At 47.3% G+C, this 57,671-nt stretch carries 35 protein-coding genes and 1 pseudogene (2 of these 36 running past the window's edge); 9 read left to right on the top strand and 27 right to left on the bottom strand.

Going from position 1 to position 57,671, the window contains the following annotated elements:
• Nucleotides 1-208: the 5' end (the start) of a thioredoxin-like domain-containing protein gene (locus DWY55_RS09555; RefSeq protein ID WP_005824390.1), read on the bottom strand. It extends 944 nt beyond the left edge of the window; 208 of the gene's 1,152 nt are visible here — the first part of the coding sequence; it begins with the start codon at nucleotides 206-208; the stop codon falls past the left edge of the window.
• Between the two features lie 207 nt (nucleotides 209-415).
• Here DWY55_RS09555 and pnp point away from each other — a divergent pair, with 207 nt between their 5' ends.
• From pnp to DWY55_RS09580, 5 genes are all read left to right on the top strand, one after another.
• Nucleotides 416-2,560, top strand: coding sequence for a polyribonucleotide nucleotidyltransferase (gene pnp / locus DWY55_RS09560; protein ID WP_005824386.1), 2,145 nt, complete (start codon nucleotides 416-418; stop codon nucleotides 2,558-2,560).
• A gap of 172 nt (nucleotides 2,561-2,732) precedes the next feature.
• Complete coding sequence (locus DWY55_RS09565; RefSeq protein WP_005833682.1) at nucleotides 2,733-3,305, top strand: RNA polymerase sigma-70 factor; 573 nt, start codon at nucleotides 2,733-2,735, stop codon at nucleotides 3,303-3,305.
• 96 nt (nucleotides 3,306-3,401) lie between these two features.
• Nucleotides 3,402-4,337, top strand: a complete 936-nt coding sequence (locus DWY55_RS09570; RefSeq protein ID WP_005824380.1) for a FecR family protein — start codon at nucleotides 3,402-3,404, stop codon at nucleotides 4,335-4,337.
• Nucleotides 4,338-4,502: 165 nt separating this feature from the next.
• A complete protein-coding gene (locus DWY55_RS09575) occupies nucleotides 4,503-7,850 on the top strand; it encodes a SusC/RagA family TonB-linked outer membrane protein (protein WP_117878255.1) in 3,348 nt (1,115 codons plus the stop codon).
• Nucleotides 7,851-7,862: 12 nt separating this feature from the next.
• Nucleotides 7,863-9,464, top strand: coding sequence for a SusD/RagB family nutrient-binding outer membrane lipoprotein (locus DWY55_RS09580; protein ID WP_005824376.1), 1,602 nt, complete (start codon nucleotides 7,863-7,865; stop codon nucleotides 9,462-9,464).
• On the opposite strand, the gene DWY55_RS09585 is transcribed toward DWY55_RS09580, so the two are convergent.
• Nucleotides 9,461-11,665, bottom strand: a complete 2,205-nt coding sequence (locus DWY55_RS09585) for a sodium-translocating pyrophosphatase (RefSeq protein ID WP_009037367.1) — start codon at nucleotides 11,663-11,665, stop codon at nucleotides 9,461-9,463. The two genes, DWY55_RS09580 and DWY55_RS09585, sit on opposite strands and share 4 nt — an antisense overlap.
• Before the next feature lie 66 nt (nucleotides 11,666-11,731).
• On the opposite strand from DWY55_RS09585, the gene DWY55_RS09590 reads away from it, so the two are divergent.
• Entirely contained in the window at nucleotides 11,732-13,813 is a 2,082-nt protein-coding gene (locus DWY55_RS09590) for an LruC domain-containing protein (RefSeq protein WP_117878257.1), read from the top strand.
• 93 nt (nucleotides 13,814-13,906) lie between these two features.
• Here the strand turns inward: DWY55_RS09590 and DWY55_RS09595 are convergent, their stop codons facing one another.
• The 21 genes and pseudogenes from DWY55_RS09595 to DWY55_RS09700 form a co-directional block, all read right to left on the bottom strand.
• Nucleotides 13,907-14,227 (bottom strand): heavy metal-binding domain-containing protein, encoded by a 321-nt coding sequence (locus DWY55_RS09595; protein WP_117878259.1) that lies wholly within the window; start codon nucleotides 14,225-14,227, stop codon nucleotides 13,907-13,909.
• A 70-nt stretch (nucleotides 14,228-14,297) separates the two neighbouring features.
• Nucleotides 14,298-15,518, bottom strand: a complete 1,221-nt coding sequence (locus DWY55_RS09600) for a cysteine desulfurase (protein ID WP_050756854.1) — start codon at nucleotides 15,516-15,518, stop codon at nucleotides 14,298-14,300.
• A gap of 67 nt (nucleotides 15,519-15,585) precedes the next feature.
• The gene (gene sufD / locus DWY55_RS09605; RefSeq protein ID WP_009037370.1) at nucleotides 15,586-16,929 is read right to left on the bottom strand and encodes a Fe-S cluster assembly protein SufD; all 1,344 of its coding nucleotides are present in this window, start codon (nucleotides 16,927-16,929) and stop codon (nucleotides 15,586-15,588) included.
• A gap of 17 nt (nucleotides 16,930-16,946) precedes the next feature.
• Nucleotides 16,947-17,702, bottom strand: a complete 756-nt coding sequence (gene sufC / locus DWY55_RS09610) for a Fe-S cluster assembly ATPase SufC (RefSeq protein ID WP_005824362.1) — start codon at nucleotides 17,700-17,702, stop codon at nucleotides 16,947-16,949.
• 44 nt (nucleotides 17,703-17,746) lie between these two features.
• A complete protein-coding gene (gene sufB, locus DWY55_RS09615) occupies nucleotides 17,747-19,201 on the bottom strand; it encodes a Fe-S cluster assembly protein SufB (protein ID WP_005824359.1) in 1,455 nt (484 codons plus the stop codon).
• A 48-nt stretch (nucleotides 19,202-19,249) separates the two neighbouring features.
• Entirely contained in the window at nucleotides 19,250-19,762 is a 513-nt protein-coding gene (locus DWY55_RS09620) for a CvpA family protein (protein WP_055288449.1), read from the bottom strand.
• Between the two features lie 153 nt (nucleotides 19,763-19,915).
• A complete protein-coding gene (gene infB, locus DWY55_RS09625) occupies nucleotides 19,916-22,963 on the bottom strand; it encodes a translation initiation factor IF-2 (protein WP_117878261.1) in 3,048 nt (1,015 codons plus the stop codon).
• 123 nt (nucleotides 22,964-23,086) lie between these two features.
• The gene (nusA, locus tag DWY55_RS09630) at nucleotides 23,087-24,352 is read right to left on the bottom strand and encodes a transcription termination factor NusA (RefSeq protein WP_005824354.1); all 1,266 of its coding nucleotides are present in this window, start codon (nucleotides 24,350-24,352) and stop codon (nucleotides 23,087-23,089) included.
• A gap of 4 nt (nucleotides 24,353-24,356) precedes the next feature.
• Entirely contained in the window at nucleotides 24,357-24,824 is a 468-nt protein-coding gene (rimP, locus tag DWY55_RS09635; RefSeq protein WP_005824352.1) for a ribosome assembly cofactor RimP, read from the bottom strand.
• 470 nt (nucleotides 24,825-25,294) lie between these two features.
• A complete protein-coding gene (locus DWY55_RS09640; protein ID WP_008661991.1) occupies nucleotides 25,295-27,784 on the bottom strand; it encodes a glycoside hydrolase family 3 N-terminal domain-containing protein in 2,490 nt (829 codons plus the stop codon).
• A 136-nt stretch (nucleotides 27,785-27,920) separates the two neighbouring features.
• Nucleotides 27,921-30,245: a glycoside hydrolase family 3 C-terminal domain-containing protein gene (locus DWY55_RS09645; protein ID WP_008661992.1), complete on the bottom strand. Its 2,325-nt coding sequence runs from the start codon at nucleotides 30,243-30,245 to the stop codon at nucleotides 27,921-27,923.
• Between the two features lie 4 nt (nucleotides 30,246-30,249).
• Entirely contained in the window at nucleotides 30,250-31,446 is a 1,197-nt protein-coding gene (locus tag DWY55_RS09650) for an esterase (protein ID WP_008661993.1), read from the bottom strand.
• A 45-nt stretch (nucleotides 31,447-31,491) separates the two neighbouring features.
• Nucleotides 31,492-32,697 carry an esterase gene (locus DWY55_RS09655; RefSeq protein WP_117878265.1) on the bottom strand — a complete coding sequence of 402 codons (1,206 nt, stop codon included), beginning with the start codon at nucleotides 32,695-32,697 and terminating at the stop codon, nucleotides 31,492-31,494.
• 31 nt (nucleotides 32,698-32,728) lie between these two features.
• Nucleotides 32,729-33,613 carry an alpha/beta hydrolase gene (locus DWY55_RS09660; protein WP_008661995.1) on the bottom strand — a complete coding sequence of 295 codons (885 nt, stop codon included), beginning with the start codon at nucleotides 33,611-33,613 and terminating at the stop codon, nucleotides 32,729-32,731.
• Nucleotides 33,614-33,700: 87 nt separating this feature from the next.
• Nucleotides 33,701-36,067 carry a glycoside hydrolase family 3 C-terminal domain-containing protein gene (locus DWY55_RS09665; protein WP_117878267.1) on the bottom strand — a complete coding sequence of 789 codons (2,367 nt, stop codon included), beginning with the start codon at nucleotides 36,065-36,067 and terminating at the stop codon, nucleotides 33,701-33,703.
• 153 nt (nucleotides 36,068-36,220) lie between these two features.
• Nucleotides 36,221-37,003, bottom strand: a complete 783-nt coding sequence (locus DWY55_RS09670) for a RagB/SusD family nutrient uptake outer membrane protein (protein WP_230373587.1) — start codon at nucleotides 37,001-37,003, stop codon at nucleotides 36,221-36,223.
• 89 nt (nucleotides 37,004-37,092) lie between these two features.
• Nucleotides 37,093-37,431: pseudogene (locus DWY55_RS22325) on the bottom strand (fibronectin type III-like domain-contianing protein); the annotation flags it as partial.
• A 402-nt stretch (nucleotides 37,432-37,833) separates the two neighbouring features.
• Nucleotides 37,834-40,293: an MBL fold metallo-hydrolase gene (locus DWY55_RS22335; protein WP_230373588.1), complete on the bottom strand. Its 2,460-nt coding sequence runs from the start codon at nucleotides 40,291-40,293 to the stop codon at nucleotides 37,834-37,836.
• A gap of 122 nt (nucleotides 40,294-40,415) precedes the next feature.
• Entirely contained in the window at nucleotides 40,416-42,071 is a 1,656-nt protein-coding gene (locus tag DWY55_RS09690) for a RagB/SusD family nutrient uptake outer membrane protein (protein ID WP_117878269.1), read from the bottom strand.
• 29 nt (nucleotides 42,072-42,100) lie between these two features.
• Nucleotides 42,101-45,205, bottom strand: coding sequence for a SusC/RagA family TonB-linked outer membrane protein (locus DWY55_RS09695; RefSeq protein WP_117878271.1), 3,105 nt, complete (start codon nucleotides 45,203-45,205; stop codon nucleotides 42,101-42,103).
• A 52-nt stretch (nucleotides 45,206-45,257) separates the two neighbouring features.
• Nucleotides 45,258-46,913 (bottom strand): carboxylesterase/lipase family protein, encoded by a 1,656-nt coding sequence (locus DWY55_RS09700; RefSeq protein WP_117878273.1) that lies wholly within the window; start codon nucleotides 46,911-46,913, stop codon nucleotides 45,258-45,260.
• Nucleotides 46,914-47,172: 259 nt separating this feature from the next.
• On the opposite strand from DWY55_RS09700, the gene DWY55_RS09705 reads away from it, so the two are divergent.
• Both DWY55_RS09705 and DWY55_RS09710 read left to right on the top strand, forming a co-directional pair.
• Nucleotides 47,173-51,222 (top strand): hybrid sensor histidine kinase/response regulator transcription factor, encoded by a 4,050-nt coding sequence (locus tag DWY55_RS09705; protein ID WP_117878275.1) that lies wholly within the window; start codon nucleotides 47,173-47,175, stop codon nucleotides 51,220-51,222.
• Nucleotides 51,223-51,284: 62 nt separating this feature from the next.
• Nucleotides 51,285-51,683 carry a hypothetical protein gene (locus tag DWY55_RS09710; RefSeq protein WP_005825862.1) on the top strand — a complete coding sequence of 133 codons (399 nt, stop codon included), beginning with the start codon at nucleotides 51,285-51,287 and terminating at the stop codon, nucleotides 51,681-51,683.
• 314 nt (nucleotides 51,684-51,997) lie between these two features.
• Here the strand turns inward: DWY55_RS09710 and DWY55_RS09715 are convergent, their stop codons facing one another.
• Nucleotides 51,998-52,708 (bottom strand): SprT family zinc-dependent metalloprotease, encoded by a 711-nt coding sequence (locus tag DWY55_RS09715; RefSeq protein ID WP_005825865.1) that lies wholly within the window; start codon nucleotides 52,706-52,708, stop codon nucleotides 51,998-52,000.
• Nucleotides 52,709-52,995: 287 nt separating this feature from the next.
• Between DWY55_RS09715 and DWY55_RS09720 the strand changes: the two genes are divergently transcribed.
• Nucleotides 52,996-53,856 carry a head GIN domain-containing protein gene (locus tag DWY55_RS09720; RefSeq protein WP_009037381.1) on the top strand — a complete coding sequence of 287 codons (861 nt, stop codon included), beginning with the start codon at nucleotides 52,996-52,998 and terminating at the stop codon, nucleotides 53,854-53,856.
• A 148-nt stretch (nucleotides 53,857-54,004) separates the two neighbouring features.
• On the opposite strand, the gene DWY55_RS09725 is transcribed toward DWY55_RS09720, so the two are convergent.
• From DWY55_RS09725 to DWY55_RS09735, 3 genes are all read right to left on the bottom strand, one after another.
• Nucleotides 54,005-56,341, bottom strand: a complete 2,337-nt coding sequence (locus DWY55_RS09725) for a carboxypeptidase-like regulatory domain-containing protein (protein WP_009037382.1) — start codon at nucleotides 56,339-56,341, stop codon at nucleotides 54,005-54,007.
• Nucleotides 56,342-56,353: 12 nt separating this feature from the next.
• A complete protein-coding gene (locus DWY55_RS09730) occupies nucleotides 56,354-56,758 on the bottom strand; it encodes a hypothetical protein (protein ID WP_005825870.1) in 405 nt (134 codons plus the stop codon).
• 154 nt (nucleotides 56,759-56,912) lie between these two features.
• Nucleotides 56,913-57,671, bottom strand: partial view of a LuxR C-terminal-related transcriptional regulator gene (locus DWY55_RS09735; RefSeq protein WP_009037383.1) — the 3' end only. It continues 912 nt past the right edge of the window; only the last 759 of its 1,671 coding nucleotides appear in the window; its start codon lies beyond the right edge, outside the window — the gene reads right to left on this strand; its stop codon occupies nucleotides 56,913-56,915.

Here is a 57,671-nt window from a genome sequence, read left to right on the forward strand (position 1 = left end):
ACACCGGACGTACCTGCTTGAAGTGGAAAGAGCCATCCCCTTCCAGTTTTACAGAATCCAAAGGAACAATACCTTCCAATGCCGAGGCTTCCAAATAAAGCATCTTGCCGTCGGCACCAGACACTTCACCCTCTACTTTGAATTTCGGTTCGGAATTACATGCACCCAATGCTATTGCAGCAAGTGCCATAAAAAAGATTTTCTTCATATCGTATCTTCAGTTTTGTTTTGCAAACGTGCCTGCAAATATACTTCTTTTCAAGTTCAGTCAAAGCATTTTCCCTCGTTCTTCCATATAGAAAACTGCAAAAAACAACTAAATACAAACTTTTTATCTCATTCCCACCATTTTACATGAATAAATTATGTATCTTTGCACGAATTTTGAAAGAAAATTAGATATAAAACATTTTTTATGATTAACCCAATTGTTAAGACGATCGAGCTTCCTGATGGCAGAACCATCACGCTCGAAACGGGAAAGCTGGCAAAACAGGCAGACGGTTCTGTAATGCTTCGTATGGGCAACACCATGCTTTTAGCTACTGTTTGTGCCGCCAAGGACGCAGTTCCCGGAACAGATTTCATGCCATTACAGGTAGAGTACAAAGAAAAATTCTCCGCATTCGGACGTTTCCCCGGCGGTTTCACAAAGCGCGAAGGACGCGCTTCTGACTACGAAATCCTCACTTGCCGCCTCGTTGACCGTGCTCTCCGCCCCTTATTCCCTGATAATTTCCATGCAGAGGTATACGTAAACATCATTCTTTTCTCAGCAGACGGCGTAGATATGCCCGACGCTCTGGCCGGACTCGCAGCTTCTGCCGCACTTGCAGTTTCAGATATCCCCTTCAACGGACCTATTTCCGAAGTACGCGTAGCACGCATCAACGGACAATTCGTCATCAACCCTACCTTCGAACAACTAGAACAAGCCGATATGGACTTGATGGTGGGCGCCACTTACGAAAACATCATGATGGTGGAAGGCGAAATGGACGAGGTTTCCGAGCAGGACTTGCTGGAAGCGATGAAGGCCGCACACGAAGCCATTAAGATTCAGTGCAAGGCACAGATGGAACTGGCAGAAGAAGTAGGCTCTACCGTGAAACGCGAATATTGCCACGAAGTGAACGACGAAGAACTCCGTAAGGCCGTTCACGACGCTTGCTACGACAAGGCTTATGCCATTGCCGCTTCCGGAAACAAGAACAAGCACGAACGCATGGATGCTTTCGATGCCATCCGCGAAGAATTCAAGGCACAGTTCTCCGAAGAAGAACTGGAAGAAAAGGCAGCCCTCATCGACCGTTACTATCACGATGTGGAAAAAGAGGCGATGCGCCGTTCCATTCTGGACGAAGGCAAGCGCCTTGACGGACGTAAGACGACCGAAATCCGTCCTATCTGGTGTGAGACCAGCTACCTGCCCGGCCCTCACGGTTCCGCTATCTTTACACGTGGCGAAACACAGTCTTTGTCTACTGTGACTTTAGGCACCAAGTTGGACGAGAAGATTATCGACGACGTATTGGAACACGGAAAAGAACGTTTCCTTCTGCACTACAACTTCCCTCCGTTCTCTACGGGCGAAGCCAAGGCACAGCGCGGTGTAGGCCGTCGTGAAATCGGCCACGGCCATCTGGCATGGCGTGCATTGAAGGGTCAGATTCCTGCAAACTATCCGTATGTAGTACGCGTGGTATCCGATATCCTCGAATCAAACGGTTCTTCTTCCATGGCTACCGTATGTGCCGGAACTCTGGCATTGATGGATGCAGGTGTGAAAATCAAGAAACCGGTATCAGGTATCGCCATGGGATTGATTAAGAATGCAGGCGAAGACAAATATGCCGTATTGTCCGATATCCTCGGTGATGAGGACCACTTGGGCGACATGGACTTCAAGGTGACCGGAACAAAAGACGGTATCACCGCCACTCAGATGGACATCAAAGTGGACGGTCTGTCATACGAAATCCTCGAAAAGGCATTGCTGCAGGCTAAAGAAGGCCGTGAATATATCTTGGGCAAAATCACCGAGTGCATTGCCGAGCCTCGCGAAGACCTGAAACCTCACGCTCCGCGTATCGAGACAATGACCATTCCCAAGGAATTCATCGGTGCTGTCATCGGCCCTGGTGGAAAGATTATCCAAGGTATGCAGGAAGAAACCGGTGCTACCATTACTATTGAAGAAGTGGACAACATCGGTAGAATCGAAATCGCCGGTACCAACAAGAAGAGCATTGATGATGCTATGCGTATCATCAAAGGGATTGTAGCTGTCCCCGAAGTAGGCGAAGTCTACAAAGGCAAGGTACGCTCCATTATGCCTTACGGTGCATTCGTTGAATTCCTGCCGGGTAAGGACGGCTTGCTCCATATCTCCGAAATCGACTGGAAACGTCTGGAAACAGTAGAAGAAGCCGGTATCAAGGAAGGTGATGAAATTGACGTAAAACTTCTCGACATCGACCCGAAGACCGGAAAATTTAAGCTGTCACGCAAAGTATTGCTTCCGAGACCGGAAAGACAAGAAAGACCGGAAAAGAAATAAGAAATTTCTTATTCTTTAAGTATATAAAGCCTGGTGGAACCCCATCAGGCTTTCTTTTTGTCAATACTGCCAGAAATGGCTCTGAAAAAACAAGGCATAATGCTTGCATATTCCAAAAAGATTATGTTTTTTTGCTATGTAAAGCCTTATATTCCATAAAGAACCTCAATTAATGTCCGGTTTAAGGAGCCTACATACTATGAATCTTTTCTCACGCTTTTTCCAGGAAAACCAAGAAAAGTTTTTGGCTTTTGCTTATTCTTATCTCAGGGATAAAGCAGAAGCGGAAGACGTTGTGATGGAATCCATGATTGCCTTATGGGAAAACCGAGACCGCTGGGAAGAAAACAGTAACCTGCATGCCCTGCTGCTGACCATCATAAAGAACAAAGCCCTGCACGTACTCGAGCACAAGCAGGTGCGTCTGCGAGCGGAAGAAACCATCAGCAGCCACAACCTGCGCGAACTGGACTTACGCATCTCCACCTTGAAAGCCTGCGAACCGGACCAGATATTCAACACGGAAATACAGCATATCGTAAATAAGACCTTACAGGAAATGCCCGAGCAAAGCCGGAAGATATTCATGTTGAGCCGATACCAGAACCTGGCAAACAAGCAGATTGCCGATAGTCTGGACATATCACTTAAAACCGTAGAGGCACACATCACCAAAGTGCTGCGGATTCTCCGGCTGAGACTGAAAGATTATCTTGTTACCATACTCATAATATTAATATCCTAAAAAATGCTTCTACGGAATAGGGTTACCGCCCACTTTCCGGTTATATATACAAAAGGTAAAAAGAGCACGTTTTAGAAAAGAAATAAATTATTGACAATGAACCAAGAGCTATTATATAAATATTTCAAAGGTATTACTTCCGTTGAAGAAGAAAAGATGATACTCGACTGGATAGACGCCTCGGATGAAAACCGGGACATCTTCCTGAAAGAGCGCATGATATACGACATTTCCTTGTTCTCGGACAAGCAGGGAAACAATGAAAAGAAAACGGTGCACATCATGCCGATGCTCCGCTGGGCGGCCCGTATAGCCGCCGTCACCATTGTCGCCATTGCCGGTTATTTCATCACCTCCGACTTTTTATATAACAAGGAGGTGCAGTTGCAAACAGTCACTGTGCCTGCCGGACAACGGGCCCAAATTATCCTTGCCGATGGAACACGCGTATGGCTGAACTCCAAGTCCACCATGAAATATGCCGCCAACTTCGGACGCAACGAACGAAATGTGGAATTGGACGGAGAGGCCTACTTTGAAGTAGCCAAAAACAAGAATATCCCATTCTATGTACATACAGAAACGAACAAGGTAAAAGTTGTAGGAACGAGTTTCAACGTCTGTGCCTACAGTGGGAGCCATGAGTTCGGAACCACATTGGTGGAAGGTATCGTCGATATCTATCCGGCCAACAGCAGCCAGATAATCACCAGGTTGCAGAAAGACGAGGTATTTCTCAATGAAAACGGAAAATGTAGAAAGGCCGTCCTTCCTTCCTATGAATATCTACGCTGGAAAGAGGGACTATACTGTTTTGACGACGCTCCATTCAGCGGTATCCTCGGTAGACTGGAGAAATACTATAATGTAAAGATAACCGTTGCCAGTCCTCAACTGCTGAACTACGGCAGCTTTACCGGCAAGTTCAGAGAGCAGGACGGCATCGAACATATACTGCGGACCATCTCGAAAGACCATCCTTTCAAGTTCCGCATCAACGAAGAAAAGGATTCAATTGTTATATATGAGTAAGAAAAAAAGATCGGAAAGTACCCCCATACTTTCCGATCCGAAACAGTCAAAAATCGACCTTAATCAATTTATTAACTTAACACAGTGACAAAGATATGAGAAAAATTTTGTTGATGAGGCTTTTTTATCTAAAAAAATTAGATTTTAAGCAATTATTGCAAACCTATGAAAATCACATTATTCCTTCTCCTGCTTGTTATATTTCAGGTGTACAGCGGGAACTGCTACTCTCAGAATGCCAGGGTCAGCATTCAAAATGCCCGGCTGAGGGTAGGGCAAGTTCTCGAGCAAATTGAATCGCAAACAGAATACTTATTTGTATATAACAAACAGAACGTCGATGTACGCCGTACCGTCGACATCAATGCAAGCAACCAAACTGTTTCCGAAGTACTTGACCAAATGTTCAAAGGGACAGACATCAAGTATGTGATGGAAGGCAAAAACATCGTTTTAACCAAAAACAGCAGGAGTGCTGAGGATAAGACAGACACTCTGCAGGAAATGGCTACTGTAAGAGGAAAGGTGACGGACTCCAAAGGCGAACCGATTATCGGTGCCAACATTCTTGAAAAAGGGACCGCCAATGGTGTTATCACCAATACCGAAGGAGAATTTAGTATGAATATCCCTCCTTATGCCACTATTGTCGTATCCTACATCAGTTATGAGCCGCAAACCATTGCCCTGAACGGTAGAAATAATCTCCACATCCGGATGGAAGAAAAGAACCTCGCCCTGGAGCAAGTAGTGGTAACCGCCATGGGTATCCAGAAGAAAATGTCCTCATTGACCTATTCTACCCAACAGATAAGCAGCAATGAGCTGACCCGTGCCAAAGAGCCGAACATGATTAATACACTGGCAGGAAAGACGGCCGGAGTACAAATCAATAAAACCGCCAATTTAGGAGGTTCTGCCAAAGTCGTCATTCGCGGTACACGCTCTGCATTTGCCAGCGGCAACAACCAGCCCTTGTACGTAATTGACGGTGTTCCTATGCTGAACAGCTCAACAGAATCCACCTCCACCGTAATCGGCGGTAACTACGATGGATTGAACCGTGATGCCGGTGACGGGATTTCCAACTTGAATCCGGACGACATAGAAAGCATCAACATCCTGAAAGGTTCTTCTGCCGCCGCGCTTTATGGTTCGCAGGCAGCTAATGGCGTCATTCTGATCACCACTAAAAAGGGAAAGGCCGGACTGCAGCGCGTTACATTCTCCTCCAACCTGACCGTAAGTCACGCCATCAGTACCCCCGAATTCCAAAATACATACGGCCGGAACGAAGATGGCGGTACGGCAAGCTGGGGTACAAAAGGCAATGTAACGGACTATGACAACATAGGCGAGTTCTTCAGCAATGGCATCACCACTTTCAATTCGCTGGCTATCACTACCGGAAATGAAAAGGTACAAACTTATTTCTCATACGCCAACACCACGGCTAAAGGAATTGTGGACAATAACAAACTACAGAAGAATAACCTGAACCTACACGAAACGGCCAGCCTCTTCAACAACAAGCTGAAACTGGACGGCATTGCAACACTAATGACCCAAACCGTCAAGAACTCCCCTGCTACCGGCGGCTATTATCTGAATCCGCTGGTCAGCTTGTACAGTTTCCCACGTGGCGTAGACATGAGCACTTACAGAGAAAACTTTGAAACGTGGAATGCCGACCGCAATATGATGACACAAAACTGGATTGAAAAGAATGGAGATGGTACCGTCAGTGAATGGGGACAGAATCCCTACTGGCTGAAAAACCGCGTGCTCAGTGGCTACAAGCGTTATCGCGCTGTGGCATCGGCCAGAGCCAATCTGCACATTACGGACTACTTCAGCCTGCAGGTACGGGGTAATGTGGATTATATCAGTGATAAATTCGACAATAAGATGTATGCCACTACAGCTCCCAACATCGCCGGCAAATACGAGGACAAGGAAAACGGACGTTACATCTGGTCGGACAGCCAGGAAATCCAAGTCTACGGTGACGCAATGGTCTTGTTCAACAAGGAATTTGATGACTTTTCCCTCAATACGGCACTGGGAGCCAGCATCAACATGAGTAAAGTCAATTCACTGACGATAGACTCAAGGCTTGCTTCCCTCTACAAACCGAATGTATTTACCGTCCCCAATGTAGTGATGGACTCCAAAGCAGCCGTAAATCAGAGCATCGACAGCAAACGCACGCTCCAATCAGTATTTGCCACCATGCAGTGGGGCTGGAAAGGACTACTATACTTGGACATTACCGCACGTAACGACTGGTCATCCACATTAGCCCACACAGACAGCAAGAATACCGGATTCTTCTATCCCTCCATAGGAGCTACCTGGATTCTTAACAAAACCTGCTCCCTGCCCAAATGGATAAGTTTTGCAAAAGTGCGCGCTTCATGGGCGGAAGTCGGTAATGACCTCCCGATAGGAATCACCAATCCGGTAGACATCATCATGGTAGGCGGCAGTATCAATGTAAATACCGTAGAACAGCGCGGTGACCTAAAACCGGAAATCAGCAGCTCCATCGAATTCGGTACAGAATGGCGCTTCTTCCATCACCGCTTCGGGATAGACTTCACTTGGTATCAGACCAATACCAAGAACCAGTTGTTGAGAATGGACAATCCTACGGGCTCCACCTATAAATACCGGTATGTCAATGCCGGAAAAATACGTAACCAGGGTTTTGAGCTGACGGTAGACGCCACTCCGCTACTATACAGAAACTTTTCGTGGAAGAGTCTCATCAACATGTCCGCCAACAAGAACAAAGTAGTGACCCTGCATCCTGACTATCCAGAATTTTCCTACTACGAAGAAGGTTTCAACGCAGGCTATCAGATGCGCGTCAAAGAAGGAGGCAGCCTGGGGGATATTTATGGAAATGCTTTCCGCCGTAACGAGGATGGCAGCATCATGGTTGATGAAACCAGCAAAAGGCCTTTAGGAAATACCGGAAACAAGGATTTGCTTGGGAATGCCAATCCAGACTTCACCATGGGATGGAGCAACACACTTACCTACAAGAACCTGGAGCTCTATTTCCTGATAGATTTCCGCTTTGGCGGCGAAGTCATGTCACTGACACAGTCTGAGTTGGATGCCAACGGCGTGACCAAAGTCACCGAAGATGCCCGCACCCGGGGATATGTAGAATACCAGGGACAGAAGTTCAACGACCCGAGAGCATTTTACAGCGCAGTAGGCGGCAGAAATGCCATCTCCGAATATTATATGTACGACGCAACCTGCATCAGACTCCGTGAAGTATCACTGAGCTATTCTTTCCCGAAAACGATACTGGAAAACAGTAGATTCATAAAGGGAATCGACGTATCATTGGCAGCGCGCAACTTGTGTTTCTTAAAGAAGGAAGCACCGTTCGACCCCGATGCAGTAATGTCCGTAGGCAACAACAATCAAGGAGTAGACGTGTTTGGCATGCCTACTACCCGGAATATCGGCTTTAACCTAAGATTAACCTTTTAAAATGAATACCTTATGAAAAACAAGTGCATCATATTCCTTTTCTGCCATAGCATATTGCTGCTTGCAGCTTGCACCGGCGGTTTTGAGAACGACAACGAAATCAAGGGAGGTTTCTCGGACGACAAAAAGGAAATAGATTTCCAGAACCTAACTGCTCCATTCGAACCCATACAGTCGGGTATCTACTTCAATATAGGTTCTGTTGGCTTAAATTGGGTATGGCAGATGACACAATCCCTGAACCATGACATGTTCTCCGGCTACTTCATGGACCCTATTCCTAAATTCATGAAATCCAACGCCTGCTACAACCTGAACTCAGGCTGGACCAATGCCGCATGGCAATGTACTTACGGATATGTCTACACGGAGGTGCAGAAGGCAGAAAAGAACTTTTATGGCAATGACAACTTGAAAGGCTACCTCGGCATTACCGAAATTTTGAAAGTGGAACTGATGCACCGCATTGCCGATACATACGGTCCGCTGGTCTACCATCAACTGGGTGAGACACCCCGGGTTTACGGACAGCAAGAAGCCTATACACGCTTCTTTGCAGACCTGGACGAAGGGCAGCAATTGATAAGGGAATACCTGGACGAGGGCGGTGACAACAACAAATTCAAAGAGTATGATATGCTGACCAACGGCAAGACCTTGAAGGAGTGGTTAAAGTTTGCCAACTCACTACGTTTGCGCCTTGCCATGCGCATCTCCAATGTAGATGCAACACTTGCCAAAGACCAAGCAACCAAAGCACTGAATGACAATCAAGGTGTACTGGAAGGTGCAAGGGAAACCATCGCTGTAATGGGCAAGAACTATATCAATCCTTTGTGTGCCGTTGCCGGTTGGGGTGAAGTCTACATGAATGCCTCGATGGAATCCATTGTCAACGGTTATGAGGACCCGCGTGGCAAGAAATGGTATAACACCGCCCTTCTCGAAGGTTATCAAAAACAGTTGTTAGGCATTCCCATCGGGTTACCCATGAAAGACGGTGACGCCAACATTTACAGTTTTTGCTCTTCCCTCAACACAAGTACCATCGGCGAAAAGACCGGAGCCGTATTGATGAGTGCGGCAGAAGTCTGGCTGCTCAGGGCCGAAGCAGCCCTCCGTGGCTATACCAAAGAGAATCCCCGCACATGCTATGAATACGGGGTAAGTACTTCATTTACACAGTGGGACTGTGCTGGTGCCTCCGAATATCTGGAAAGCGACAAAACCCCTGCCGATTATAAAGATGTAGTCTCGGGCGGCAAGGTAGGCAAGGACATGAAAGCCTTGATTACCATATCCCCCAAATGGGAAGAAGATGCAGACATAGAGACGAAACTCGAAAAGATTATTACCCAGAAGTGGCTGGCATGCTGGCCCGAAAGTTATGAGGCATGGGCTGAGCAACGCCGTACCGGATACCCCAAACTTTTCAAGGTCCAAAACAACACCGGAAAAGTGATTGATACGGATATCATGATCCGCCGCCTTCCGTTCTCGACGGACGCTGCCACTGCCGACCCGGCACAATACGCCACCCTCACGGAAAAACTGGGTGGCGCAGATAACGGCGCCACCCGCCTTTGGTGGGATACGGGGAAAAACTCTTTCTAGAACAGACTCCACGCAACCGTAAGCCCTGCCATCACAATGGCTACCATGCTCATCAGCTTGATTAGGATATTCAAGCTCGGACCGGATGTGTCCTTGAACGGGTCTCCTACGGTGTCACCCACGACTGTAGCCTTGTGGACTTCACTGCCTTTGCCGCCAAAGTTGCCTTCTTCCACATACTTTTTGGCATTATCCCATGCACCACCGGCATTTGCCATGAAGATGGCAAGCACGAAACCACTGCTCAATCCGCCAATCAGCAGGCCGAGCACACCGGGAACACCGAAAATAAGTCCCGTCGCAATCGGAGCAATGATAGCTATCAGTGACGGAATCACCATCTCGCGTTGCGCCCCTTTCGTCGAGATTGCCACACAACGCTCATAATCAGGCTCCGTTTCTCCCGTAAGGATTCCCTTGATTTCGCGGAACTGGCGGCGCACTTCGTCTACCATATGGGCCGCTGCACGCCCTACCGCATTCATCGTCAATCCACAGAAAAGAAATGCCATCATCGAGCCCAGAAACATACCGGAAAGAACTTTCGGATTCATCAGCGTCACATCGTAGTGATGCATAAAGTCGAAGAAAGTGGCATCTTGAAGAGCCACGGCATCGCCATGAGGAAGCGACAGTTCGGTAGTCCCGAGGCGGGTCAGCCCGATACGGATTTCCTCGACATAAGAGGCCAGCAAAGCCAATCCCGTCAAAGCGGCGGAACCGATGGCAAAGCCTTTGCCCGTAGCGGCTGTAGTATTGCCCAAGGAGTCAAGCGCATCGGTACGCTTACGCACCTCTTCACCCAGACCGGACATTTCCGCATTGCCACCCGCGTTGTCAGCTATCGGTCCGTAAGCATCTGTAGCAAGCGTGATGCCCAATGTAGAAAGCATACCTACTGCGGCAATGCCAATACCATAGAGCCCCAGACCCACATTAGAGAAGTCGAAGCCCGAAGCAAAGAGATAAGAAGCAATGATACCTATCACCACGGCAATCACCGGAATAGCCGTAGAAAGCATTCCCAAGCCTATACCGGAAATTATGACTGTCGCCGGACCGGTCTTTCCGCTTTCACTCAGCTTTTGGGTAGGACGGTAGGATTGGGAAGTATAGTACTCCGTAGACCGCCCGATGATGATACCTACTATCAAACCCACTATCACGGAGCAGGAAATCCACAGCCAGTTGTCCAACTTCAGCAGCCACAGGATAAAGAAAGTGGCGACAACTATCAAAATAGAGCTGAGATTAGTACCGAAAGCCAGTGAGTTCAGCAAGTCCTTCATCTTCGCATTCTCTTTGGTACGCACGGAGAAGATACCGATAATGGAAAGCAATATTCCGACGGCTGCAATCAGCATCGGGGCGATTACGGCCTTGAACTGCATCAGCGTATCACCCGAGTGGATAAAAGCCGCAGCACCGAGGGCAGCCGTAGCAAGGATAGAACCGCAATAACTTTCGTACAAATCAGCCCCCATACCTGCCACGTCGCCTACATTGTCGCCTACATTATCCGCAATCGTGGCAGGATTACGCGGGTCGTCTTCGGGAATACCGGCTTCCACCTTTCCCACAAGGTCGGCACCTACATCGGCAGCTTTTGTATAGATACCGCCACCTACGCGTGCAAACAATGCCTGCGTGGAAGCGCCCATACCGAAAGTCAGCATGGTAGTGGTAATGATGCAGAGTTTATGGGTGGGAGTCATTACATCTTCCGGAATTACAGCATTCAGCAACAGATACCAGAAAGATATATCAAGCAAGCCAAGGCCAACCACTACCAGTCCCATCACCGCACCGCTACGGAAAGCCACGCGTAGTCCGGCATTCAGCGATGTGCGTGCCGCATTGGCAGTGCGAGCCGATGCGTAGGTGGCCGTCTTCATACCCAAAAAGCCGGAAAGTCCGGAAAAGAATCCTCCGGTAAGGAAAGCAATCGGCACCCAGGAGTTCTGCACTCCGAAACCGTATGCCATAATGGAGAAAAGGATAACCAGCCCCAGAAATACCCAGCCCACAATCTTGTATTGTTGGCGAAGGTAAGACATAGCACCTTTGCGCACAGCAGCGGCAATCTTAATCATCTGAGGCGTACCCTCACTCTCTTTCATCATCTGACGATGGAAATACCAGGCAAAACAAAGTGCCATAATAGAAGCGGCTGGAACCAGCCAGAATAGGATTTGGTCCATAGCATTTATTCGTATTAAAAGGTTGAACGAAAGCCTAAAAATATTGATTTGAAACGAAATAAGCAAATGAAAAAGAAAAGAAATCCAAGCAAGCATGTATTTATACTGGCGAATAAAACAACAAGCAGTACCCTTTTTTACCTATTTTTTGTATTTAATGAGAAGAATAGAGCACATATAGATATATATTACAACTTTTATAATACCTTTGCAACAAGTAAACAAGCTAAAAACAAAGGCATTATGAAACCAATCTATTCTAACCTGACATGCAAGATGCTGGCTTGGACATTATGCAGCATTATGCTGGCATTCCTATCCATAGGATGCGAACATGACGTCTACAATCCCGATAATGGAAAAGACGATGAGAAGACTCCCAACTCTTTTGATTTTTCTACGACATCTTCCATCCAAGTAAACGTAAAGTATGATGTCCCCGAAGGCTATAAAGTACTTTTTGAAATCTATCTTGAAGACCCGTTCACGATTGACAAAGATGGCCAGATTATAAAACGCACAGACCTGGAACCGGTCATCAGACGCATGACAGACGGTAACGGTGCATATAGCGGCAAGGAAATCATCAATTCGGACCATGGGGACGAAGCATATATCTATACTTCTTATATAGGGGTCCCCACCCTCTTCAAAACAGTTATTGCAGGAGATGCCATTACTGCCGACATCAAATGGGATTCCACCGATGATAATCCGCAAACACGGGCGGAGGGATGGCAGGCACCCAAAGGATACCATGTATTAGGAACATGGAGCTCCAAAGGATATCCTCATTATTTAGACACAGACAACAAAATCACAATTCCCGGTGATGTATTGACAATCATCAATACGACCTTGAAGGAAGGAGGCACATGCCCTAAGCAATACCGACAAGCCATAGATTTTGAAATCAATGATCCGGAAGGGCGCAATGCGGAAGTATCCATCCGGATAATTGGAGGAACCAGCGGTGCAGCGAGCGCCTTTGGCTATTATTGCTATAGGGCAGACGCATCTTTAAGTGAAATTAAAAAAGCCCCCAAATGCATTGTTTTTCCAAACACTCTGATGGATAATTATTATAATAAAAAGGCTTCCGGACTACAAGGCGGTGAAAGTGTAAAGCTTCATTACATAGACCCCGACGGAGTGGACCAAGGCACCGTATTTCCCAATGGAGTAAAAATCGGATGGTTCCTATTGAATGACAGCTTCTATGGCGGAAACAATAAGCCTTTCTACTCTACTACAAAGCTGAATGGGGACGGCCGTACACATACAGCTGCATTCCGCATCGATGATTTTGTCGTATTGTCCTTTGAAGATTGGACAGACCAAGACTATAATGATATACAATTCAACGTATGGTCCAACCCCATCGAAGCCATCATCAATCCGGATATTCCTGATATCAAACCTGACGGTGGCAACGAGGATAAGAAATACAGTCTGGAATACAAAGGAATCATCGCTTTCGAAGATAATTGGCCCAGAAAGGGTGACTATGACTTGAATGATGTTATTGTAAAATACCAGTCCGTATTGAACTTCAATGATGCCAATCAGGTCCTTTCTACAGAAGACACCTATGAGTTGCTTTGGTCCGGTGCCACTTTCAAAAATGGTTTCGCTTACCAACTGAATACAGAACGCAGCAATATGTCAACTGAAATATTGGAAGCCCCCACAACTTTCAACGGACAAGGACTGGATACAGACCTTTCCAAAGCTACCGTCAATGTATTTCTAAGTGCGCTCGATGTAACAGAGAGAAATACAAAAACCGCTACATATAAGATAAAGAACACCTTCAAGACTCCACTATCACACGAAACGCTTGGAATTCCCCCTTATAATCCATTCATCATGGTACATGACGAATTGAAAGAATCACGCATCGAAGTGCATTTGGTCAACTATCCTCCTACTGAAAAGGCAGACATGGCTCTATTCCATACCGAAGAGGATTTGTCCTCTGTACCGACAAGCTATTATGTAGCCAATGGCAACTATCCTTTTGCCATTCATCTAAGTGGAGCCACAAACTTCAATACTCCTGAAACCCACCCGATAGACAAGAGCTTTGAACATTTTATGGATTGGGTCAATTCCAATGGAACAGATTATAAGGATTGGTACAAATAACCGATAAAAGATACTCCTTATAAAGAAAATGGCAACCATTCACAGGGTTGCCATTTCTTATATCTTCCTATGTTGTAATATAGTAGAGCGAACTTATTCCACCGTTACAGCCGTACCGCATGCCGTAACCATCAACATGCTGCCACTGCCTCCTACCGTTTCATAGTCCAAGTCTACACCAATCACGGCATTGGCACCCATAGCACGGGCATGTTCTTGCATCTCGCACAAGGCTATATCTTTAGCTTCGCGCAGCACTTCTTCATAAGAGCCACTTCGCCCACCCACCACGTCGCGGATGCTGGCAAAGAAATCGCGGAATACATTGGCACCGATAATCGTTTCACCGGAAACGATGCCATAATAGCGGGTGATACGTCCACCCTCAATAGTCGGGGTTGTTGTTACTAACATAATTCATTTTTTTAGTTGTTGACATATTAGACGCAAGGAATGAAAGAAAGGTTGCAAAGCTTTGCTTTGGTCAGAACATCCGGCTGACACGAACTATACCTGCCACCAGCACATCTATCTCCTCCCGGGTATTGTAAAGCCCGAAAGATGCACGCACTGTTCCTTCGATGCCAAGACGCTGCATCAATGGTTGGGCACAGTGATGTCCCGTGCGTACGGCAATGCCAAGACGGTCGAGCAATGTACCCATATCAAAATGATGGATATCACCTACCAGAAACGATATGACACTACCCTTGTCTTCTGCCTCGCCGAAGATACGCATACCGGGAATCTCTTTCAGCCGTTGCATGGCATACTGGGTCAATTCGTGTTCATAGGCGGCAATCTTGTCCATCCCAACCAGCGAAACGTAGTCCAAAGCTTTGGCAAGTCCGGTAGTACCGATATAATCCGGCGTACCGGCTTCAAACTTGAAGGGCAATTCATTGAAGGTAGTCTTTTCAAAAGATACATGCTGAATCATCTCTCCACCGCCCTGATAGGGAGGTATTCTATCCAGCCACTCCTCTTTACCATAAAGCACCCCTACCCCCGTAGGACCATACACCTTGTGCGCAGAGAAAACGAAGAAATCGGCATCCAGATCCTGCACATCTACCGGCATGTGGGGAATGGACTGGGCACCGTCCACAAGCACCGGAACACCCTGCTCATGGGCAAAAGCAATCATCTCCTTGACGGGATTGACCGTACCCAGCACATTGGAAACATGCGCCACACTGACAATCCTGGTACGTTCGGAGAACAACTGCCTATATTCGTCCAATAAGAGTTCGCCCTTGTCATTCATCGGAATCACCTTGATGGTAATTCCACGCTTGGCGGCAAGCAGCTGCCAGGGAACAATGTTGCTATGGTGTTCCATCACAGAAAGAATCACCTCATCCCCCTCCTGCATAAATTCCTCACCAAAGCTGGAGACAAGCAGGTTGATACTCTCCGTCGTACCACGGGTGAAGACAATCTCATTCGTGCTGCGAGCATTGATGAAACGTCTCACCGTCTCACGCGAGGCCTCGTGCAGCTCTGTAGCCTGCTGCGACAGGAAGTGCACTCCGCGATGCACATTGGCATTCACCGAATAATATTCGTCCGTAATGGCATTTACTACCTGGCGAGGTTTCTGCGTAGTCGCGCCGTTGTCCAGATAGACCAACGGCTTGCCATATACCTCACGGGAAAGGATAGGGAAATCAGCTCGAAGCCTCTCCCCCAGCCCCTCTCCCATAGGGAGGGGAGCCAAGATACTACTCTTATTTATATCGTTGTTCATAATGAATCGAAATTATAAGCTATCACTTGCAGATGGCGCACCCCTGGCATTTGTTCAGTTCCCCCCGGAAACGCTTCTCTACCAGCAGATGCAGACGGTCTTTCAAAGCATCCAAACGGATGGTGTCGATAACTTCGTTGACAAAAGCGAACATCAGCAACAGGCGCGCCTCGCGCACCGGGATACCACGCTGCCGCATATAGAAGAGAGCGCTTTCATCGAGCTGCCCCACCGTAGCGCCGTGACTGCACTTCACGTCATCTGCATAAATCTCCAGCTGAGGCTGGGTGTACATATGTGCATCTCGGGTGGCACAAAGATTGCGGTTGGTCTGTTGCGAACTGGTGTGCTGTGCGTCAGGGCGCACTAAAACCAGACCGGCAAAGGCACCTACAGCCTGCTCGTCAAGGACATACTTATAAAGCTCATTGCTGGTACAGTTGGGCACGGCATGGTCGATTGTCGTATGATTGTCCACATGCTGATTCTTGTCTGCAATGGCCATACCGCACAGATTCAGCTCCGCATGTTCACCGACAAGCGTCACACGGGTTGTATTCCGTGTAGTTCCGTTGTGCAAGGTCATACCATTCAGCAATACATTACTATTGGCTTCCTGCTTTACATACATATTGCTGATACGTACCGTACTGGTGTGTGTCTCTTCGAGTTCATAAAAATCGAAAATGGCATTCTCACCGGCAAAGATTTCTATCACCTGCGTTGCCAGGAAGTTCACGCCGTCCATCGCATGATCACACACCAACAAGCGGGCTTGTGCACCCTCCTCCAGAATAATCAGCACACGGCGGTTCACCATAAAATTGACGTCACCACGCAGGATATTCACCAGCTGAATAGGTTTCTCTACCACCACGTTCTTAGGAACATAAAACAGAACGCCGTCTTGTGCAAAAGCGGTGTTGAACGCCGTCACCCCATCCTCTGCCGTATCAGCCAACTTGCCATAATATTTCTTCACCAAATCGGGATGTTTCCCGGCCACCTCCTTCAGGCTGCCGAAGATAACCCCTTCAGGCAGATGGGACTTGGGCAAAGCCCTGCCATAAAAAGCATCGTTCACCACAAAATAAAGAGCAGTGCTCATATTGGGAACATCGCACTTGAACACTTCATAAGGGTTCACCGGAATTTCCAACCGGTTCAAGTTCAAGCCATAATCCGGCTCAAAGAACTTGCTGATATCCGTATATTTGTATTTCTCCTCCTTACGGGTGGGAAAGCCCAAGCGCTCAAAGTCAGCAAAAGCAACGGCACGCGGCGCATTCAGCACCTCGGCACTATGCCGGCATATCATCGCCTCCGTTTGGGAGAAAAGGTCTATGTATTGTTGCTCTACACTCATGTTTTCAGATTATGAGTTTATAATTCACCTGCTTCTTTCCTTATCCAATCGAAGCCACGTGTTTCAATCTCCTTCGCCAATTCCGGTCCACCGGTCTTTACGATACGTCCACCCAGCAGTACATGTACCGTATCGGGTTTGATATAGTCCAACAACCGCTGGTAGTGGGTAATGACCATAGCACTGGTTTCCGCAGTCTTGAGTTTGTTGAAACCGTCGGCCACAATACGCAAAGCATCCACATCCAATCCGGAATCCGTCTCGTCCAAAATAGCAAAAGTCGGTTCCAACATCGCCATCTGGAATATCTCGTTACGCTTCTTTTCACCGCCGCTGAAACCTTCGTTCACGCTACGGTTGGCCAGCTTGTTGTCCAACTCCACAATGGCACGCTTCTCGCGCATCAGCTTCAGGAACTCACTGGCCGACAAAGCAGGCAGATGGCGGTACTTGCGTTGCTCATTCACAGCCGCACGCATGAAGTTCACCATCGACACGCCCGGAATCTCTACCGGAGCCTGGAAAGAAAGAAAGATTCCTTCATGTGCACGGTCCTCAGGACTCATGGCAAGCAAGTCCTTGCCATTAAAGGTAATTGAGCCGCGCGTCACTTCGTAAGCAGGATGGCCAACCAACACATTACTCAACGTACTTTTACCAGCACCGTTCTGTCCCATCAGTGCATGTACTTCTCCATCACGTATGGTCAAGTTGATGCCTTTCAATATTTCTTTGCCATTGATGCTGGCATGCAGGTCTTTTATCTCTAACATCTTTATATTTACTATTTGACTATTTACAATTTACTATTTATAAATCACCCCACGCTTCCTTCCAGCGAAATGGCAAGCAATTTCTGCGCTTCTACGGCAAACTCCATCGGAAGTTTATTCAAAACTTCTTTGGCATAACCGTTCACAATCAGCCCCACGGCATCTTCCGTAGAAATACCGCGCTGATTGCAGTAGAATATCTGGTCCTCACTGATTTTGCTGGTAGTGGCCTCATGCTCCACGATGGCCGTTTCATTGTGAATATCCATGTAGGGGAAAGTATGCGCGCCGCATTTGTCACCAAGTAGCAAGGAGTCGCACTGGCTGTAATTACGAGCATTGTCCGCTTTCTGTGCCACGCGCACCAAGCCGCGGTAAGAGTTTTCGCTCTTTCCGGCAGAAATGCCTTTGCTCACAATGGTGCTCCGGGTATTCTTGCCCAGATGAATCATCTTTGTTCCCGTGTCTGCCTGCTGATGGTTATTGGTTACTGCCACACTATAGAACTCCGCTGTCGAATTGTCGCCGGAAAGGATGCAAGACGGATACTTCCAGGTAATGGCCGAACCTGTTTCCACTTGTGTCCAAGACAGTTTACTGTCCACCCCTTTACAATGGCCACGCTTCGTCACAAAGTTATAGACACCACCCCGGCCCTCGGCATCACCGGGATACCAGTTCTGCACGGTGCTGTATTTCACTTCTGCACGGTCGTGCACCACAATTTCCACAATGGCCGCGTGCAACTGGTTCTCGTCACGCATCGGAGCCGTACACCCTTCCAGATAAGAAACGTACGAATCATCATCCGCCACAATCAAGGTTCTTTCGAACTGCCCCGTATTGCGGGCATTGATGCGGAAATAGGTGGACAACTCCATCGGACAGCGTACCCCCTTCGGGATATAGACAAAAGAACCGTCGGAGAACACCGCCGAGTTCAGTGCCGCAAAGAAGTTGTCACGATAAGGCACCACCGAACCGAGATATTTCTGTACCAAGTCGGGATGCTCGCGTACAGCCTCGCTGAATGAGCAGAAGATGATTCCTTTCTCCATCAGCGTCTCCTTGAAGGTAGTCTTTACAGACACCGAGTCCATAACGGCATCCACAGCCATACCGCTTAACGCCATCTGCTCTTCCAGCGGAATGCCCAGCTTATTGAAAGTCTTTATCAACTCAGGGTCCACCTCATCCATACTTTTCGGTCCTTCCTTCTTCTTCGTAGGGTCGGCATAGTAGGATATGGCCTGATAATCTATTTCGGGAATGCGGAGATGTGCCCATGTAGGCATCTCCAATGTCAGCCAGTGGCGATATGCCTTCAGGCGGAACTCCAGCAACCATTCCGGTTCTCCCTTCTTCTCAGAGATAAGCCGCACTACATCTTCATTCAGCCCGCGCTCAATGATGTCTGTATGCACGTCGGTCGTGAAACCGTACTTATACTTCTCCTGAGTGAGTTCCTTTACATATTTATTGGGTTCTTCTTGTTGCATCACTTCTATAATTACAAATTATGAATTACAAAATCACGGTTCACGGTATCAGTCAAAGTCTCCGTTTACAATCTGCTCCGTAACCGCCTTTGCCGCGGGAAAGAATATCCCGGCAAACTCTTCCATAGGATAATATAACACTGATTCTTTCTTTTTTGTTTTGCTAATCAGCGTATTGTCTCCGTCTATAAATTCGATGACACCAATCAGCAGGCTCGTCAGCAGGAGGTACTTCAAAGCCCCTAGACCAGCCCCCAACCAATGATTGAGCCAGCCCAGCGAGACGGCCTCCATTGCCCGGGTCAGCAGAGAAGCCACCAGGGAGAAGAGCAAAGGAACAGCCAGCCAGATGAGGACAAATGCCAGTACTTGCGCCACTGTCATAGAGTCTGTCAACGTGGGGCACAGCTTCACTGCCAACGAGGCATACAAAGCCCTTGCCGCCAGCAGACCGACAATCAGCCCCAGCAGAGAGGCCAATTGCTTCACGAAACCTTTCATGAAGCCGATGATTGCGCCCAAGCCGAAAGCAGCCAATATGATGATATCTATAATTGCCATAAAATTAATGTACCAATGTGACAATATGCTAATGTGCCAATATGCTAATGGGTCAATGAGCAAATAACTAATATGCAAAATGTGCCAATTGCCCTGCGGCATTTTCTGTACGCGCAGCCAATTGGCACATTAGCATATTTGCACATTATTCAATTATAATGTTTGCTTCACTTCTATTTCTTCGTAAGATTCGATAATATCGCCCACCTTGATGTCGTTGCAGTTTGTCAGGCTGATACCGCACTCGAAATTGGTACCTACCTCCTTCACGTCGTCCTTGAAGCGCTTCAGGGCATTGATGGCACCCGTAAAGATTACGATACCGTCGCGTATCAAACGGGCCTTGTCGCTGCGTTTCACCTTTCCGGTCTTGACCATGGCACCTGCCACCAGTCCCACCTTCGTGATGTTGAACACTTCGCGCACCTCGATGGTTGCCGTTATCTGCTCCTTCAATGTCGGTGCCAGCATACCTTCCATGGCAGCCTTCACCTCTTCGATGGCATCGTAGATGACGGAGTACTTGCGGATATCCACACCCTCCTGCTCTGCCATCTTGGCGGCAGCACCCGAAGGACGTACCTGGAAACCGACGATAATCGCATCCGAAGCGGCAGCCAGCGAGACATCCGATTCGGAAATCTGACCGACACCCTTGTGGATTACGTTTACCTGCACCTGCTCCGTAGACAGCTTGATTAAAGAGTCGCTCAACGCTTCCACAGAACCGTCCACGTCACCCTTCACAATCACGTTCAGCTCATGGAAGTCACCCAGCGCCAGACGGCGGCCCACTTCGTCGAGCGTCAGCATCTTCTGCGTACGCAAACCTTGTTCACGCTGCAACTGTTCGCGTTTGTTGGCAATCTCGCGTGCTTCCTGCTCCGTTTCGATTACGTGGAACGTGTCGCCAGCAGCAGGTGCACCGTTCAAGCCCAATATCAGGGCAGGTGTAGAAGGACCAGCCTCCTGCATGCGTTGGTTACGCTCATTGAACATAGCCTTCACCTTACCGTAGCTGGTACCCGCCAGCACGATGTCGCCCATTTTCAAGGTACCGTTGGAAACGAGTACCGTAGCCACATAGCCACGACCCTTATCCAATGAGGACTCGATAATGGAACCGGTAGCACGGCGGTTCGGGTTTGCTTTCAGCTCCAGCATTTCTGCTTCGAGCAGCACTTTCTCCATCAACTCGGGTACACCGATACCCTTTTTGGCAGAGATATCTTGCGACTGATACTTACCGCCCCACTCTTCCACCAAGAAGTTCATGGCAGCCAGCTCTTCCTTAATCTTGTCGGGGTTGGCAGTCGGTTTATCAATCTTATTGATTGCAAATACAATAGGAACACCCGCAGCCATGGCATGGTTGATGGCTTCCTTTGTCTGCGGCATCACGTTGTCGTCAGCAGCCACAATGATGATGGCAATATCCGTAGCTTTGGCACCACGGGCACGCATGGCGGTAAACGCCTCGTGGCCCGGAGTATCGAGGAATGTAATCTTACGTCCGTCGTCCAGCGACACGTGGTAGGCACCGATGTGCTGTGTGATACCACCCGCTTCACCGGCAATCACATTCGCCTTACGGATATAGTCGAGCAATGAAGTCTTACCGTGGTCTACGTGACCCATCACCGTTACAATCGGAGCGCGAGGTTCCAAATCTTCCTCATCATCCTCTTCCTCTACGATGGCCTGCGCCACTTCTGCGCTTACATATTCTGTCTTGAAGCCGAATTCCTCAGCCACCAAGTTGATGGTCTCGGCATCCAGACGCTGGTTGATGGATACCATCATACCAATGCTCATACAAGTGGCGATGACCTGAGTAACAGAAACATCCATCATGCTTGCCAACTCGTTGGCCGTCACGAATTCCGTAATCTTCAGTACCTTGCTTTCTGCCATTTCCATGTCTTCCAATTCCTGCATACGGCTGGAAGCCATGTCACGTTTTTCCTTACGATACTTGGCACCTTTGTTCTTTCCTTTGGAAGTGAGGCGTGCCAAAGTTTCCTTTACCTGCTTTGCTACATCTTCCTCGCTAACCTCCTGCTTGATGACCGGCTTCTTGAAGCGGTCCTTATTGCGGTTGCGGTTATTATTGGCATTGTTTCCACCAGGCTGGTTTCCACCTTGCGGGCGGGCACCCTGACCTTGCTGGGCACCTGCGTGTCCACGGTCGTTGCCACCACGCTGGAAGTTGGAAGCATTGTTGATGTCCACTTTCTCCTTATTGATACGGACACGTTTCTTCTTGCCGTTGGCATCGCCGGCAGCGGTATCCTTCAACTTGCTGTCATCACGGCGGATTTCCTTGATGATAGCTTCCTTCATCTGCTTCTTCTGATCCTGACGAATCTTTTCCTTCTCTTCACGCTCCTTGCGTTTCTCCTCTTTCGATTTCTTCTTTGGGCGTGTGGATTGGTTCAGGGCCGCCAAGTCTATCTGTCCGATAACATTAATCTTCGAAACAAACTCAGGCTGATGTATCTTGAAGATTTCTTCTCCTTCTTCTTTCCCCTCTTTTTCAACCGGTGCTTCTTCAGCTGCCGGTGCGGGAGCAGGCGCTTCTATCATTTCTTCCTTTTTAGATTCTTGTTGAGCCTCTACAACCGGAGCAGGCTCTTCCTTGACAACGGGTTGTGGCTGCGGTTCCGAAACGGGCTGCGGCTCGGGCTCAGATGCCGGCTGTACCTCCGGTTGCGACTGTGGTTCCGGTTGGGGAGCAGGAGCAGGTTCCGGTTTCGGCGTTTCTACAACTGCCGGTTCCTCCACCTTCTTCTCCTCTACCGCTTTTTCCGCTTCTTTCTCTTTTTCCTGAGCAGGAGCAGGTCTACGGTTCAGTTTGTCCAAATCAATCTTGCCTACCGGCTTGAACTTCGGACGTGCGTCTTCCGGAACAACCGTCTTAATCTCCTCGGGCTTCGCTTTCTCCTGCGTTTCCCTATAGCCGTCAATAGACACGGACACCTTGTTGCGGTCCTTGCTCTGACGTTCCTGGCTGAAACGCTCCGACTTTATCTTAAGGTCCTTATCTGTACTAAACTCCTTTTTGAGCAGTTCGAACTGTTCATCCGTAATTTTTGTGTTCGGATTTGCCTCAACGGTAAATCCCTTCTTTTGCAGGAACTCGACAGCCGTCGTAATCCCTACATTTAAATCTCTTGTTACTTTGTTTAACCTTATCGTCATACTAATTTAATGAATTAATGTGCCAATATGCTAATGTGCTAATTGGCTGAGAAAAAAGGAGTGTGCACTTCATCCGATATGCTATCTGCATTGGCACATTAGCATATTACCCACATTACCACATTACTGCTCCTCCTCTTCAAACTCCTGTTTCAAAATGCGCAATACCTCGTCCACCGTCTCTTCTTCGAGGTCCGTCTTCTCAATCAACATCTCACGGGGAGCGTTCAACACAGCCTTAGCCGTATCGATACCGATAGCCTTGATGGCATCGATAACCCAACCGTCTATTTCATCACGGAATTCGTCCAAGTAGATGTCTTCATCCTCTATGGCCTCATCCAACTCACGGAACACGTCGATGGTGTACTCAGTCAACATACTGGCAAGCTTGATATTCAAACCGCCTTTACCGATAGCCAGCGACACCTCTTCGGGTTTCAAGAACACTTCAGCCTTGCGTTCTTCCTCGTTCAAGCGGATGGAAGAAATTTTGGCAGGGCTCAAGGCACGCTGTATAAACAACTGGATATTGGACGTATAGTTGATAACGTCGATATTCTCGTTGCGAAGCTCGCGGACAATACCATGAATACGGCTACCCTTCACACCCACGCAGGCACCTACCGGGTCGATACGGTCATCGTAGCTCTCAACGGCAATCTTGGCACGCTCGCCGGGGATGCGGGCAATCTTCTTGATGGTAATCAGTCCGTCATTGATTTCGGGTACTTCCATTTCGAACAGACGTTGCAGGAAGACGGGCGACGTACGGCTCAGGATAATCTTCGGATTATTATTCTTGTTGTCCACACGTGCAACTACGGCGCGGGCGGTCTCGCCCTTGCGGTAGAAGTCACTCGGTATCTGTTCGGTCTTGGGCAGCAACAATTCGTTGCCTTCATCATCGAGCAGCAGCATCTCTTTCTTCCAAATCTGGTAGACTTCCGCATTGATGATGGTACCCACTTTATCAATGTATTTGTTGTAAATACTATCTTTCTCCAGTTCCAATATCTTGGAGGCCAGCGTCTGGCGCAAGTTCAAGATGGCACGGCGACCGAAGTTCGCGAAGATAACTTCATCCGTCACTTCCTCGCCCACTTCATAAGAAGCATCAATCTTTTGTGCTTCGGACAATGCGATCTGCAGGTTCGGGTTTTCCAAATCCTCGTCTGCCACTACCTCACGGTTACGCCATATTTCGAAGTCACCCTTGTCCGGGTTTACAATTACGTCGTAATTCTCATCGGTACCGAACATTTTCGCAATCACACTACGGAACGACTCCTCGAGTACGCTTACCATCGTGGTTCTGTCGATATTCTTCAGTTCCTTAAATTCCGAAAATGTATCTATCAAGCTGACAGTTTCTACTTTTTTGGCCATAGTCTTATTTAAAACTGATTAAGTATTTAGTGTATTTTATCTCTTCATACGTAAAGGTCAAGTCCTCGTCCACCAGCTTGGGACGCTTGGCACCTTCCTCTTTCACTTTCTTCTGAATGGTCACGACGAAATGCTGTTCGTCGGCTTCCTTCAACACGCCGCTGAGCTTGCGGCCGTCCTTTGCCAGCACTTCCACTTCCTTGCCGATGTGGTTAATGTACTGCTGCAGTACCTTGAAGGGCTGTCCGATGCCGGCCGAACCGACTTCCAACTCATAATCCTCATCCTCACGGTTCAACTTGGACTCGATGTAGCGGCTCAGCTCTACACAGTCCTCAATCCAAACACCTTCTTTGTGGTCTATTTCCACCAAAATCTTGTCATCCGGGCTGATTGTCACCTCCACAAGGAAGTAGTCCTTTCCTGCCAGCCACTCGTCAACAATCTGACAAACAGTTTTCTTTTCTATCATAGATTAACCATTAGGAACAAAAAAGAGGAGCTTAATCGCCCCTCCACCTTTCATCCGTTTTCGCTTGCAAAGATATAAATAATCTGTTCGACTACAAAATATTAGAGAAAAAAAGATTGATTTAACGGTTCAAACGAGAATTATATTACAGACACGCCCTTTCAACACTTCAAGAAAAAGTGTAAAACATATAATCTTATGAGACAGAAGCTTATACTTTATGAAATGAATTATCACGTTCCATACTGCATGAGATGCACATGTCAAGCACAACGAGATGCACATCTCGAACAACATGAGATATACATCTCATGCGTACAATCTCTATTGTTTCAGGAAAAGAAGTAAGGAGGTACAAGCGGAAAAAAGATACTGTTGAAAGACAACGCGGAAAAATAAAAGGCCGATAGCTTGTTTCATGCTATCGGCCCTTTTACTATGGTTCTAAAGGTCTAAAAGACCTTGTCGTATCACTTATTCGGAGTCTCCCACTTCTTGGTATCCGTACAAACCACGTTCACAGTCTGGTCACCCGTCTGGATGCGGAAGTCACCTTTCTCCAGAATCCACTTGCCATCATAGCCTACGAAAGCAAGGTCGGAGCCTTTCAGTTTCAGAGTCACGGTCTTTGTCTCGCCCGGTTTCAGTTCCACTTTCTCGAAAGCGCGAAGACGGCGGGTATCGGGAGTAAGGGAGGCAACGAGGTCACTGCTGAAGAGCAACACGCTCTCCTTGCCGACACGGTCACCGGTATTCTTCACATCAACGGTGAAAGTAAGCACATCATCAGCGGTAAAGTCCGACTTATCCACCTTGAGGTTGCTGTACGCAAAGGTGGTATAGCTCAAACCGTAGCCGAACGCCCACTGTACGGACACCTGCGCGTCGTAGTTATAAGCGCCTTCCATCTGCTTGCCGATGTGTTCGCACGGTTTGTAGTCGTACGTAATCAGCGAGTTGATTTCCTTCGGATAAGTGAAAGGCATCTTTCCGCTGAAGTTGGCGTCGCCGGCAATGAGGTTTGCCAACGCATCGCCGCCGTAGTTGCCCGGAAGCATGGTGTTGACCACAGCCTTTGCCAAAGGCTCGATGTCGGCTATCAGGCGTGGACGGCCCTCGTTCAGCACCAGAATGACGGGCTTGCCGGTCTTGGCAAGAGCCTTCACCAGGTCGAGCTGGTTCTGTGAGAGGAAGAGGTTCGTCAGGTTACCCGGAGTCTCGCAGTAAGAGTTCTCACCGATGCAGGCAACGATGTAGTCGGCACCGGCAGCGGCAGCTACGGCTTTCTCTATCTCAGGAGCATTCTCTTCCCACCAGTTGCCACCTTGCTTATAAGTGACACCGGCTTCGTAGATGATGTTGTCCGCACCGAATTTATTGGTGAAAGCCTCGAGGATGGTATTATATTGGCCTGCATGCTCGTCTGCCTTGTCACCCTGCCAAGAGTAGGACCAGCCGCCGTTGAGGCAACGCATGGAGTTGGCATTCGGACCGGTAACCAGCAGTTTCTTGCCTTTTGCCAGCGGCAGTATGCCGTCTGTGTTCTTCAGGAGTACCAAAGACTCTTCGGCAGCCTGGAGTGCGGCGGCGGCATGTTCCGCACTGCCGAACAGCGGGAAGTCTTTCAAATCATAATAGGGTTTCTCAAACAGATTGAGGCGGTACTTCAGGCGCAATACGCGGCGCACCGCATCGTCAATGCGGCTCATGGGGACTTCGCCTTCTTCCACCAGCTCCTTCAGGAGTGTGCAGAACTTCCAGTCGTACGGGTCCATCGACATGTCGATGCCGGCATTGATGGCGAGCTTGATGGCTTCCTTCTTATCCTTGGCTATGTGGTCGCGGCTATAAAGGTTGTTGATGTCCGCCCAGTCAGTCACAATCATACCGTCCCAGTTGAGGTCTTCTTTCAGCCACTTGGTCAGCAGCTCATAGTTGGCATGGAAAGGCAGACCGTTGTTCATGGCGGAGTTCACCATCACGGAGAGGGCACCTGCTTTCACCATTTCCAGATAAGGAGCGAAATGCTTCTCACGCATATCCTGCTCGGTGATGGAAGACGGCGTACGGTCCTTACCGGAAACGGGAACACCATAACCCATATAGTGCTTCATACAAGCGGCAACGTTGTTCTCGCCAATCAGGTTGGGGTTCTCGCCCTGGAAACCGATAACTGCTTCACGTCCCATTTCGGCATTGACGTAGGCGTCTTCACCATAATTTTCCCACATACGAGGCCAGCGCGGGTCACGTCCGAGGTCGGTCACCGGGGCATACGTCCAGGGAATGCTTCCCGCCTTTGTTTCATAAGCGGAGATGCGTGCACCTTCACGTGTCAGTTCACGGTTGAAGGTAGCTCCCATATTGACGCCTTGCGGGAAGAAAGTACCACCCAGCGTATAGGTAGTTCCGTGTATCTGGTCTACACCGTACACACAAGGAATACCCATCACCTCCATGGATTTCTCCTGAATGCGTTTGATGATTTCCTGCCACTTCTCCACGCTTTGTGCCACACCGTTAGGCACGTTCAAGATGGAGCCTACTTTGTATTTTCCGATGACAGAGTCGAGCATCGCCTCGTCCAACTGGAAGCCCTTGGCATTCTCAATACCCTGGATACGCATATAGAGCTGCATCATCACTTCTTGCGAAGGCATCTCCTTACCCAGCTTGAACTCTTTCTCTAACTTATACCTCTTGACGATTTTCTTCAAATCATCTACAGTTATATCTTTCGGATTGAGACCGGCAAAAGGATTGGCGCGTTTCTGCAGGAGGTCTATGGTGAGTTCGCACATCTGACCGACTTTCTCGTCAAGCGTCATCTTCTTCAGCAAAGTCTCAATCTGCTGTTCTATTTTCTCGTCTCTTGGAATGGCAGGCGCAACAGTGGTCTGCGCCGTAGAAGTAAGTACTAACCCTGATAGGGCTAAAGATAAGATTAACTTTTTACTCATGGTTGTGATATTGGTTTATAATAGTTGCACTATCTGTTTATACGAGGCACAAAGATAAGAACATCCTGCCATACCAAAGGGTACAACAGGATGTTTTTTAGGGTATGATTTGTTATTTTTTCAGACAATCCTACTCTCATCTCTTCAAGAGGCTCATCGGTTCCTGAAGTTTCAGGATGTTGTTCGTCTTCTGCGTTGCGGCAGCTACTTCAGCCTCCAGCGTAGCCTTGATGTCGCGTGAGGAAGCCCCGACGAGGAACTTGTAGTTTCCGGGAGTTACCACCCATGCCGATGCAGCCTCATCGTAGGAAGCCAGGTCATCAGCATTCACTTTCAGCGTCACCACAACCGCTTCGCCCGGTTTCAGCTCCTTGGTCTTGGCAAAAGCCTTCAGTTCCTTTTCGGGCTTGTTGGCAGCAACATCGGGAGCGGATACATAAAGCTGAACCACTTCCTTGCCTGCTACCTTACCGGTGTTCTTCACTTCTACAGACACGGTATAGACACCGTTGTCTGCCTTGACAGCAGCCTTGTCGTAAGCAAAAGTGGTATAGGAAAGACCGTAACCGAAAGGATAGGAAACCTGCTTGCCAAAGGTGTCGAAGTAACGGTAACCCACGTAAATGTCCTCTTCGTAATTGGTATAGTCCACGTTCTTCACGTCGTTCTTCTTCCCGCCTTTGTTCATGAGGTCGGTGCTCACACGCATGTCTATCGGGAAGTTGTCGGAAGAAGCGGCATCTTCAAACTTCACCGGGAAAGTCATTGTCAGCTTGCCCGAAGGAGAAGCCTTGCCACTCAGCACGTCAGCCACACTGTTTCCTCCCTCCTGGCCTGCCTGCCATGCACAAAGAATGGCATCGGGAGCAGATTTCCAAGAAGCAGTTTCAATCACACCACCGATATTGAGCACTACCACTACCTTCTTTCCGGCAGCGTGGAAAGCATCGGACACAGCTTTCAACATGTTCTGTTCCTCTTTGGTGAGGTTGAAGTCGGCTACCATACGGTCAAGGAACTCACCGGAGGTACGTCCCAGCGTCACCAGTGCCACATCGGCCTTGGCAGCCTGCTCGCGGATGACTTGTGCGGAAACAGCCATCTCAGCCGGACGGGTATCGGGCATGAACCACTCTTTCTTATCTTTGGACAGACGTTCTTTCTCGGTTTTCAGGTAAGCTTCATAGCTATTCTTCAGCGCTTCATCCACCACATAGCCGGCATTCTTCAAGCCGTCCAATAGCGAAACGGTATAAGCGCGGTTCACGTTGCCCGAACCTGTACCGCCTGCAATGAAATCGTAGGAAGTGCAACCGAAGAGTGCCACGTTCTTCACGTCGGCAGCCAGCGGCAGAGCACCGTTATCGTTCTTCAGCAATACCATACCTTCCGTTGCCGACTGGCGAGTAACGGCAGCATGCGCCTTCAAATCAGGCTTGTTGGAGTATTTATATCCCTTGAAGTGGGGAGTCTGGAGAATCATCTCCAGAATACGCTTCACATTCTGATTGAGGATGGCTTCATCTAACGCTCCGTCCTGCACACCCTTCACGATGGCTTCGTACTGCTTGGGCAGACCGGGCTGCAACATGTCGTTGCCTGCCACCATCTGTGCCACGGCATCCTTGCCGCCAAACCAGTCGGTCATCACCATGCCTTTGAAGCCCCATTCGTCGCGCAACATGGTTGTCTGCAACTCCTTGTTTTCCGAAGTGTAGACACCGTTCAGGTAGTTGTATGAGGACATCACAGTCCAAGGAGCGGATTCCTTCACGGCAATCTCGAACCCTTTCAAGTAGATTTCGCGCAAGGCGCGTGGAGATACATGCGCATCCGTAGCCATACGGTTGGTTTCCTGGTTGTTCACAGCAAAGTGCTTGATACTGGTACCCACACCGTTGCTCTGCACACCACGTACGTAGGCGGCGGCAATCTTACCCGACACCAACGGGTCTTCAGAATAATACTCGAAGTTACGTCCGCAAAGCGGGTTACGGTGAATGTTCAGCGCCGGAGCCAACAGCACGTCCGCACCGTATTCCAGCACTTCGTTACCGATGGACTGACCTACACTTTCCACCAGTTCCTGGTCCCAGGTAGAGGCGAGCAAAGTTCCGATAGGGAAATGAGTACAATAGTACGTAGCCGAATCCCCCTCACGCTTGGGGTCGATACGCAGTCCGGCGGGACCATCAGCCAGCACCACAGCGGGAATGCCGAGGCGTTCAATCGGGTATGTGGTTCCTGCCGCACCCGGCACTAGCTTTCTCGTTGCACCGATTACGGCACTGTCACCCGAGAAACCTGCCATACCGGTACCCACTACCAGATGCGCCTTTTCTTCCAAGGTCATGGCGCCAATCACCTCATCCAGAGAGGACTTTCCAAGCTGCGGCACACCCGGTCCGCAAGCTGACAAAACAGCCATTGCTGCTGCCATGGATATGATATTCTTCTTCATAATCTTATTTAAATATCTTCGGTGCGAATTCTGTCAGGTAAATACGCCAGTTCTTCCAGATATGACCTTCTCCGGTTTCATAATATTCATATTTGTAACCCTTCTCGTCCAACATCTTGCGGTAGTCGCTGTTGGCTTGGAACAAGAAGTCTTTATTACCGATAGCAATGTAATAGAGTGCCGGTTTCTTGGCAAACTGGGTTTTCAGTTTGGCTTCAAGGTTGTCATAAATCGGAGACTTCACATCTTTGTTGGGCATGATGGCTGCCGAGAACAGACCTACATAGTCGAACATATCCGGATATTGCTTGGAGATGTGCATGGAGTGGTAACCGCCCATAGACAATCCGGCAATGGCACGACCCTGCTTGTTGGCCTGCGTACGGTAAGTCTTATCAATGAACTTCACCACGTCGGGGAAAGCAGTCTCGAAAGAGCCTTCCATCGTCTTGGGCAGATTCATGCTGGGAGCGGCAAAACCCAGTGACGATTCACCCGGAGCAGCCTCCAACGCAGCGTTACCGTTGGTCATTACTACAATCATCGGCTTGGCCTTGCCTTGGGCGATGAGGTTATCCAGAATCTGTGCCGTACGTCCCAGTTCGCTCCATGCGTTCTCGTCGCCACCCATGCCGTGTAGCAGGTAGAAGACGGGGTAGCGCTTGCCGCTTGTCTCATATCCGGCAGGCGTATAGACAGTCAGGCGGCGGTCCATACCCAGCGTAGGGCTGTTGTACCATACCTTAGATACCGTTCCATGAGGAACCTTATTCACTTTGTAGAGATCGATGCGCTCGTCACCACCGATGATGAATACATTCGTCACGCTTGCCACGTCTCGAATCATATAGACGTTGGCAGGGTCGTTAATCTTCAGTCCGTCTACCAGGAAAGTGTAGCTGTAGAGTTCTGGTTTCAGCGGTTCGGGAGTAGTGAATTCCCACACACCGTCCTTGTTCTCTTTCAAATCTGCCACACCCGGACCATCAAACTCACCAAAAGGAGTCTTGATTTTCTGCGTAGGCAGGAAGTCGCCAGTTACTTGCACCTTTACGGCTTTCGGCGCCTTCAAGCGGAAAGTTACTGTATTGTTGTCGTGTATCTCAGGTGAGACCACGGGAGCGCCTCCCCAGAGAGCTTGTTGCGCGAAAGTCATCGCACACATCAGCAACAGAGCTGACAAAATAGAAATTCTTTTCATGATACGTATGTTATTTTGTTATTAAATTAGTTATACCAAATCCTCTTATTTGAACAACTTCGGCGCGAACTCCGTCAGATAGATTCGCCAGTTCCTCCAGATATGTCCCTCGCCCGTTTCAAGATACTCGTACTTATAACCATTGTCGTCAAGCAACTTGCGAAAATCGGCCACACCTTTATAAACAAAGTCCGTCTTGCCGCATGCGATGAAGTAAAGAGCCGGTTTCTTGGCAAACTGAGTCTTCAGCTTACCTTCGAAGTCGGTATAGACCGGACAAGTCGATTTATCGTTTCCGGTACTTGCACCGGAGAAAAGACCTACATAGTCGAACATGTCCGGGTAATACTTGGAAATATTGCAAGAGTGGAAACTACCCATAGAAAGCCCGGCAATGGCACGGTTCTTCTTATTGGCAAGAGTGCGGAAATTCTTCTCCACGAACTTCACGATTTCGGGGAACGAGAGTTCAAAAGCACCTTCCGCCACCTTCGCTCTTTCGTCGGGACGCATGGAGGGGGCAACAAAACCCTTGGGAGATTCACCTGCAGCAGCATCTTGCCAAGCATTGCCGTTAGTCATCACCACAATCATAGGTTTAGCCTTGCCTTGTGCAATGAGATTATCCAATATCTGCGAAGTACGGCCAAGAGCAATCCAAGCTTCCTCATCACCACCTGCACCATGAAGCAGATAAAATACCGGATAACGCTTGCCGCTGGTTTCATAACCAGCCGGAGTGTAAATCGTCAGACGGCGGTCCATTCCCAGCGAAGGACTATTGTACCACATGCGACTTACCGTTCCATGGGGTACCTTATTCACTTTATACAAATCGGCACGGTCACCACCGATGATAAATACATTGGTCACGGTAGCCACATCCCGAATCATGTAAACATTGCTCGGGTCCATCATTCTCAATCCGTCCACAATAAAGGAGTATCCATAAAGTTCCGGCTTCAATGGTTCGGGAGTAGTAAATTCCCAAACGCCATCCTTCCCCTCTGTCAAATCGGCAATGCCCGGTGCATCATAATCGCCACGAGGAGTCTTAATAGTTTGTGGAGGCAGAAAATCACCGGTAATCTGCACCCTTACAGCCTTAGGAGCTTTCAAGCGAAAAATAACCGTGTTGTCGTCATGAATATCAGGAGAGACAACTGCCGCACCTCCCCAAAGAGCTTGCTGTGCAAAAAGGGTGACACAGCAGACCAGCAGCATCGCTGCCAAACTTAATAATCTTTTCATAATTTCTTATATTAAATGAATTAGCTTCTTGTTATTTAGCAAAGCAGCGACTTACAAAAGGCAGGCACATATAAAGTGCCGAATGCCAATATTCGCTGGTATGTCCGCCATCCCGCACACGGAACTGGCAAGGGATACCGGCATTACGCATCGCCTGGAAAAACTCTATATTACGGTCCAGCAGAAAGTCATCGTCTCCGCAATCCACAAACCACTGTACAGTACGAAGCTGTGCCTTACGCGCAACATCTGCCTCAGCCACATACCTGATGCAACTATGCTCCTGCACAGAACGCGTCAGTACAGCCATCTTGTTTGTGGGGTCGGGGTCTCTTCCCACCTCCTCACCACTAACGGGGATGTTCATCAAAGCACTCATAGCATAAGCAGCACAATACATATCCGGATAGCGCTGTGCATAGCTTGCCGTTCCACCTCCGCCCATAGAAAGTCCGGCAATGGCACGATGCCGCTTATCACCTTTCACCCGGTAAGTCTTCTCTATATAAGGAAGGAACTCCTTATAGAAGAAATCTTCGTAAGCCCAGCCCGGCATGTTGAAGTAGCCGTTCCAGCAAGTAGCCGGATTGCCTCCGGCATTAGGGCTGACGATAATCATCTCGCAAGCCTCGCCCGATGCCACCAACTGGTCCATCACGTCCTTCACACGTTGGTCTGTAAACCAACTGGTATTCACCCCCGACATGCCGTGCAGCAAATAGAGGATAGGATATTTCCTATCCGTTTCATTGCTATAGCTTTGCGGCAGATAGATGGTGTAGGCACGGTGTGCTTTCAATACCTGGCTGTAGATGCTGTCGGTCACTACCTTGCTTTGCGGTCCCCATGCAGGATTTTGTGCATTTGCCATCCACAGCAAGCAGACGGCTAAAAGAGAGAGTATCAATCTTTTCATGGTATCGATTTAAAAATGTACTACAAAATAAGCGTTTTCCACTCTAAAACTAATTGATATATATCAGTTTTTTCACGCATATCCCCCTCATCTCTTCACCATCGGATACACAGCCACAGGCACTTGCGCCCGCATGGCATCATGCACTTTCTGCTTGCGTGCCTTTGTCACCCTCTGTACCGCTGTGCAACGCACATCGGCCGAAGATGCGGCAACCATCCACTGATATTCACCCTTAGCCAACTCCCAAGAGCTGTTTTTCTCATTAAAGGAAGCCATGTCCATCACGTTCCAAGTCAGAATCAGTGTCTGGCTCTCGCCCGGCTGGAGCAAGGCAGTTTTGCCGAAGGCCTTCAACTCCTTGGCAGGCTTGTCAAGTCCCCCATTCGGAGCTTTCACATAGAGTTGTACAGCTTCACGCCCTGCCACCTTGCCGATGTTCTTCACGCTCACTTTCAACTCACAGCGGTCGGCATCCATTTTGGCGTTCTCTACCGCATAGTCAAAAGCAGTATAGCTCAAACCATGACCGAACGGATAGGAAACCTCTTTACCGAAAGTGTCGAAATAGCGATAACCCACATAGATTCCCTCTTCATAGTTGGTGAAATCCACATTTTTCTCCGGTTCCTTCGGTTTCTCCTCTTTCTTTTCGGACTTGAAGTTCATGCCGGTACCCATAGCAAACGACGGCATCTTGAACTCGTAATCAAAAGGGAAGTTAGCATCCGACGGCGCATCGCCATATTTCACGGCAAACGTCATGGGTAACTTGCCCGAAGGATTCACCTTTCCGGTCAGGATGTCCGTGATACAATTACCCACCTCTTGTCCCGGCTGGAAGGCACAAACCACTGCATCTGCCAGTCCCTTCCAAGAAGCAGTCTCCACCGGGCTGCAGATGTTGAGAACCACCACCAGTTTCTTGCCTGCAGCACGATAAGCGGCAGACACTTGCTTAATCAGAGCCAATTCGTTCTCCTTCAGGAGGAAATCTTCCACACGGCGGTCACAGCCCTCGCCACTGACACGCCCCAGCGTAAGCACGGCAATGTCGTTGGCCTTCACTTGTGCAGCCAGTTCCTCGGCAGTGGGCAGGAACTCCTCGGCACGGGGCAGCGGAGTAAAGGCGAAAGGCGGTTTTCCGTGAGGAAAGAGCCGTTTCTGCTCGTCGGCCATATGCTTCTTGTAGCGGTTCAGCAATTCTTTGTCCACGGTGTAGCCCGCATTGCGCAAACCTTCTACCATAGAAACCGTGTAATAACCGATGCCCGTACTGCCAAAGCCCATGCCGGCAGGAACCATGTCATAGGAAGTAGTTCCATAAAGGGCCACTTTTTTGATGCCGGCAGCCATGGGTAGCGCCTGCTTGTTATCCAGCAGCACGATACCTTCCGCACCTATCTCACGGTCTACTTGCGCATGAGCCTCCAAGTCGGTTTTATTGGGATACTCGTAGCCGGCAAAGGTATGGCTCTTGACCACAAACTCCAGCACACGCTTCACGCTGCGGTCGAGGAGTGCCAAATCCAGTGTACCACTCTCTACGGCTTTCAAAATAGCTTTATACTGGCGGTCCTGCCCCGGTTGAAGCATATCGTTTCCTGCTACGATGGAGGTCACGGCATCTTTTCCGGCATTCCAGTCGGACATCACCAGTCCCTTGAATCCCCATTCGTCGCGGAGGATGTCCTCTGTCAGTTCGCGGTCCTCGCAGGTATATTTGCCGTTCACCTTATTGTAGGCGGTCATCACGCTCCAGGGCTGAGACTCTTTGACAGCAATCTCAAAGCACTTCAAATACAGCTCGCGCAAGGGGCGCTGTGTCAGGCGAGAGTCGTTGTTATTGCGGTTGGTCTCCTGGTTGTTTACGGCAAAGTGTTTCAGGCAGGTACCTGTCCCCCGGCTCTGGATTCCGTTGATATAAGCAGCAGCCATTTTGCCGGTCAGCACCGGATCTTCCGAATAATATTCATGGTTACGTCCGCAGAGCACATTTCGCATCAGGTTGACACCCGGTGCCAGCAACACATCCAAACCATAATCCTTCACCTCCGTACCCAAAGTACGTCCCACCTTGTGGGCTGCATCCGGATTGAAAGTTGCTGCCACCGTGGTGCTGGAAGGAAATTCCGTAGCATGATAAGTACGGCTGTCGAATTCCCGCTTGGCAGCCATCGCCAACCGGTGCGGTCCGTCGGCAAGATAGGCGGAAGGGATACCCAGTCGGGGAATGTCGTAAGTACGTCCCGCTGTTCCGGGAAACTTGGTATCACTTCCCATCGACATTCCACAACCGATAACGAGGTGTACCTTCTCTTCGAGGGTCATGGCACTGACTACTTCGTCGATATTATCGGCACGCAGTCTGACTGACTGATTCGAACCGGTCGTCTGTGCAGTCAAGGCAGATGCCAGACAGAGTGAAAATAAAGTAATTGACAATCTTCTCATATATATTATATTTAAAAAGCCACAAAAGAAGCCCCCGTACAATTAGATGATTTCCACGGGGGACTTCTTCTACAAACAATTAATCAGTTAGAAAAATCTAATTTTGTCTATCTGCATCAGATGACGAAGTTAGATTTTGATTCTTTATGCGCTTTACCAACCTGCATTTTGTTCCATATTCGGATTCAAGCGGATTTCCTTTGCCGGAATAGGCAACAAATAATGTCTTTCCTTGAAACCATAACGCGTTTTATCCTTGTTATACTGAATGTATTCTACCGCTACATTATCCGGCTCATCTTTTCCTGCCTTATTTGACAAGATAGGTGTTCTTTCACCCTGATCCTTAAGCAAAGCCTCCGCATCTTTCCAACGGATAATATCCTGATAACGGGTATATTCAGAACAGAGTTCCAGTCTCTTTTCCAATTTAATGGCATCCAGGGTAGCTGTCTTGGCATCCAATCTTGCACGCTGACGCACCTCATTCAAGCAAGCATCAGCTTCAGATTGATTGCCATCCTTCAGGTTTGCTTCAGCCGCCAGTAACAAGACTTCAGCATAACGCATCCAACGATAGTTATTATATGAACACCAGAACCCAGCAGGAGATTCTACATTCGAGAAGCGACGCTTCCACATGAAATAACCTTCATTAATCAAACTCTGCCCTTTGGCAACCTTGACACCTAATTGAGAAATTTGGTCATAGGTTTTCATTGTCTGATTCAACCGATAACCATCTACACCCTCTTCCTGAACAAATGCATCATACAACTTTTTCTGAGGAACCATAAATCCCCATCCGGTACCATTAAACTGATTGTTAGAGCCAGACATATCCAACTTATCAGTGCGCCAATGATTCATCACCTCAAAGAAACTGAACTCATCCATGGAATTACTTGCATCAAAAATACGGTTACTTTCGAGCATACTTTCACAATTATACTCAGCCTTGTAGGTCAAGATATCCTCATAATTTCCATCATAAAGTTTATACTTACCGCTAGCTCTAACCTCATTCAAGACAACAGCAACTTCATTGCATCGTTTGCCTTATCCTTTCGTGCTTTGGCAACCTTTTGGGTGACGATACAACGTATGTCTGCAAAGGAGGCAGCTACCATCCACTTGTATTCACCTTTTGCCAATTCCCAAGCATTGATTTTATCGTTGAAGGAAGCCATGCCCATCACGTTCCAAGTCAGAATCAGTGCCTGGCTCTCGCCCGACTGGAGCAAGGCAGTTTTGCCGAAGGCCTTCAACTCCTTGGCAGGCTTGCCCATACCACTCTTGGGAGCCTTAACATATAACTATACAGCTTCACGTTCCATTAACTTACCAGTATTCTTCACATTCAAAAAGTAATCACCGTCAATATTGGTAATACAAGCGTTAGTAGTGCCTTTCTCCAGAATACTTACACCAATCATCTGTTCATTTAGGTTGTCCGTCACTATACCTGCCACTTTCAAGGCTTAGGTTTGCGCCTAACTGAAAGAGAGACAATACAGAAGCAGTACGGCAAATAACATATACCGCCTCAAGTTCATATTCTTTATTTTTTCATTTACAAATTAATTTAATTATTAGTTTAGCTTCGTACCATCGTTCATCGCCGTCACCCATACATTCACGTACAAGCAATCTAAGTTAGGTGGGAGGGAAGACCGTTGTTTCAATAAAAAAGATACCTATTTCGCATCATTTTTATAAAACATCTCTAATGCTTCACTATATATTATATCAAGACATCAACTTTATTATTTTCTTCCATGATAAATAAGCTCCTTCGTTTGTGGATCACGTGAGAATTGCATAAAATAATCCCACATCATTTTTGCTGCAGGTTTAAAATTCCAATGTCCATAATCATTGACCGCAACCATCTGAATAAGAGGTACCCCATTTTTACTCAACACACCAGTTTCCATCGAAATACCTTTATTCGTCCAAATTGTTTCACGATTCTCAAGAGTAATACCAAAAATAGTGTCCTTACTAAAATCTGGACGTTCTGTAACCGACATACCATTCATAATCTGATATATTTGCCATGCAGCAAAAAAAGCATTCTTCTGCCAATTATCTTTATTTATAAATGGTACTACAGTATCACTGGTTCCTGTTGCAGAAAAATAGGGCATTTCTACTGCACCACTCTTTTGGATCGCTTCACCCAACAAAGATTGCCGATCACAATCAAACCGGTAACTTCCAGGCAATATACCTGCCGAAAAGCCACCTACCGCAGCAAACAGATATGATTTTCGTATTCCTAATCCTGTAGAAGTGGCAGATCCAGCAGACAAACCTTCTGTGTAGACACGTGAAGCATCAAGCTGAGGATAAGTCTTCAACAAATAATATACAACCTGTTCAATACCATCCATACCCATCCGGGCATAATCTTTACTACCCTGCCATTCAAGTTCCACAACTACAAAATTTTCTTTTGCGCAGAGTTCAATGAAACCAGAGGTCTCAGCTTGTGTACGCGGATCATTCTCATTGCCATGCAGCAAGAGCAATAAAGGTACAGTTCCTCTAGGCGCTTTCAATGTTGCTTCAGGATGAAATTCATACCACAAAAAAGTTCCAGTACCCAGCAAATTCGTTTCCATAACCCGCCGAGTTATCCCCCACTCTTCAGGCATGATATATGGTTCAAGCTCATAAGTTCCATACTTTTCAGGAGTACCTCCCATATACCATGTATGTTTATAATTATTAAAACGATAGTTTTTAGACAACACTTGAACCCAAGCTTCCAAAAAAGTCTCTTTCAACGATGCACTTGTATCGCTCGATGAAACTACTTGCAACAGTTCTTCATCTGTATTGACATAGAATGTTAGGTTGCCCTTTACTGCAGTCTTAACAGCCTTATTAAGTTTTACATAAGAGTTGGTCACCTGTTTACTTCTAGCACCAGCAACGAATGTCGGTACAGGACAATCATCTAGTTCATACTTGCCAGGATTACCGCCAATAGTAACTATACCAGCCACAGCCTCAGCGTTCCGTGCTATGGCCTTGTTCACAAAAGTTGCTCCTTGTCCAATACCTATAACTTTTAGATTATTAACAACACGCATACCTTTAAAAAAAGTTTGGAAAGCCGACAAATCTTTTTCCATATCATAAGTATTACCCAAAGGATTCATAACACATACCGATGCAGAAAATTTATGTAGAATACTATCCATCCCCATCTCCTTAATCAAGGATTCAGCTTGAGTTACGTCACAACGTTTATCCGGATATATAAGGAAAAAAGGAGAAAAGCCCGCAAAACGGCCATCAACCTGCGTACAAGTATCACGATACATATATGCTTCTTGCTCTACTTTGGGGAGACGATCCAATATAATTGCATGATGCGAGTCAATACTTTTCCTTTTAATGACAATGTTTCTGACATCATAAACAATCTTGCAAAAACCGTCAGATATGCTACGAGTTGTAGAGGGTTGCGGAATTGCAAAATTATTGTATGGTCTGGCTCCATTTTGTTCTCCATCAGCCAACCGGCGGGACATTTTTTTCATAGTCTGAATATAGCTTAGAGACAGATAATTCTTTAAATATGGATAATGTCCACACCATATTCTACTGATACTTCCATCCGTCATCAGTTTCTCCATACGACAACAAGATTGATAAAAAGTTTCTATTGGAGACATTGGTACACATTGCAACCATACCTCTCCTGAGCCGAAAGCATCACCCGAATAACAATCTCCTTGTTCACGGTCAAGAAGAACAATAGAACCCGGTGTATGTCCTGCCATCAGCATAACTTCCAGTTTACGTCCTCCCAAATCAAATACTTGTCCTTCCTCCATATAACGTACCTTACCAGTATAGTTCACTGTTCGTTCCTTGATAAGTATACTATCGTTACGATGCATCCAAACCTCGTCGAAATAGCCGATACACCCAGCATGATCCGGATGTGCGTGAGTGATAATGACATCATAAGGTTTATTAGTGATACTCTCTACAATCTTATCCAAATCAGCGCAACGAGTACCCGCATCAATCAATGCAGCTTTATCATTACCCTCCAACAAATACATAGTAGTAAAATCCCATGTTTCAAACACCCATGTTTTATCTTTCAGCTTAGATACAGTCACCTCATCATTCTTGAAAACAACTTGTGACCATGTTCCCACAAAAGAAAATAGAACAACTATAAATAATAAACCTTTCTTCATAATCATATATTTAAGAATCTCTTGACACAGATAATACATTATAAACTACATAATCAACTTTCATATAAACTAGAGACAGCCTCCCCCCAGCAAAAAGAGAGAGGCTATATCATCAATCCACATCAATATCCCGGGTTTTGAACAATATTAGGATTTACCTCAATCTCATTTTCCGGATATGGCAGTAATTCATCACGATTAGGTGTCCAACCTGCCAATTCTCTTTCATTCTCTGTATAAGATACAGAAGTATCATACTGAGCATTATATATACCTTTAGCAGTAGTCAAATCATTTCCTTCTTTAGGAACTATAAGGAAGTTTGGCAATTTCTTACCTTTATCAGCCAACACAATAGGTGCATCTCCCCAACGTATCAAGTCTTGGAAACGCACTGCTTCCATAGCAAGTTCTAACCGACGTTCCAGCTTTAAGTCATCCATCGTAACATTTGACTTAGAAGGCAATTGAGCTCTTGTACGTACTTTATTCAGATAAATATCGGCATCAGGATCGTTTGTTTGAATACAGCATTCTGCCATCATCAGCAAGACATCAGCATAGCGAATAACCGGTGTACAGCTCTGATTACCGCACCAATATGACACATTTTCGTCATCTAAGCTTGCCAACCATTTCAAACGGAAATAGCCCTCATTGCCATATCTATTTGCTGTAGAATTTATACCAATGTTCATTCCTACAACTTGTTCAAAGGTACGAATCCAGCTACTTACACGATACCCATCCACTCCTTCTTCTGCTACATAAGCCTCATACAACGATTTAGTAGGATTGAAATAACTATAGCCACTGGTTGCATTAAATCTAAAATGAGAGGACGATTCCGGACCTGCTATAAACCCATAACCAAACGCCCAGTTAGCCAAAATACCATACCAGCCACCTTGTGCATACATATTAGCAGTATCATAATGACGGGTACACTCCAATACATATTCCTTACTTCCATTTCCTGCTGTATGATAGAAAATATTGATATCGTCTTCCAAATCATACTTACCAGAACCAATAACATCCTTGAACAGACTTTTAGCATCAGTAAATTTTTGTTGGTATAAGTAAGACTTGCCCAATAATGTCTTGGCTGCTTCCAAAGTAGCACGGGTACATCCATCCTTATCATCCACACTAGTTTTCGAAGTAAGCACACCGGAATTAATAGCTTCCGTCAAATCTGTTTCAATAAACTCCCACAATTTTTCACGTGTAGAATTAGACACTTTATATTCTTCCGAATTCTTCAACACCCTATCTACCAAAGGAGGATTACCCCAAAGAGTAGTCAGTTCAAAATAGCAAAGCGCACGATAGAACTTAGCTTCAGCAATATTGCGAGCTTTAATGACACTGTCCTCTGAATTGAATTTTTCTATCACCAGGTTACATAAATAGATCGTAGTATACAGATCCTTATAATAAGTCTCTATCCAGCCATTAGTAGGCATGGCTGCACTTTCAAATATTTCCTGTGCATAAGTCTGGTCTGATCGTGAACCTCCTGTATTAAAATCATCTGCCAAAAGATTCTTCACGAAAAAGCCGTTGGCATATTGCGAAGCTCCTCTATGACCTCCGGAGAAAGCCGTACGCCACGAACGATAAACGGCAGCAATAGCCTCTTCACAATCCTGGTCAGTTTTATAAAAAGCCTCTTCATTTGTCACACCTTGCTGTGGAATGTCCAATAAGTCAACGTCGCAAGATGTAAACGAGATCACACCTGCCATTAATCCCAATAATATTTCTCTTTTCATAAGTTTATTAATATTCAAAAGGTTATATATTAAAATGTTACCGATAATCCAAATACTACCTTTTTTGTTGTCGGATAGTTACCATAGTCTACCCCCATACCACTTGTGGTAGTAGAAGACACTTCAGGATCGAGTCCAGGATATTTGGTAAACAAGAAAAAGTTATCCAAAGATGCATAGACACGTAAGTTGTCTATCATGATTTTCTTTGTCCATTGTTTTGGGAAGGTATATCCCAACTGAATTTGCTTGATACGGAAATAAGAGCCATCGAAAACATAAGCATCAGACAAACCGTATTTATCCGCATTCGTCAGTTGCGGACGAGCATATTTGGCAGAAAGATTTTGTGGCGTCCAACGCTGATCGTACATCTCTTTCAACGAATACAGAATCCGGTTATAGCTGTAGGACATAAACACATCATTACCTACCGAACCATTACCAAATACCGACAAGTCAAAGTTTTTGTAGCTGGCTGTCAACGTAAGACCATAAGTAAAATCCGGCATTGGTTTGCCAATCATAGCCTTGTCATTGGCATTGATAGAACCATTACCATCATTATCTCTGAATACGGGATCACCGTTTTCATTCAAATGGTCTACTTGATAACCACGGAAATACCATACCGGAAAACCTTCCTCAAAAGCAGAGAATGAACCATTGGAAGCCATTGTAGTACTTCCTTCAATACGTCCACCACTAACGTGTGGATCAAGGTAAGTAACTTCATTCTTCAACGTAGCGATGTTTCCTGAAACCGAATAGCTAAAATCTCCAATATTATCGCGCCAAGAAGCTTCCAGCTCAAAACCTTCATTTACTACATTACCAGCATTCATAGGAGCAGCAGAATTTCCTGCCTCATACGGAATAATAATGTTAGATACAATCAAATCTTTCGTTTTCTTCTTATACCAATCCATACTCAAAGAAAAGCGGTCCTTGAAAGCGCGAAGGTCAAGACCAATATTCAATTGCTCAGAAGTTTCCCACTTCAAATCAGGATTATAAAGTTGGGAAGGCTGAGCAGATGTCATATAATTTATTTTACTATTGCTGAAAGGATACCCAGCTGCATTCGTAATCAAGGCATTAGAATATTTATACCCACTCAGATTACTTGTACTACCATTCTGTCCCCAACTGCTCCTCACTTTCAGAAATGTAATAGGAGTGTGATTGTTCTCTGCAAAAAAGTCTTCATTGGATATAGTCCATCCCACCGAAGCAGAAGGAAAGTATCCCCAGCGATTCGTCGGAGGCAATACAGAAGCATCAGCAGCGTCAGCACGCATGGCAAACTGAGCCATGTAGCGGTTCTTATAGTCATAACCCACACGACCAAAGTAAGACAGTTTGCGGTAAATATAATTATGTCCACCGGTACTTTTTACCGCATCGCCGGCCGGCCAGTCCACATCCGCATACAAAAGGTTATCTTTGGCTATCTTGTCTACACCAGCAGACACATAAATCTGGTCAGACTGCGAATAAGACATACCCAACATGGCAGAGATATTATGTGTATCCAACAAGGTGGTATTATAGTTGACAAAGTTCTCCCATTGGTAATAAGTAGTAGATAAGCTGGTGCGAGTTACGCCGTTTCTGTCTTTATTTGAAGCTGAGGCAGAACCATAATACAAATTGTTGTGAGTGTAAGTATTATCCGTGGCAATACGATAACCCAAACGAGTGGTGAACACTAAATCCTTAATCGGAGTAAAATTGGCATATAGGGTACCCATCAGGCTGTTGCCCGTATTCTTCTTGTCGTTCATACGGATAGCCACCATCGGATGTACTTGTTCCATTGTGCCCAAACAGCTGTAATAATCACCATTGGCATTCTGTAAAAGTGTAAAACCATTAGCTATCTGTGCTTGCATCTGTGTGGGCAAAGCGTCAGCCGGATAAGTATCAGCAATGTAAGGAGCCAAGGTCATAACAGTAGCTATCATACTTACATAAGAAGTTCCACCACTACCATCACTGATGGCTTTGCTCGTATAATTGGCATAATTGGCAGTAGTACCCACTTTCAGCCAAGGCTTGATCTTGTAGTCAGCATTCAGCATGACAGAAAGGCGCTTGTAGGTATCACGGTCCTCACGAATGATACCATTATCATACAAATTATTAAGTGACAAGAAATATGAGCCTTTGTCATTGGCACCTTGAAAGGTGACTGTATGACGGGAAGCAGGAGAAGCATTAAATGCCACATCATACCAATCTGTTGACGACACTCCATCCCATACACCATTGCTTATCAACTCTCGAATATTAACGTCAGTAAAAGTAGGGTCAGCTTCCTTCATCTGTGTAAGGTACTCCTGAGAATTCAACAATTCAGGACGACGTGCTAGGCTGTTGATAGAATACTGGAAATCGTAAGAGATACTACTAGTACCCTGACTTCCACTTTTGGTCGTAATCAATACAACACCATTACCAGCCTGGGCACCATAGATGGCTGCCGAAGCGGCATCCTTCAATACCTCCATACTCTTGATATTATTAGGGTCGATAGAGCTTAAATCGTTGACGATAAGTCCATCCACTACATACAAGGGGTCAGATGTTCCATTGGAAGAGAAACCACGGATACGGATAGTAGGTGATGAACCCGGCTGAGAAGTAGTAGACACCAGCTGTACCCCGGCCGTCTTGCCTTGTAAGGCTTCTTCGGCACGGGTTATAGAACGATTCTGGATATCCTCGGACTTCACCTGCGAGATGGCACCCGTCACTGAACTTTTCTTCTGTACACCATATCCCACTACAACTACTTCGTCCAATGCCTGAGCGTCTTCTTTTAAGATGATGTTCATTACTCCCGCTACGGCTTTCCGTTCAAGAGCGACATAGCCGATATAAGAATACACAAGGGTAGCCCCTTGCTTCACATTCAGAGTATAGTTACCATCAATGTCGGTAATACAACCGTTGGCAGTACCTTTCTCAACGATACTCACGCCAATCATCGGTTCGTTCAGGTCATCAGTAACTCTACCATTCACCTTCACCGTCTGAGCTTGTACCAGACTGAAAGGGAGACAAATCAATAGGAAGAGTGTCATAGCCGCAAATCTCTCCCGAGCTGTTTGTTTCAGATTTTGTTTCATTTGATTAAATATTAGATTTATGTTAATAATAAAAAGGGCTCTTAAAAAAATGTCAGAATCCACGCACCGGAAAGGTCATCACCACCTCAAGCAGTTCCTTGTCATGATTGTACTTCATGCCACAATCATTATCGAAAATCATCGTTGCTCCCTTATCAGCTGTATAAGGTTCCCACTCGGGCAAACCTTCAGTATTGGGATTCCCCGTACGGGCAAAGTTCAGCCACGCACTGCTCATCTTGTCCGCCAGCACTTGTGCCGCCTTTCCGCCTCCGGTCATCGAAGCATGGCGCACGACATTGTTGAACACAAAAGGAATCTCCATACAATGCGTGCTGCGGAGTATTCCGTCCATCACGGGCGATTCCCAAGCAAACATATACATATAGACCGGTGCACCTTGCTGTGCCGACTTCAGTTTGGCCTGCTCCACTGCGCCGGGGCGGAAAATGAAGTCCACATCCACCAGGTCCTTGGGCTGATAACCGGGGTAGGCCTGCTCAAAAGCTTTCAGAAAATCATCCGTACGTTCACCATATTTCTTTTTAATCTGCTCCACAACCTGCTCCTTCGTCATGCTCCGCAAAGGCGGGAAGTAAGTGCTTGCGGTAAACTCGTGCAGGGTAGTGCCTATCATCACCGGAATGTCCTTGCTTTGCACCGGAGCCTGAGGGTCGAAAGGCTGTGCTGGCAGCACATCGCCATCTACCGTGGGAGCCCAGCCAAAGATAAAAGAAGCCACTCCTTCTTTATCAGCCTCTACACGCATTTTGGCAACGGCCTTTTCGCCTGCGGCAAGCAATTTGTCGTAAGGTACTTTCTGTAATTCATCTATCTGCGAAGCATTCAGTCCCAGCTCCTCCATAACCGCACTGCCAATGCGACGAGAATACTTTTGCTCCATCGTACGAAGCATAGATCCGCTTTGTACAATGGCTTTATGGAACAAGCCTCTCGCCGACGGTGTGGCAAGCAACGTAGAGACCTTGCCTCCCCCACCGGACTGACCGAAAATGGTAACATTCCGGGCATCTCCGCCAAAAGATTCTATATTCTTATTCACCCATTGCAGTGCCGCCACCAAGTCAAGCAGTCCGGCATTGCCCGATTTTGCATATTTATCGCCATAGGCGGAAAGGTCGAGAAAACCCAGGACGTTGAGACGATGATTCAGCGTCACAACCACTGCATCCCCTTTCTTTGCCAGATTTGTTCCGTCATACGAGGGAAGCTCCTGACCACTGCCGGCGGAATAACCTCCACCATGCAGCCACACCATGACGGGGCGTTTCTTCCCGTCTTTCAGTCCCGGTGTCCAGATATTCACCCGCAGACAATTCTCGTCAGGATAACCGTCATCCCAGTTGAAGGCAAACGCCTGTTCGTCGCTGTACCATCCCATGCGCTTGCCTTGCGGACAAGTAGGGCCATAGGCACGGCTGCTGCGGACGCCTTCCCATTTATCAGCGGCCACGGGCGGCATAAAACGTTCGGCTTTGGCATATGGGATACCTTTATATATATAGATACCATTTTCCACATATCCGGCTACTTTTCCTGATTCGGTCTCGGCAATGGCGGTTGCCGAAGAAGCCGTAATCTCCCCCTCCTGCCCACAAGCAGATGCTTTCTCTATTTTAGCTGTCCCTCCGCACGAGGAAAGTAGGATGGCGGTGAATGCTAACACTGACAAGAATTGCTTTTTCATATTATGTATTAGTTTTATGTTTTTATGATTGCAATATTAGCACATTCTCCCCAGAAGGATTTTCTACGTTATCCAAACGGCTTTCCCCGATGTTCAAAACAGCTTTCTCCAATGTTCAAATGTTTGCAGATTTGTTCAAAACATGCTCTCCGGCAGTCTCTCTCTCAATTTTTATGAGTATTTTCGCATCGTAATGCAGAGATTCGTTGAACAAAACAAATGGATGACATGCCAATGCTTTTAGTCTACACTATATATTATGAAATACATTAAATACCTACTTCTATTGTGTTTAATCACCGCATGCAACCCGTCGGACACAAAGACCGCACCGGAAGGCAGCATCGAAAGCCCGGTCATCACCAATGACCTCTCCAACCAGAAGGTCACCGCCTTTGCCGAAGATGCACAAGGACACATTTGGATAGGAACTTCACGAGGGGTGAACAAATATAATGTACATGAATATCATCAGTATTACTGTACGGATGACTCACTGGATATACCCGATAATCAAATCAACGACCTCTTCCGCGATTCACAAGGCCGGTTGTGGGTAGTCACCGTAAATGGAACCAGCCTATACACGGACAAAGATAATTTCCAAAATATCCCACTGGACTTCCCCAACAAGAACGGCATCCAGATACTTGAAAACAAAGACGGAAAGATTTTTCTGAACATGATGCACAACCTTGCCGTATATAATCCGCAAACACATAAATTTGACGTACCCATCAAGATATTCGACCCGAACTATACCTTCAACAACCGCTGCTTCATAGACCAGAGCAACAAACTGTGGGCAGTGACCCCGCTGTCTCTGCGCCGCTACAACTCCTCCACACTGGCACTGGAAGACTCCATTCCAATGCAGGGCTTTTCTCCCACCTACTTCTTCATGCAGGCTAACGGAATCCTATGGCTGGCGGGAAACCGCCAGATAACATTGTTCGACACACATACGCACAAGTTCAAGGAAACACCCCAAGCCCTCCGGAGCCATCCGCTGCTGCATGCCAACGTCAATTACATCCACCCTTACGGCAGCAACAGCTTGTTGCTGAATACCGACCAACAAGGAATGTTTCTCTACAACTACGTGGAAGGATACGTGATACATCAGAGCGAAAACGGTTTTCCCTTCGAAGTGCCTCACTTCAAGATAAGCACCATGTTTACCGACTCACAGAAAAACCTATGGATAGGCTCTGTAGACCAAGGGTATGTCGTGCGCTATAACTACAAAGAACGTTTCAACACCAACAACCATCTCAGTTCATACCTGAACCGGAAGTCAGTGCTGTCCGTGGCAGTGGACAAGGAGCGAAATCTCTGGATGGCCACCATGATAGACGGGCTGTACGTTTACAACATGGACAGCCACGCAGTGAAAGAAGTGGACTCGGCTGGACTTCCGGGAAAAAGCGCTACCGACAAACCGGACATCACACGCGTATTCGTAGATGATGAGGGCTACATCTGGCTGGCGGCCCTCTATGCGAGCAAGGTGATGAAATGCAGCTATAAAAACGGCATATTGAAGACAGAGGCTATTCATGACATCTTCCTACCACTGTCGTTTGCACAAGATAGCCGTGGAACAATTTGGGTGGGTACACACAGCCCCAAACTTTACGCCAAAAAGCGTGAAGAAAAAGAATTTGTCCAAACAAAAGTATTTTCCTGGACGGGAACCTTCATACCCGGACTCCTTCCACTCAACAACGGAAAGATGTGGGCCACTGCCTTCATGACCCCAGTCATGCAAATCAATCCCGACAATTGGGAAAGCGCTGAAGTACCATTCGAGAACACCGACTGGCAAGCTTGTATCCAACGTTCAGTATTCATCCCTACCGACATCTTCGAAGACAGTCGTGGAGATGTATGGATTGGAACCGTCAGCAACGGACTGCTGCACTATTCTGCCGCCACCGGAAAAATCGAGACCATAGAGGGTACACCCTGCCGGGACATCTCTTGCATTGAGGAAGATGCACAAGGCAATATATGGGCAGGCACACAATACGGGCTGGGCAAATATGACCGCACCGTAGGGAAATTTACCAACTACTATGCCGCCGACGGCATAGGCGGCAATCAGTTTTACGACCGTTCTTCATGCCGCCTGCCCGACGGGACACTGGTTTTTGGCGGTACGCACGGGCTGACTTTCTTCAACCCTATGGACGTAAGTACCAAACGGGAAATTCCACTGCTCTTCGAGGATTTGAAGATACACAACCGGTTGGCACGCCCACAAGACAGCAAAAGTGTAGACAAGCACCTTTCCTACCGACCGGACATCTGCCTGGACCACAATCAGAATGGTTTCAGCATCTCCTTTGCCGCACTGGACTACTGCGAATACGAACGCGTACATTATTATTACAAGATGGACGGTTTCGACAAATATTGGATTGATGCCCGCAACAACCGCGAGGCCTACTATGCCAATCTGCCTGCCGGTACCTACACCTTCAAAGTTAAAATAACCAATAACGACAAGAGCATTGTAGAAAGGGAAAATTCCATACGCGTCATCGTAAAGCCCGCCCCTTGGCAAACATGGTGGGCATGGTGCACCTATCTGCTCATTGCCGCCGCCATCATCGGTATCTTCATCCGTGCCTGGCTACGCATTAAGCAGGAAAAAGAAACCGCCCGACGCGCCAAACTGGAGAAGGACCAGGAACAACGGGTGAACCGCATGAACATGAGTTTCTTTGCCAACATCTCGCACGAGTTCCGCACCCCACTCACCATGATTTCGGGTCCGGTAACACAACTTTGCGAAAGTCCCAAAATAGAGGGAGAAAACAAACAACTGCTTTACATCGTACAACGCAGTGTGGGGCGCATGCTCCGTCTGGTGAACCAGCTGATGGACTTCAACAAACTGGAGAATGACACCCTGAAGCTGCGAGTGAAACGGACTGACATCATCTCGCAACTGCAACGCTTTGTAGATATTTTCCGCATCAACGCCAACGAGAAAGGCATCGCACTGAACACTTATGGCCTGGAGGATACTTTCCTCATGTGGCTGGACGTGGACAAGCTGGACAAGATTGTAGGAAACCTGCTTTCAAACGCCTTGAAGTTCACTCCGAACGGTGGGAAAGTGGAACTGTGCTTCGACGTCATTACCCGCGAAGAGGCTGCGCGTCTCTTTACGCTGACCGACAAAGACATCGACACGCAATACGTCAAAGTTGCCGTGGCCGACAGCGGGAACGGAATCCCCGAGGAACAGTTGGAGAAGGTATTCGAACGCTACTACCAACTGGACAATCAATCCAAAGGCACCTATAACTGGGGAACCGGCATCGGCTTGTACTATGCCCGCAGCCTGGCGCTGCTGCATCACGGCTATCTGAAAGCCGGTAACCGTACCGAAGGAAGCGGAGCCGTCTTCACCCTGCTGCTGCCGGTGAATGACCTCTCCTATACCCCCGAAGAATGTACCCTCCCCGAAGAAGAACAGAACAAGGCGTTTCCGATACAAACGGAAGAACAGTATCAACTGGAAAACACAGAGAGCATCCGGCAACAAAAGCAAACCCTGCTGGTGGTAGACGATGATACGGAAGTGGCCCACTACCTGAAGGCCCTGCTTTCTCCCGTCTACAAAGTTGTCTGCCGCTTCGATGCCGACAGCGCCTTCAAAGCCATGAGCGAAGAAGCTCCCGACCTCGTACTGAGCGATGTAGTGATGCCCGGAAGAAACGGTTACGACCTCTGCCGACAGATAAAGGAAGACTTGCAACTATGCCACATCCCCGTGATACTGGTAACAGCCAAAGCTACTGTAGAGAACCAGGTGGAAGGTCTGAATACCGGTGCAGATGCCTACGTAACGAAACCTTTCGAGCCCAACTACCTGCTGGCGCTTATCAAATCCCAGCTGAAGAACCGTGAGAAAGTGCGCAGTCTCCTGAGCCGTTCCACCCAAACGGATGAGATTGAGGAGAACGTGCTCTCCCCGCAAGACAACACCTTCATGACCGAACTTTACCACCTGATGGAAAACGAACTCTCCAATCCGGAACTGGACGTGGCGCGCATGACCGAGCTGCTGAAAATCTCCCGCACCAAATTCTATTACAAGGTAAAGGGGCTGACGGGTGAGAACCCCAGCGTATTCTTCAAGACCTACAAGCTGAACCGTGCCGCCAAATTGATAAAGGAAGGGAAATATACCATCTCAGAGATAGCGGACATGACGGGATTCAGTACACTGTCCCATTTCTCGACCAGCTTCAAGAAACAATTTGGGACGACGCCGAGCGAATACAGCAAGTAAAAAGCCGGTCGGTTCAAATTTATTCATTACATTTGTACCATTCTTAAAAAACCTTTTTATCCATGGCACACCGACTGAATACCAACAAGCAGTTTATGATAGGCAACGGCATCCTTGCTTTCGCCGTGATTTTTGTAGTTGTCATCTTTGTCTACATGAGCATGAGGCTGCAACAACGGAAAGAAGGAGAACGCAACTTCATCGAGACATACACCATCACACTGACGAAAGGATTTGCCGGAGATTCCACTTCCATATTCATCAACGACAGCCTGCTGGTGAACCGCACCATTGCAGAAGAACCTTTCACCATCGAAGTGAAACGCTTTGCCGAGCAAAACGCACTCATGATTGTAAACAATGCAACTGAAAAGCTTTCCTTATTTGAGCTAAGCGAAAAAGGGGGCGAATACCGGTTCGAGAAGGAAGGGGAAGAGGTGAAGCAGCTGGCAAAAAATTAGGGATAAAAAGTTGTGAAGCATTTTGCTCTCATATTTCGGAGTCAACAAGCTTTTTCCTGGCTTACCAACAGCCACTACAAAGACATCACATAACTTTTGCAGTGCTACTGCAAAGACATTACACAACTCCTGCAGTGACACTGCAGCGATACTGCATACCTTTTGCAGCGTTACTGCAAAACAGTTGCAGTGTCACTGCAAAGGTATTGCAGCAGCACTGCAAAAGGAGTGCAGTGACAGTGCAAGAGGTATGCAGTAGTTTTGCAGTATCACTGTCTGTAAAACAAGGAACTACTTACCGTCCATACTAATCTCTAACCATTTATTTTCGTTTGATATTTCCGAAGCTCCGCTCTCAATGCTTGTGCCTTTCCATCAGTCATCCGGTCGAGCAAATCCCAGAAACGCTCCCCGTGATTCATCTCGCGGGTATGTGCCAGTTCGTGCAGTAGCACGTAGTCTATCAGATGCTTGGGAAGAAGTACCAGATAATAGGAAAGGTTGATATTGCCTTGTGCCGAACAGCTTCCCCAACGCCCGCTGCTGGAATTTATCTTCACACTCTTGTAAGGAAGGTTGTGCTGCATGGAAAGCATATACAGACGGGGCGGAAGAATAATCTTCGCATTTCGCCGTAAAGCTTCCTCAATTACCTTGCGCAGCCAAGCCTGCAACTTCTCATCCGAGAAATCGGCATCAGGAGGACAGATTATCTGCATTTCCCCCAATTCCGAACGGGACAAGAACCGTTCCCGTTGTCCGCTGACCAACGTCAGTTTAAAGAACTCCGTATCAATGCGGTAATCCAAATCAATCAGCTTTCTGACCAGCTTCTGTCTGGCAGCTTTCAGACGCGGACGAAGCTGCTCGATGGCACTCTCTACCTCGGCAAGAGAAGTCCGGGGAGGCACAGTCACGTAAATTCCATCTTCCTTTGTACGGAAAGTAAGACGCCGTGCCCGGGCATTGACCCGGACAAACAAAGGACCAAGCTCTTTATCTTCTATAATGCGGTTTACTGTCATAAATCAAAGCCTCTCCCATAGGAAAGGGGCGGGAAGAGGCTTTGCAAATGAACAAAGAATCGTCCAAAAACGCAAGCAAATACCTGACAAAAGCGGACGGAGTGTCCGATAATGAACACTACACAAAAGCGACTATCCTTTAATAATCAACATTTTACACTTATGGCACAATAATTGATTAAAGTATGATGACCGAGCGTCCTTTGAAAAAAGCATTTTTATATGCAACTTTTTCAAGGTAGATCACGTCTAACTAATAAATACTGAATCACAAAAAACAAAAGAATATGAAAGCTCTAACAACATTTATCGCAATCGCCTTATTGGCATTCAGTACAACCGCTTGTTCACAACAACACACATACCGTTCCGGAGGCTTCGGCAGCAAGACGGTCAAGGCAAGCAAGAATTATGTAACCAAAGACATAAAAGTGGACAACTTCACCAAGCTGAGTGTAGCCGGCAGCCCCGACGTGACCTACACGCAGAAGTCCGGCAAACCGACAGTGGAAGTATACACCTCGGACAACATTGTAGACTTACTGGATATCCGTGTCAAGGACAATACCCTCTACATCGGCTTCAAGAAGAACGTCAGCGTATCCTATAATAAACTGGAAGTACGTGTGTCCGCAGAAAAGCTGAACGGCATTGCCGTGGCAGGTTCGGGAGACGTGGAACTGAAAAACGGACTGAAGACGGATGACATCAAAATCTCTGTGGCTGGTTCGGGTGACATCAGTGGAAACAACATCTCCTGCACAGACCTCGATATTTCCATCGCAGGCTCGGGAGACATCAATAGCAGCAACATCACTTGCAATGACCTCCAAGTATCCGTTGCAGGTTCAGGTGACATGAAGCTGAATAACGTAACCGCCAACTTCACCAGAGCATCCGTTGCCGGTTCGGGTACCGCCATCCTGAGCGGCAGTACCCAAGAAGCTGAATACAGCGTGGCAGGTTCGGGTGATTTGCTTGCTTCCGATTTCGTTGCCAAGAAAGCATCTGCCAGTGTTGCCGGTTCAGGCGACATCAAGTGCCATGCCACAGATTTCCTGAAAGTACGCACCAGCGGAAGCGGCAGTGTAGGCTACAAGGGTAATCCGGAACTGGACTATCCCAAGAAAGGACTGTATAAACTCTAACATAGAAAACATAGATTCTCAGATTGATGACTATAAACCTAAACTAAATTCTCTCTCAAATAATTACCTGCAAAAAGAACGAAGGACTCCCGCGAGGAAGCCCTTCGTTCTTTTATCACCCCACACCTCCGAAGCACGGGAACAGTTGTCATTTATCTATATTCAGAATGCCCGATTCATTGTCGCTGTTATTGATGCGTCTGCCGGATGATTTGTAACGCTTACCAAACTCGAAGTTATAACTCAGCTTGATAACCGCCATCTGTCCTATTTCTTTCGCATGACTCCACGAGGTATAGGGCGCCACTTTGCTCACCCGTTCCTTGCCCGTCTTGTAGTTGTTGGTGAACGGGAACATCATCCCTGCTCCTAATTGCAGCCGCTTGTGGGTATAAGTGGCTAAAACAGCAGCCTGGTTTTCACCCTTATAAATCGTTTCGCCCATCAGCTCGTTCGCCCTTTTACTGAATTGTCCCAACAGAGAGAACTGCTTATAATTGAACACGGCACCCAGGTTGTAATAGAAATCATTATACGTATGGGTATAGGTATTGCCGTTAGACCAGTAACGTGTAAATCCACCATCTATACTCAGCGTCAGGAAATTCTTCAGACTACCAATGTTCAGTCCGCGGAATGTGAAAGAAGGGCCAAAGCGCAGAAACTGTGCAGAACGCTGGTTCTCGTTCATCGAAACCAACTTGTCTCCCTCGGCAAACACACTCTCCATGATGATATTCTTGTGATAGCCATGTGTCACATTCAGCATGAAGACGAACTTCTTCTTCATATAGGAATAGTTCAACGTATTGTTGAAAACGCTGTAAGTCTCCAATGCCGGGTTACCGCGTACTATCTGGATGGTATCTATCGCCTGCTCCACATTGGTCAATGCACTGAGCGAAGGAATCTTGGGTTCGACATTGAACCGATAGTTGATGTTGCCGTTCTTGTGCGGAGAGAAGTTCAGACGGACAGTGGGAGTAAAGGTATAGTAGGTATGTTCCTCCCCTCCTTCCTTGAAATAAGAGCGGGTCAGTCCGGCACTCACACCATAGCTCACTTTCCTGATATTACCCTGCACCTCGGCAAACGCCGCTGTCTTTGCCTGGTTCATTTCCGATACGACGGGTGAAGAGCCTGCATACTCGTTCCTGGCATACATCTGGTAGTGGCGCAATCCGGCGCTGAATACGAGGAACTTGAAACGCTTGTCGTAGATGGCTTCACCGATAATGGAACGCTTATTCCCCGTCACATCTGTTTCAATCATCGCCAGGTCTTCGGCTTGAGGCGTATATTCGTGGTAGAGCCTATTATTGTCGGTGTGCATCAGCGTACCGGTCACGCTCATCGTAAGCATCTGATTCTTCGGTAATGTACGCTGGTAATAAAGGTCGAGCGAAGGAGTGTAGCTGGACTGCTTGTTCTTCAGTCTGGAGAAGATATAGTTATCGGCATCCGCAGCATCATACAACTTGTTCGACTGGTTCAGGCAAGGGGCATCATAGACACTGTTGCGGAACACGACGTTGAATACGTACTTATCCTGCTCCGTCAGATTGTAAGAGAGGTCGATATTGTGGGTAAAGTGCTTGTTTTGGTCGTGAAGCCCCTCCTGCACACGATGTATCGTCTTATTTTCCAACACATATGTCTCGTCTATATCCGTATATGTTTTTTTGAAGTTACGGGCAGACAAGTTATAGAACAATCCCCATTGTGACTTGTTATGATTGAACTTTGCCACCACATTGTCCTCGCTAAACAACATGTGGGGAGCATTAGTGGCTTGTATATTGACCAGTCCACCCGTTTCGCGGCGGCGGACAATGATGTCCACCACAGCGCCCAGGCTGCTGTCGCCATAGCGCTCTCCCGGATTTTCGATGAATTCTATTCTTACAATCTCCTTGGGCAGGAGGGCTGCCACTTCGGTGGAGGTAGCCACAATACCGTTGATACGTGTCTGTACGCTGCCGCCATTGGCTTCCAGGCCTTTACCAAGAGCATCCACCTTCAAGTGCGGAATGGCAAGGTTCAGCATCAGGTCGTAGGGATTATAGGAATTCTTCATGGCAGTAGCGGTGGGTACTACAACCATGCGGTCTACCTTCTGCGTGATATTGCTGCCCGATATTACCACCTCGTCCAGTGCTACCGACTGTTCTTTCAAGATAATGTCTCCCATCTGCACAGTGCCTTGGGGAGTCCTGATGACAATCTGTTCGCCGACGTAACCGATATAAGAGAGTCTTAACAGGAAATCCGAACCGGCAGTGGCTCTCAAAGCAAATTTACCTTTGCCATCAGTGGTGCTTTCCGTAACGAATGAAGAGTCGGGCAAGGAAATCAGGGCTACATTGACAAATTCCACCGGACGGTTCTGTTCATCTACAATTGTACCGTTTACTTTCACTGTTTGTGCCGCTGCGGCAAAGCTACCCAACAGGCATACGATAGCTATAACAAGAATCTTTTTCATAAATGCCGGTGTTTAGAGTTTGTCTTTTAAAGCTGACTCGATGATTGCCTTTATCTCTTCTGACGAAAGAGTTTCTTTATTGGTCCACTCCTTGTCTCTCTCCTCCGAGATATCCAATACGGAATCGCAATGTTCCGACATCAGCAGAAAGAGCATTTTCTCTGAAGTTTCGCCCGACGCGCTTATTACCTCATAGTGCACTTCGGCATACTTGCAAAATTTGCCGTCTACGTTACGACCACATTTACGCTCCAGGTATCCGTAACGGAATTTCTCACCTTCGCCTAACTGCGACTTAACATATTCCTTAGTTGCCGACTTTATTTTATACTGGTCGCTTCCGGGGAAGTAACATGAAGTAAGAGATACAAGTGCGAAACACGCTGCGATTGCCATTGTTCTGAATGTACTTTTCATAAGACTTTCTGTTTTTTGATTTGATGCAAAGTTAAGGCAAGAAGTCTCTTAACTCCTACTAAATCGCACTATTAAAAGTCTTAATACTTAGCACATAAAGCACTGATTATCAACAATGACATATTATAAAAGTCTTAATCCGGCCTCTTCCGGTCTAAATGCCTCTTATGCACTCCACAATATCCTGTTTTTCGCCTGCATTTATCTTCTTTCGGATGGAAGTCTTACGCACGTAGATGGTTGCACTTGTCTGTTGGGTGACCACACCGATTTCTTTCGTGGAGAAACCGGCACAGAGCAGACAGCATATCTGCACTTCCTTATCAGACAATACCTGTCCGAACTTTTCCATCATGCGGGAATAAAAGCCATCGTATAGTTTATCAATTACCGGATAAAGGTCTGCCCAGGCAAGAAGTCCTTCCACCGGAATCTCCTTATTGCCGATGCCCGAAATAAGTTTCAGCAACGCCTGGTTCTGTGAGGTAGGCGTATTGGCAACAAGCCGTATGATACCCAGCTGCTGAAGAAGCAGCTTCTTGAAGAAAGCACCGCTATTCTCTTCCTGATTGTCCGATACCTTCTGGGCATCTTCCAGCAGGCGGGTCAGTGCATCAATACGTTCCTCGGCTTCGGCAAGGCGCTTCCGTCTGTTACGGATATAAAAGGTAAGGGAAACAAGTACCCCGACAAACACAACAACAACCAGCATCGAATACATCCGTGTCTTCTGCCGTTTGATTATCAACTCATAGTTCAACTGTTGAAGCTTGTTCCTGGTCACCAGCTGTTGCTCTATCACGCTATTCTGGTCCCTCATCTCATTCCTGACAGAATCAGCAAACCTACCGAAAGTGACAATGTCCAAAGGTGCCCCGGAAGTATAGTCCAGAATTGTTTTCAACTGTGCCAG

Origin of the sequence: Bacteroides sp. AF25-38AC (assembly GCF_003602995.1) — a bacterium.
Taxonomy (GTDB): domain Bacteria; phylum Bacteroidota; class Bacteroidia; order Bacteroidales; family Bacteroidaceae; genus Bacteroides; species Bacteroides uniformis.

Coding starts and splice junctions, on each gene's coding strand:
- pnp (WP_005824386.1), top strand. CDS start 416: ATGATTAACCCAATTGTTAAGACGATCGAGCTTCCTGATGGCAGAACC.
- DWY55_RS09565 (WP_005833682.1), top strand. CDS start 2,733: ATGTCCGGTTTAAGGAGCCTACATACTATGAATCTTTTCTCACGCTTT.
- DWY55_RS09570 (WP_005824380.1), top strand. CDS start 3,402: ATGAACCAAGAGCTATTATATAAATATTTCAAAGGTATTACTTCCGTT.
- DWY55_RS09575 (WP_117878255.1), top strand. CDS start 4,503: ATGAAAATCACATTATTCCTTCTCCTGCTTGTTATATTTCAGGTGTAC.
- DWY55_RS09580 (WP_005824376.1), top strand. CDS start 7,863: ATGAAAAACAAGTGCATCATATTCCTTTTCTGCCATAGCATATTGCTG.
- DWY55_RS09585 (WP_009037367.1), bottom strand. CDS start 11,665: ATGGACCAAATCCTATTCTGGCTGGTTCCAGCCGCTTCTATTATGGCA.
- DWY55_RS09590 (WP_117878257.1), top strand. CDS start 11,732: ATGAAAAAGAAAAGAAATCCAAGCAAGCATGTATTTATACTGGCGAAT.
- DWY55_RS09595 (WP_117878259.1), bottom strand. CDS start 14,227: ATGTTAGTAACAACAACCCCGACTATTGAGGGTGGACGTATCACCCGC.
- DWY55_RS09600 (WP_050756854.1), bottom strand. CDS start 15,518: ATGGGAGAGGGGCTGGGGGAGAGGCTTCGAGCTGATTTCCCTATCCTT.
- sufD (WP_009037370.1), bottom strand. CDS start 16,929: ATGAGTGTAGAGCAACAATACATAGACCTTTTCTCCCAAACGGAGGCG.
- sufC (WP_005824362.1), bottom strand. CDS start 17,702: ATGTTAGAGATAAAAGACCTGCATGCCAGCATCAATGGCAAAGAAATA.
- sufB (WP_005824359.1), bottom strand. CDS start 19,201: ATGCAACAAGAAGAACCCAATAAATATGTAAAGGAACTCACTCAGGAG.
- DWY55_RS09620 (WP_055288449.1), bottom strand. CDS start 19,762: ATGGCAATTATAGATATCATCATATTGGCTGCTTTCGGCTTGGGCGCA.
- infB (WP_117878261.1), bottom strand. CDS start 22,963: ATGACGATAAGGTTAAACAAAGTAACAAGAGATTTAAATGTAGGGATT.
- nusA (WP_005824354.1), bottom strand. CDS start 24,352: ATGGCCAAAAAAGTAGAAACTGTCAGCTTGATAGATACATTTTCGGAA.
- rimP (WP_005824352.1), bottom strand. CDS start 24,824: ATGATAGAAAAGAAAACTGTTTGTCAGATTGTTGACGAGTGGCTGGCA.
- DWY55_RS09640 (WP_008661991.1), bottom strand. CDS start 27,784: ATGAGTAAAAAGTTAATCTTATCTTTAGCCCTATCAGGGTTAGTACTT.
- DWY55_RS09645 (WP_008661992.1), bottom strand. CDS start 30,245: ATGAAGAAGAATATCATATCCATGGCAGCAGCAATGGCTGTTTTGTCA.
- DWY55_RS09650 (WP_008661993.1), bottom strand. CDS start 31,446: ATGAAAAGAATTTCTATTTTGTCAGCTCTGTTGCTGATGTGTGCGATG.
- DWY55_RS09655 (WP_117878265.1), bottom strand. CDS start 32,697: ATGAAAAGATTATTAAGTTTGGCAGCGATGCTGCTGGTCTGCTGTGTC.
- DWY55_RS09660 (WP_008661995.1), bottom strand. CDS start 33,613: ATGAAAAGATTGATACTCTCTCTTTTAGCCGTCTGCTTGCTGTGGATG.
- DWY55_RS09665 (WP_117878267.1), bottom strand. CDS start 36,067: ATGAGAAGATTGTCAATTACTTTATTTTCACTCTGTCTGGCATCTGCC.
- DWY55_RS09670 (WP_230373587.1), bottom strand. CDS start 37,003: ATGCTCGAAAGTAACCGTATTTTTGATGCAAGTAATTCCATGGATGAG.
- DWY55_RS22335 (WP_230373588.1), bottom strand. CDS start 40,293: ATGAAGAAAGGTTTATTATTTATAGTTGTTCTATTTTCTTTTGTGGGA.
- DWY55_RS09690 (WP_117878269.1), bottom strand. CDS start 42,071: ATGAAAAGAGAAATATTATTGGGATTAATGGCAGGTGTGATCTCGTTT.
- DWY55_RS09695 (WP_117878271.1), bottom strand. CDS start 45,205: ATGAAACAAAATCTGAAACAAACAGCTCGGGAGAGATTTGCGGCTATG.
- DWY55_RS09700 (WP_117878273.1), bottom strand. CDS start 46,913: ATGAAAAAGCAATTCTTGTCAGTGTTAGCATTCACCGCCATCCTACTT.
- DWY55_RS09705 (WP_117878275.1), top strand. CDS start 47,173: ATGAAATACATTAAATACCTACTTCTATTGTGTTTAATCACCGCATGC.
- DWY55_RS09710 (WP_005825862.1), top strand. CDS start 51,285: ATGGCACACCGACTGAATACCAACAAGCAGTTTATGATAGGCAACGGC.
- DWY55_RS09715 (WP_005825865.1), bottom strand. CDS start 52,708: ATGACAGTAAACCGCATTATAGAAGATAAAGAGCTTGGTCCTTTGTTT.
- DWY55_RS09720 (WP_009037381.1), top strand. CDS start 52,996: ATGAAAGCTCTAACAACATTTATCGCAATCGCCTTATTGGCATTCAGT.
- DWY55_RS09725 (WP_009037382.1), bottom strand. CDS start 56,341: ATGAAAAAGATTCTTGTTATAGCTATCGTATGCCTGTTGGGTAGCTTT.
- DWY55_RS09730 (WP_005825870.1), bottom strand. CDS start 56,758: ATGAAAAGTACATTCAGAACAATGGCAATCGCAGCGTGTTTCGCACTT.